The following is a 47,905-nucleotide window of genomic DNA, read 5'->3' on the forward strand; positions in this document are numbered from 1 at the left end:
ATCTGCCCGAACCAGGCAAGGTTGAACCAGATCTGAAGGTCAAAAAATTCCCTGTTGGAGAACCTTTTAGACACTTCCGCAATTTCTTCTATCGTCACGAACCTGCCCCTTTTAAGCAGCAGATCGGCATACCTGGGATAGGGCTTTACCATGGTGTCCCAGTTGGCCATGAAAAAATTCTTAAGGATAAAGACCTTCTCGTCCGGGTTAAGGTCCTGAGGCTGCCTGATAGACAGTTCAAGGTATTTGTCCCTGGCATTTCCTGCCGTATAGTCCTCTATCTGCGCCAGCAGCGAAGGGACGACATTGTAAGTGGACCTTATCTGCGGAAAGTCGTCAAGATAGGCGGCCATGTCAAAGTAGTCTTTTATCGCGTGGAGCCTTACCCACGGCAGCATGTACTCGCCCGTTACAAGGTCCTTATAGAACGGCTGGTGCATGTGCCAGACAAAGGCAACGGAAAGCTTGTTCCTCATAATTATAAAGGGATTATATCATTCCTTTACAATTTTCCAAAATCGTTCTCCACCATTTCAAGGGTCTTATACACTTCTTTTGCCCTAAAGATGACTTCGGAGGGAAGCCCTGCCAGTTTTGCCACCTGAATACCGTAGCTTTTGTCCGCCGGGCCGTCAACTATCCTGTGCAGAAAAATGATGCCGTCCCCGTCCTCTTTTACGGAGATGTTCATGTTCTTGATGCCCCTGTGTTTATCCGCAAGCGAAGTAAGTTCGTGGTAGTGGGTGGCAAAAAAGGTCTTTGCCCCTATTTTTTCGTGAATGTGCTCTGCCACGGCGCATGCTATCGACATCCCGTCGAATGTCGCTGTTCCTCTGCCTATTTCGTCCAGGATCACAAGACTGTCTTTTGTGGCGTTGTTTAAGATATTAGCGGTTTCCAGCATCTCCACCATGAAAGTGGATTGCCCCATGTAGAGATCGTCCAGGGCCCCTACTCTGGTAAAGATCCTGTCGGTCAAAGGGACAGAGGCGCTCTTTGCCGGGACAAAGCTTCCTATATGGGCAAGAAGCACGATCAGAGCCACCTGCCTCATGTAGGTCGATTTTCCCGCCATGTTGGGCCCTGTCAGCATTATGAAAGAGCCGTTCTCATCCATCACAGTGTCATTGGGAACAAAGAGATGATGGCCTATTGTGTTCTCCACCACGGGATGGCGGCCGGATATTATGTGTAGATGCGGCTCGCGAGCCGCATCTACGTGAATCGCCCCTACAATCACCGGACGTACGTAATTTTCGCCGGCCGCGGTTTCGGCCAGAGACAGCAGCGCGTCTGTCGTTGATATTGTGTCTGCGATGGCCTGAAGTTCCTTTATATGCCGGGCGGTCGCTTCTCTTATCCCGCAAAACAGTTCATATTCCATCTCAACAAGCCTTTCCTGGGCGTTGAGCACCAGGGCTTCTTTTTCTTTGAGTTCCGGTGTTATGAACCGTTCGCAATTAACCAGAGTCTGCTTTCTTATATAGTCCATCGGAACATATTTAAGGTTGGATGATGTGACTTCTATGTAATAGCCGAAGACCTTTGTGAACCCGACCTTTAGCGACTTTATCCCGGTCCTTTGTCTTTCTTTTTCTTCCAGGTCCGAGATCCATTTTTTGCCGCTGAAGCTTGCCTGCCTTATCTCGTCCAATTCAGCGCTAAAGCCGCTCTTGATCAGCCCCCCATCTTTTACCTGAAAAGGAGGATCGTCATTTATGGCGGACCCTATCAGCTCGGCAACTTCCTCAATAGCGTTAACTTCGGCGGTCTTTTTTAGGATGGGAGAAGTGCAGTTCTTCAGCAGTTCTTTAATGTCCGGCAGTTTGAGAAGAGATTCTTTAAGAGCTACGAGGTCCCTCGCATTCGCGCTCTTTCCGGCCGTCCTGCTGGAGAGCCTTTCTATGTCCCTGATGCCGCCCAGAGCCGCAAGCAGTCTTTGGCGCAGCACCGCTTCTTTTGACAACTCTTCCACGGCATCCAACCTTAGGTTTATCTCCTTTTCATCTTTCAGCGGATAAAGCAGCCAGAAGCGGAGCTTTCTTGCACCCATGGGGGTGGCGGTGCGGTCAAGTATGGAAAGCAGGCTGCCTTTGTATGATCTGTCCTTCATGGTCTCGACCAGTTCCAGGTTCTTTCTTGTTGGCGGATCTATGCTCATGAACCGGTCGGTGCTGTAGAGGGACAATCTGGTGATCTGGCCAAGCTCCGTCTTCTGTGTCTGTTCCAGATATTCGATTATCGAAGAAGAGGCGCAGAGCCCCTGTTCCTTTCCGGAAAAACCAAAACCCTCCAGAGAACTGACCCCGAAAAACCTTCGCAGTTTTTCTGACGCCAGCTGCGGGTCTGACAGGTCCTTTAGCGTGTATTTTGTGGCGATGATCTTCCTTGAGGAAAGAAGCGAGGCAAGTCCCGGATCATTTTCAAGGACTCCCGGTGCCAAAAGACACTCTGCAGGAGAGATCCTCTCGATCTCGTCAAAAAGCGTTTTTCTTGCGCTGTTTCCTTTTATGTCGAGGGACTTAAAGAGCCCGGTAGAGGCGTCCGCATAGGAAAGACCGATGCCGTCCTGCCCGAAAGAGACCGCCATTAGAAAATTATTGGTTTTTTCAAGGAGCATCGACTGGTCCGTGATCGTGCCGGGAGTAATGATCCTGGTTATCTGTCTATCTACGATCCCTTTTGCCTGCGACGGATCTTCCATCTGTTCACAGATAGCGACTTTGTATCCTTTTGAGACCAGTTTAGAGATATAGGGTTCAACGCTATGGTAAGGGACCCCGCACATCGGGAAGCGGTTCTCCCCTGTTCCCCTGCCTGTAAGTGTTATTTCCAGTTCGCGCGAAGCAAGTTCGGCGTCCTCTTCGAACATCTCGTAAAAGTCCCCCAGGCGGAACATCAGTATCGCGCCGTCTGTCTGAGATTTTATCTGACGGTACTGCTTCATCATCGGAGTGGGCTCTGGCATGGGGATGAATTACTTTCTTATCTGGACCTTTAATTTTGACTCAAGTGTTTCCATGACCTTGTTGTGCGCAAGGTTCACTTCTTCGTCGGTGAGGGTCCTTTCCTTTGAGCGGTAAAGGACAAAATAGGCAAGGCTCTTTTTGCCTTTGGACTCGAACCTGTCAAAGATCCCCGTAGTTTCCACGAGAGGCCCTCCGGACTGTTTTATTGTTTCGACTATGGTTTTGTGGGTAACGCCTGCGGGCACGAACATGGCCACATCCCGCCTTACCAGCGGATACTTTGGCGGTTGAACATAAACGGCCGTTTTTTTCTCTGTTTCGGGGAACTGCTCCAGGTCAAGTTCGAAAACATACACCGGCCTCGAAAGCCCGAAAGAGGCGCAGATCGCATCATTTACCTGCGACAGGAACCCGATCTTTTTTCCGCGCACAAAGATATCGGCGCTGGTACCGGGCTGGCTGTGAGGATCTGCCGACGGCTCAAATGACGCTCCTTCTATCTGCGCCGAGTCAAAGATGTTCTCTACAGCGCCCTTCAGAAATGAAAGGTCCTGCTCGAGCCTGTCCCCTCCATCAAGACCCTTCCAGACGCTGCCCGTAAGAAGTGCCGAAACCTTGTTGGCCTCTTGAGGGGCTCCCGAAGTCTTCTTAAAGACCCTCCCTATTTCAAATAAAGCAATATCCTGTTCCTGCCTGTTAAAATTAAATTCCGCCGCTTCCAGCAGCCCGGGCAGAAGAGAGGTCCTGAGATGTGTCATCTCTTCTACCAGAGGGTTGTCGATCTTTACCGCGTCCTCTATGGGCATCAGGGCCTTTTTGCAAAGTTTTTCTCCCACCATGCTGAAGGTCTTGGCCTCGTTAAAACCGCAGGAAAGGAGGGCCTGCCTCGCTCCGGACTCGCAGGCGTTCTTTCTGTCGTATAAAACCTCAAGTTCGTTCTTTTTTGAGGCCGCGACTGTCCTGACAGTTTCAGGGACCTTATCATATCCGTATATCCTTGCGGTCTCTTCTATGAGGTCTATCTCTCTTTCTATATCTCCTGCCCGGAATAAAGGCACCGTTACCTCAAGGCTATCGACCCTGTCGGCCACTCCAAAACCCAGCCTCTCAAGTATGAGCACGGCCTCAAGTTTGGGGATCTCTATGCCGAGCACTTTTTTTATCCTGTCCAGCCGCAGGGCAATCTTTTTGGGAGTTCTTGGGCAGGACATTATGTCGATGCTCCCTTTTGCGACCTGACCGCCGGACAGTTCCGCTATCAGGGCTGCCGCCCTGTCCAGATAGGAAGAGACGCCGTCCCAATCGACCCCTTTTTCAAACCTTGCGGAGGATTCGGTCCTCAGTTTGAGCCTTTTTGAAGTCTTATTGACCGCTGTCGGCTCAAAATAGGCGGATTCAAGAAGAATACTCTTTGTGACGGCCGAGACTTCGCTGCTCTTTCCTCCCATCACTCCCGCAACCGCCACGGGCTTTTCGCCGTCGCAGATAAGAAGGTCCTTGTCCGACAGTGTCCGCTGCGCAGCATCAAGCGTGGTAAGTTTTTCTCCGTTCTTTGCCCTGCGTACTATTATTTTTTTGTTGGCAAGGCGGTCAAGGTCAAAGGCATGCATCGGCTGGCCGGTCTCGAGCATTATGTAGTTGGTGGCGTCCACAATGTTGTTTATAGGCCTCATCCCGCTCTCAAGCAGCCTTTTTTGCAGCCAGTCCGGCGAAGGCTTGACATGCAGTCCTGTTATTACCCTTGCCATGTACCTGGGGCACAGGTCCGCGTCCTTTACTTCTACCGAGGCAAAGGAAGAAACTAAATGGGTGCTCTCGGCAAGGTCCGGCAGGTCCAGTTTAAGCGAAGTGTTAAAAACCGCGCACAATTCCCTGGCTATCCCGATGATACTGTGGCAATCCCCCCGGTTTGGAAGGATATCCGCTTCCAGCACCCCGCTGCTGTCCGCGCTGCACTCTATTCCGCAAAGCGAAAGTTTTGCCGCGGCTTCCTGCGCGGTCGCCTTCAGGTCCACAAGGTCTTTAAGCCAGCTATACGGAGCTTTCATTTTAGAACTGCCTCATTACACGCAGGTCGTTCTCAAAAAAGACCCGTATGTCATCTATCCCGTACTTTAGCATTGCGATCCTTTCTATTCCCACTCCAAAGGCAAAACCGCTTATCTGTTCGGGGTCGTATTTAACCGCCAAGAACACATTCGGGTCCACCATCCCGGATCCCAGTATCTCTATCCAGCCGGTATTTTTGCATATCCTGCACCCTGCACCCTCGCACACAAAGCATTCGACATCCACCTCGGCCGAAGGCTCCGTAAAAGGAAAATAGCTTGGGCGCAGCCTTACTTTTCTATTTTTTCCGAACAGCTCCCTGCAGAAAGCGGCAAGCGTCCCTTTAAGGTCAGCAAAAGTTATGTCCCTTCCGGCGGTAAGACCTTCTACCTGATGGAATACCGGAAGATGCGTAAGATCGGCGGCATCCCTTCTAAAAACCTTCCCGGGAAAGATCGCGGCAAAAGGCGGCTTGCTTTTTTCCATGTACCTGATCTGTACCGGAGAAGTGTGAGTTCTCAGCAGCAGGTTGTCCTTAATATAAAGCGTAGACCACATATCCCTTGACGGATGCCCGGCGGGTATATTAAGCGCTTCAAAATTGTAATGCTCGGTCTCTATTTCCGGGCCTTCGGCAACGCTGTAGCCCAGGCCCTTGAAAATAGCTATGACCTCTTCCATGGTCGTGGTCAAAATATTCTGTCTGCCTTTGGGGACCCTTTTGCCGGGAAGCGTATGGTCGAGGGCGGCTGCGGGAAGCAGGCCCCCTTTTGACAAAGATGTTTCTTTTTCTCCGACGGCTTCTTCAAGTTCCTGTTTAAGCTTGTTGAGCTCGGCGCCGGTCCCCTTTTTTTCTTCAGGCTTAAGGCCGGGGAGGTCCTTGAGGAGCGCGGCAAGTAAGCCTTTTCTGCCAAGATAAATGTTCTTTACTGCGGTTAATGCGGATAGATCAGCCGCGGAGCCTATCTGGTCCAGAGCCTCGGCCCTCAGTTTGCTTATTTTTTGATGCATCTTTGTCTTACCGCCTCATACAACAAGATCGAACAAGAAACTGCCGCGTTAAGCGATTCCGCTTTTCCTATGATAGGTATGGCCGCGGTCACATCGCAAAGGGCTTTTATTTCCTTTGAAATGCCGGAAGCCTCATTACCAATTATGATAGCAGATGGCAGGTTAAAATCAACTTTTGTGTAAAGCGTTTTGGCCTTTGCATCGGCCGCTATCAACCTTATGCTTTTTTGCTCTTTCAGCGTTCTCAGGAAAGGCGCAAGGCCGCAGCCGTTGACCACGGGGAGATGAAAAAGGGAGCCCCCGGTCGATCTTACGGTTTTAGGGTTGTAGATATCCGCGCTGCCTTCAGAAAATATGACGGCATCGGCTCCCGCGGCATCGGCAGACCTTATCATAGTTCCGGCATTTCCAGGGTCTCTTATATTGTCACCGATGATAATGAGAGGGACCTTTCCAAGAACAAGGTCTTCTGTTCTGATCTGTGGCTTTTCAACGACCGCCATTATACCTCCCGGGCTTCCCAGACCGGTTATTTTATTGAATATTCTTTCGTCAATATGGATTAGCTCAGCGCCGCTGTTGTGAAGTCCTTTAATGAGCGATTTATCGGTAAATAGAAGATATTTGATGGGCAGACCGCCCTTTACCGCCTCGTCAAGATTAAACCGACCTTCAACAAAGAACAATCCCTCTTTATCCCTGTTCTTCTTATCGTTCAGACCGGAGATCATCTTTATGACGGAGTTGTCCGTGCTCGTGACCGTCCTAGAGGTATAACTCATATATACGAATTATACCCCACAAACTGCCTGCCGGGATCGAACAAATCTTCAGAATTTGTCTTCAATGAACATTATTACGCTTTGCAGCATTTTGTACATTTCGTAACCGTCCCTATTGTTATATTCTTTAAGCATTTTTCTTAATGCCGGCAATGCGGATTTTGCTTCGGGTCCAAGTTCTCCAAGAACCATGGCGCAATACAGGCTTACGGGACCGTATCCGAAAGTATAATTGCCATATTGATGCCAACTGTTTGTCCGGTTATCGTTTGAGAGCTGAGAAACCATCAATGAGATCATAGTGCTGACATTGCCTTTCAACATCTCTTTGCTCTGATAATAAACATTTTTAAGCGCTGAAAGACTTCTGCATATCAGACCCGGGTTTACATCCTTGCTTTTGATACAATCTATCAAATAAGCGACATAGTTATCTGTCCTTGCCTGCTTCCCGACAGACTCTATCGCATCAATCACGGTTATTCTTAGATCGTTTGAGACATTCCGATCTCTAAGATCAAAGTTAATGAGAAAACTCAAATATTCAGATGACTGGCATTTCAAATATGTCAAAGCCTGAATAGAAAGCAATACAACTTCCGCATCATCACTTTTCAGCCTGGCTATCAGGTCGGGAACCGTATCCGCGACATTATTTATATTAAGGATTTTCAACGCTGCGCTAACCCCATCCTGGAGTGTCATTCCCCAGTCATGCTTCTGCGAGGTGTGTCCCGATGCCAGAACAAGGATAGGAAGGACCCTGGGATCGTTTTTTAGCTTGGCCAGTGCCTCTGCGGCATCTCCCGGCGCTTGCCAATATTCACCACCCATCATCCTGCGGAGAACATTCACAGAATATCTGTCTTTGAGATCTGCGATCATGTCCATTCCGCGTATAAGATTATATGTTTCCCCCTCGCTTGGTCCAGGAACTCTTCCTTTTGACAGATCTGATATCCCTTTTCTTGTCTTAAGGATCTGAGTAAATTCTTCCTGCCCCAGTGACACCAGGGCTTCAAGAACGGCGATCTCATAATCAAGACTGCTGTCCCTGTTCTGCCTGCTCCTTAAAGCGGCTATGATCTCTGGAGCTTTTTCCTTTGAGACTGAGCCGATATTTGCCAGAGCGGCTACGCACGCAGTTCTGCACAGGCAGTTCTCCTCAAATAATTGCCTGATGACCGAATAACACTCCTCTGAGTTCGGCGCTATTCTGCTCTGAGCTAAAACCGCGCTGCCGCGGATGCCATAATCATCCGTATCAGGGTCTTTGATGAGTTTGAGCAATATCGGGACTACAGGTAGAGAAGACTCTCCACCTATGAGCCCCAGAGCTTCAATCGGCCTCATGATCTCTTCCCCCTCAACGCGCTGAACTTTGCTTCTGGCGATCAGCTCCTCCAGCTTGAATATGATGCGCGGCGCGGCGCTTTGGGCTTGTGCGCCCATTTTGCCCAAAATAGATATGGCGGCACCTGACATATAGTTGCTTACGCTTCCGATTTTTTCAATAAGCGCGGGAATAGCTTCTGCAGGTGTGTTGCCGATGAAATTGATCAGGCGCATACATTCAGACCTGATGTTAATGTTCTCATGTTTTAGTCCTTTAACCAGGAAAGGAACAGCTGCTTGCCCCATTCTAATCAGCTCACTGTTGGCAGAGCGTATTACTTCCGGATCTTTGTCGGTAAGTTGTTCGATAAGTTTCATTATCATAGTTTCATCGATGGCTGGACTATCAGCAGTTCTCTGCGCTATAAGCAGAGGCCTGTCAGAATCAAATGCCTCCTTCGGCTTTCGGATGGGGGTTCCTGATACCGGCTCGAGCCTCGCGCTTCTTATAAGCACTCCGTTTGTTTCTATTACCATGTATATTCTCCTTTCGTGTTCTGTACCGTTTCTATCGACGGGATTTATGCTGAATTTCACTTTTTCCTGCCCGCGATTTCGTTGTATAATAAAAAAACAGAATAAACCGCAGAAGGAGAAAGAAGTTGGGAACAGGAAAAAAGCCGGGGTCTTTGATCGAAGCAGAGCTCAAGAACTTTAAAGTGCGCAGGCCGGATGTGCTTAGCAGCCTGCAGCAGGTGGAACTCTTAGAAGAAAAAACGGTCCTCAAACTGCATCCGAAGGCAAAAAGCGATCTTAAGGAGATAGCCGACAACGGACTTCTCTCCTATAAAAAGAACGGGGCTGCAAAAAAGTATCCTCCTTTCAAGGTCGGGATACTCTTTTCCGGAGGGCCCGCATCCGGAGGCCACAATATTATTGCCGGACTGTACGATGCTCTTAAGGAACTTAACGGCGAAAGCCAGGTCATCGGCATCATGAACGGGGCCGACGGGCTTATCAAGGCCGATGCAAAGGTCCTGACAGTGCAGGACATAGACAGCATCAGGAATCAGGGCGGCTTTTATCTTCTGGGAACCTCCAGGACCAAGGTTGAGAAAAAAGAAAGCTTTGATGCGTGCCTGTCCACGATAAAGAAGTTGGAGCTTGACGGCCTTTTGGTGGCCGGGGGTGACGATTCCAATACAAACGCCGCCCATCTGGCAGCCAGGGTCAAGAAAGAAGGGCTTAACTGCTCTGTGATAGGGATCCCAAAAACTATAGACGGGGACCTTGCCTACCCTCCGTATCTTGAGACCTCTTTCGGCTTTTATACGGCAGCCAGGACCTACAGCGAAATGGTGGGCAATATCTGCCGGGACCTTCCCTCCAGCAGAAAGATCTGGCATTTCGTAAAGTTGATGGGCAGATCGGCCAGCTGGATAACCCTTGAGACCGCCTTCCAGACCCAGCCTAACATCGCTCTGATAGGCGAAGAAATAAAAGAAAAGGGGCTTACTATCTCGGAGATCATTGACGAGATCTGTGAAGTGGTCTTAAAAAGACACAAAGCCGGGAAAAAATACGGGATAGTTCTGATACCCGAAGGGATCGTCGAATTCATACCGGAGATAAAGGGCCTTATCAAGAAAGTGAACGCGGCCATAGTAAAGATAGGCAACGACGAGTTCATGAAGATGTGCCTCCAGGCAAGGAGAGAAGTTATCCTGGTGGAACTGGACGAGTCCACACAGAGGCTTTTTGCCTCGCTCCCGCAGGAAGTGCAGAACGGCCTCTTGTGCGGGCTGGACCCTCACGGCAATGTGCAGGTGTCTCAGATCGCCTCGGAGGTGCTTATAATGGACCTGGTTTGCCAGAAGTTGGAAAAACAGGGCATAAAGCTTACCACTCAGACGCATTTTTACGGCTATGACGGCAGATGCGGCTATCCCACCGTGTTTGACGCCACCTACACCTATAACCTTGGCCGCGCGGCCTCTCTGCTGGTTGCATCCAAAAAGAGCGGCTATCTTGTCAGCCTAAATAACCTTTCGGCCGATGTCTCGGAATGGAAAGCTCTGGCACTTCCGCTTGCCGGCATGATGTCCGTAGAAGAAAGAAAGGGAAAGGAAAGCCTTGTCATTTCCAAGTACCTGGTTGACCTTAGATCGAAAGCCTTTTTGGAGTTCAGTTCTCTCAGGGAAAAGTGGGCTCTTGAGGACTCTTATCTGTGCCCCGGACCCATCCAGTACTGGGGGCCAAAAGAGCTGGTGGAGGCCAAGTCCGTCACCATGCAGCTTAACTGCTGACCAGCTGCTCGAACTCTGATCCCGTAAGGATATTCACGCCGAGCTTTACGGCCCTGTCGTATTTTGACCCGGGATCATCTCCGGCAACAACATAATCCGTCTTTTTGCTGACCGAAGATGAAGTTTTTCCTCCATGAAGCTTCACAAGCTCTTCGGCATTCTCCCTTGACATCTGCTGCAGCGCCCCCGTAAATACGAAAGTCTTTCCCGCCAACTTTCTGTCCTTTTTCTGCTTATGAGAAGACTTCGGGTCCAGCCCCGCCTTCTTCAGTTTCATGATCAGGTGATGATTATTCTTATCCTTGAAAAACATTACGATGGACCTTGCGATCTTAGGGCCTATGCCGCTTATCCCGGTAAAAGAATCATCACCCGCCTGCCGAAGCGAAGCAATGTCATCGAAATTTTCGGCAAGCAGTTCGGCGGCTTTGCGCCCGACATTTGGCAGCCCCAGACCGTAGATCAGTCTTGAAAGGTCTTTTGATCTGCTAGATTCTATGGCGGTAATGATGTTCTCCGCCGATTTATCCGCTTTTCTTTCGAGCCTCAGCAGATCACTCTTTTTGAGATAGTAAAGATCCGCGACATCACTGACAAGAGCTCTGTCAACAAGCTCACCCGCCAGAACATCGCCTATTCCCTCTATGTCCATCGCCTGCCTGGAGGCAAAGTGCTTGATAGATTCCTTAAGTTTGGCGGGGCAGCTGCTATTGATGCATTTTAGAGCGGCTTCGTCCTCGTTCCTGAAAACATCACCTCCGCAGACCGGGCATTTATCCGGCATATGGAAGATCTTTTCTTTTCCGTTGCGTTTATCCTTCAGAACCCTGACGACTTGAGGGATCACATCTCCCGCCCGCTGGATGATGACATGATCCTTAATCCTTATGTCTTTCCTCTTTATTTCGTCTTCATTGTGCAGGGTGGAATTGCTGACGGTAACCCCTCCGACTTTAACCGGACTAAGATGCGCCACCGGGGTCAGTGTCCCTGTCCTTCCGACCTGGACCTTTATGTCTTCTACAACAGTTTCTTTCTGCTGCGGCGGGAACTTATAAGCAATGGCCCATCTGGGGCTTTTCATCGTTGAGCCGAGCCTCTTCTGCCGGCTAAAATCGTTCACTTTGACAACGATCCCGTCTATCTCATAATTCAGGTTCTCTCTTTTCTTCTCAAACTCGGCGCAGAACTCAATTGTTTTATCTATACCCTTTACCGCTTTTGTGTATGGATTTATCTTTATCCCCGCCTTTTTCAAATATTCCAGTGCCTCCATTTGAGTCATTGGAAATTTGACATTGGAAATTGGAAATTCTGCTCCGTACGCAAAAAAGTCAAGCGGCCGCTTTGCGGTTTCCGATGCGTCAAGCTGCCTTAGAGAGCCTGCGGCGGCGTTCCTTGGATTTGCAAAAACTGCCAGTCCTGCTTTTTCCCTTTCCTCGTTCAGCGCATAAAAATCCTTCAAAGGCAGGAACACTTCGCCCCTGATCTCTATATCAATTGGAAGTTCCAGTGTGTGGGGAATGCTTTTTATCGTCTTGATGTTCTCGGTTATATTCTCTCCGGTCTTTCCGTCGCCTCTTGTGGATGCGATGGCCAGATCTCCTTTTTCATAGATAAGGCTTACGGCAAGACCGTCCATTTTTAGCTCAACATCATATTCAACTTCCGGGGCAGAACCCAGACCTTTTTTGACCCTTGCATCAAACTCCCGCAATTCGTCAAAATTAAGGGCGTTATCAAGGCTTAGGAGCGGCTTTTTGTGGGCGACCGTGCTGAACTTTTGAGAAGGAGAAGCGCCGACTTTTTGCGTGGGAGAATCTTCCGTCACTAGGTCAGGGTGCTGGCGTTCAAGCTCTATCAGTTCCCTGATCAAAAGATCATACTCTCTGTCGCTGATACGGGGGTTGTCCAGTTCGTAGTAGAGGCGGTTATGCTCTTCTATCTGCCTGCGCAGCTCTTTTATTCTTTTCTTTGCTTCAGGCTTTTGCATGTTTTAAGAAAGCCTCCGAAAGCCTTCCTTTTTCGGCAAGCAGGGTCAGTTCCTCTCTTGTAAGGCAGGACGAGATATCCACTCCTCCGACCTTTGTGCGCCTGAGCTCGGATTCGTGAGCAAAGCAGCCCAGTTTTTTGCCGATATCCTCGCACAGGGTCCTTATGTAAGTCCCCTTTGAGCAGGACACCCTGATCCTTGCCTGCGGAAACTCTCCGTCCTCAAAAGAAAGCAGTTCCAGGCTATGGACAACTATTTTTCTAGGCTCCCTTTCTACAGTTATCCCTCTGCGCGCAAGTTCATAAAGATGCTCTCCCTTGTGCCTAACTGCCGATACCATGGGAGGGACCTGTTGGAGAGACCCCACAAAGGAGGACAGCGCCTGCCTGAGTTCGCCCTCATTGATCTTTACGGGTTCTTTTCCCGTGATGTTGCCCATTGGATCGCCGGAGTCCGTAGAGATGCCAAAAGTGATCTGAGCCTCGTACTCCTTGTCGCAGGCCATCAGCCTGGAAACAAGCGAGCAGCTCTTTCCCACGCAGATGAGCAGCACCCCCGTTGCCCAGGGGTCCAGAGTTCCGGCATGCCCCACCCTCCTGACACCCGTAAGGCGCCTTATGAATTCAACCGCTTTAAACGAGGTGATGCCCTTTGGTTTATCTAGCGCAATGATGCCGTCCATATGGCTTCTGTTGTTCCTATCGCTTTTTTCTTTGCTTCATCAAGGGGCCCGTCCAGCACGGCTCCGGAGGCCCTTTTGTGGCCTCCGCCGCCAAGAGCTTTTGCTATCTGCTGTATATCAAAGGTCTTTGACCTGAAGTTGATCTTGACCCTGCCGTCCTGCGTCTGTCTCAAAAAGACGGCGATCTCCACATCCCTGATAGATCTCAAGTAATCCACTATGCCCTGCATCTCCTGCGAAACCACCCCGAAGGAGGCTATCTCCCTATCCGAAAGATAGGAGACCGCGATCTTTCCGCCGCAATAGCGCTCTATCCTGTTAAGAGATGCGGCAAGCGCTCTGAGTTCGCCTTCCGAGCGGCTGTCATACAGGCTGGTGGCTATTGCGCTGACATCTATGCCGCATTTTACAAGCTCCGCCGCTATGGCGAACACCCTCTCAGAAGTGTTGCTGAACCTGAAAGAGCCGGTGTCCGTGATCATTGCAACATAAACAGCCTGCGCTATCTGCTCATCAACTTCAACCCCCAGCTCCTTAATAAGGTCATAGACTATTTCGCCCGTTGAAGATATATTCCTGACCAGATTAAGGTCTCCAAAGAGAGTGTTGTCCTCATGATGGTCTATATTGATCAGCGTTCCTCCAAGGTCTTTTATCTTATGTCCGGCTTCTATCCTCTTAAGGTCCGCGCAGTCAAGGGCTATCACCGCGCCGAACCTTTTGCCGGTCTTTTCGGGGGATCTGAGCGTGTTTTGAGAGTTCTTTATAAAAGAATACATGGCTGGCACCGGGTCAGGTGAGTAAATGGTCGAAGTCTTTCCAAGCTTTTGCAGAGCGAGCGAAAGCGCGCAGGCAGAGCCTATGGTGTCCCCGTCCGGGTCCACATGCATGCAGATCAAAAAGTCGTCAAGCCCTTTTATTGCCTGGACAAGTTCTTTCATTTTGCGCTGTTCATCAGCGACCAAAGGCGGTTGGCCTTTTCGAGCACCGTGTCAAATTCAAAATACACTTCGGGCATCAGCCTTAACTTGAGCCTTGAGCAGAGCTTGATCTTGATAAAATTGCGCGCGCTCATGACCCCCTCTATGGCGCCCTTCTTTTCTTCTTCGCTGCCGAGCACGCTAAAATATACCCTTGCCGTCTTTAAGTCATTCGACACCTTGACCGAAGTGATCGTGATAAAACCTATCCTTGGGTCGTCCACTTCCCTGCGCAGGATGTCGCTGACCTCTATCTTTATCCTTTCCGCCACCCTATCCGATCTTGACATTTTTCTGTTTCCTTCTCATCTCGTACTGTTCTATTATGTCCCCCGGCACGACTTTTTCAAAGCCGTCGATCACGATACCGCACTCGCTGCCGGAGGCAACTTCTTTTACATCGTCCTTAAATCGCTTAAGGGAAGACAGCTTGCCTTCAAAAAGCATTTCCCCTACCCTTATCAGCCTTGCGGGGTTGTTCCTGTTCATGGCGCCGTCGCTGACAAAGCAGCCCGCGATAGTGCCGACCTTGGAGTACTTGAACAGCTGCCTTACCTCGGCATGTCCTGTAATTACCTCTTCGTATTCCGGCTCCAGCATGCCTACCATAGCCAGTTTAACATCGTCTATAACATTGTAGATTATGCTGTAAAGCCTGGCGTCCACGCCTTCCGATTCTGCCAGCTGCTTGGAATCCGCTTCAAAGTCAACATTAAAGCCGATTATGATGGCCTCCGAGGCTTTGGCCAGCATGATGTCGCTTTTTGAGATATTTCCGTTGCTGGAGAGCACTATGTGAGTCTTTATATTCTCTCCGGCCAGGTTTTCGAGTGACTTTACGATCGCTTCCACCGAGCCTTGAACATCCGCCTTGATTATCAGGTTCAGGGTCTTTAACTCGCCTGATTTGATCTTCTGCGAAAAATCCTCGAGTGAGAAAACCCTTGACTGGTGCTTGATTGCTGATTCATTTTCTCTGGCTTTTTCTGCAGCAAGTCTGGCTTCTTTATCGGACTTTGCCGCGTGGAAGGTGTCTCCCGATACAGGTACATCGGAGATGCCGAATATCTTTACCGGCATGGACGGCGGCGCTTTTGAGATCCTTTTCCCCCTGTCGTTTATCAGCGCCCTTACCTTTCCGTAGACCGAGCCGGAATAGAAGGCCTCTCCGACTTTTAGTGTGCCTCTCTGGACCAGAATGGTCGCAACGGGCCCCATGGATTTGTCCAGTGTGGCCTCGATCACCACTCCTCCGGCAAGACAGGACGGATTTGCCTTAAGCTCCAGCATTTCCGCCACCAAAAGTATCATCTCCAGCAGATGGTCTATTCCCGTTCCCTGCTTTGCGGATACCGGAACGGTGACCGTCTGGCCGCCCCAGTCCTCCGGAGCAAGGCCTACCTCGCTTAGCTGCTGTTTAACTCTGTCGATATTGGCGTCCGGTTTGTCTATCTTGTTGATCGCGACGATTATGGAAGAAGATGAGGCTTTGGCATGGTCAATAGCTTCTCTTGTCTGAGGCATGATGCCGTCGTCGGCAGCCACCACTATTATGACTATGTCCGTTATTTCGGCTCCCCTTGCTCTTAGGGCCGTAAAAGCCTCGTGCCCGGGAGTGTCAAGAAAAGTGATGGGCTTTCCTTTTATGTCCACCTGGTAGGCTCCAATGTGCTGGGTTATCCCGCCCGCCTCGGTGTCTATGACGTTAGATTTCCTGATAGCATCAAGCAGCTTAGTCTTGCCGTGGTCAACATGCCCCATGATGGTAACAACCGGGGGCCTTGATTTAAGTTTTGAAGGGTCCTCCTTTGTATCGAGAGGCCCTTTACTCTTCTGTTTTTCTTCTGCTTCCTTAAGTTCATAGCCGAGTTTTCCGGCAATTTCTGCGGCCATGGCAAAGTCTATCTGCTGGTTTATCGTGACCATAGCGCCCTTTAGCATCAGCTGCCTTATGAGTTCCGATACTTTTACCTTGAGCCTTTCTGCCAGGTCCTTTACCGTGATCTGGCCGGACGGGATAACGAGAATGTTCTTATCCTGCGCCTGCGGGGCGGCTTGAGGGGAGGATTCTTCGGTCTTAATCTCTTCTTTTTCCTCAACCTTGACCTGTAAGGGCTCCGTCGCCTTAGACGAAGATCCCGGTTGTTTTTCCTCGGCCTTAAAAAGGTCCCTGATTATCTTTGCAGATTCCTCATCAATAGAGGAAGCCTTGGTCTTGGCGGATATGCCCAGGTCCTTTAAGTTTGATAGCAGTTGTTTTGCGTCAACGCCCAGCTCCCGGGCCAGCGCGTCAACCTTTATCTTAGTCGGCTTCTTTGCCGCTGTTTCCTTCTTCTGAGGTTTTGTCATTGCTGCCTTTCTTGGGAGCCTTGGCAGGAGCCTTCTTCTTTGCCGCCTTCTTTTCCCCCTCTTGAGCCTTGGTCTCTGGCGATGTCTGCGGAGCTTCTTTTGCCCCGTAAGAAGAAAGTTTTTCCCCGGTCTCGCTCTGTATGTCAAGCTTCCATCCGGTCAATTTTGAGGCGAGCCTGACATTCTGCCCCTCTTTGCCTATGGCAAGAGAGAGCTGGCTTTCCGGCACCACCACCACGGCCGACAGCTCCTCCTTGTTCAACTCTATCTTGGAGGGCTTGGCGGGGCTCAGCGCCGCAGTGATATAGGCCTTTGGATCATCTTTCCATTCTATGATATCTATCCTCTCGTTGCCCAGTTCTCTTACAATGTTCTGTATCCTGGCGCCCATATGGCCCACGCAGGTGCCCACAACGCTGACATTGGGGTCGTTGGATTTGATCGCTATCTTGGTCCTTCGGCCTGCCTCGCGAACAACATTCTTTATCTCAAGGGTGGAATCCCCTATTTCCGGGACTTCCAGTTCAAAGAGTTTTTTAACAAGTCCGGGATTTGACCTTGACACCGTTATAACAGGCCCTTTGAGAGTTCTGCCCACCTCAACTATGAAAAGTTTTATCCTGTCCTTGGGCCTGTAATTTTCTGCCTGGGGAACTTCCGAAAAAGGCAGGACCGTTTCTATCCTTCCCAGATTGACAAGGTAACCGTTATATTCCCTCTGCTGGACAACGGCTGTTACGATATCTCCCTGCCGTTTACTATATTCCTCAAAAGAAACATCCTTTTCGGCTTCCCTTATCCTCTGGATGATCACCTGCTTGGCGGTTTGCGCCGCAACCCTGCCAAAATCGTCGGGGGTCACTTCCTGCAGGACTTCGTCGCCTTCTTTGGCAGCCTTGTCTATCTTTTTGGCGTCCTTAAGGGATATCTGCTGTTCCGGATCGGCAACCTCTTCCATCACGGTCTTTTTTGCAAAAACATGGACGGTCCCGTCATCTTCTATGGACACGGACAGGTTGTCGTGAAAGGTGAACTTTTTTTTGCATGCTGAAAGCAGAGCCGCTTCTATGGCCTTTACTATCGCTTCCTTGGGCAGAGATCTTTCGCGCTGGATAACATCCAGCATATTGGCAAAACCTTCTATCTTTCTCATTTTTGCGTTTACCTCTTAAAAAAACAAAAAGTGGGCATTTCCCACTATTTTCGGTCCGGTTTATCTATCTAAATGCTATCACATCACATCATAAATGGCAACACCCAAACAAAAGGGGCCCTTTCGGGCCCCCTGTTGCTTTAACCGTGTCCTTGACCCTTACATCATATCCCCGTAGCCGCCGCCCGGCATTCCTGCAGGCATTGCGGGAGCCTTTTCCTTTTCGGGGATCTCGGCTACCAGCGCCTCGGTCGTCAGCAGCATGGCCGCAATGCTTGCGGCGTTCTGCAGTGCCGACCTGGTCACCTTTAGCGGGTCCACTATCCCGGCCTTGAACATGTCGGTGAACTCATAGGTTTGGGCGTTAAAGCCGATGTTCTCGTTCTTTTCCGCCTTTATCTTTTCAACGATCACGGAGCCTTCCTGTCCGGCATTGTTGACAATCTGTCTTAGAGGCTCTTCAAGAGCCTTCTTTACTATCGAGACGCCGATCTTCTCGTCGCCGGAAGATTTCTTTTCCAGCTCGGAAACGCTTGAGATGGCATGGACCAGGGAACAGCCGCCTCCTGCGATTATGCCTTCTTCGACCGCAGCCCTTGTGGCCGAAAGCGCGTCCTCTATCCTGTGCTTCTTCTCTTTAAGTTCGGTTTCTGTAGGAGCGCCTGCCTTTACTACGGCAACGCCTCCTGAGAGTTTGGCCAGCCTTTCCTGCAGCTTTTCCTTGTCATAGGAGGAATCGCTCATCTCGATCTCTTTCTTGATCTGGCCGATCCTTTCCTTGACAGCGGTTTTTCTGCCCCCGTCCTCGGTGATTATCGTTGTCTTTTCCTTTTCAACGATGACCTTTTTGGCCTTGCCGAACATGGACTCATTTACATTCTCGAGAGTTGCGCCCTTGTCTTCCGAAAGGACCTCTCCTCCTGTAAGTATGGCTATGTCCTCGAGCATGGCTTTTCTTCTGTCTCCAAAGCCGGGAGCCTTTACCGCCACGCAGTTAAGAGTGCCCCTCAGTTTGTTGACGACTATTGTCGCCAGCGCTTCTCCCTCGATCTCATCTGCGAGGATAAGAAGAGGCTTGCTTGCCTGCACCACTTTTTCAAGGGTGGGCAGCAGGTCTTTGATGGCGCTGATCTTTTTGTCCGTAATAAGGATGTAGGCGTCCTCTATCACGCTCTCCATGCGGTCGCGGTCGGTAACCATGTAGGGAGAAGCATATCCTTTGTCAAACTGCATGCCTTCGACCACTTCAAGCGTGGTCTCGATACCTTTGCTCTCCTCAACCGTGATAACACCGTCCTTGCCAACTTTTTCCATGGCATCGGCAATAAGGTTCCCTATTTCGGAATCGTTATTTGCCGAGATCGCGGCGACCTGGGCTATTGCCTCTTTGGTCTCCACCGGCCTGCTGAGCTTTTTCAACTGGCCTACCGCTGTTTCCACCGCTTTCTGAATGCCTCTCTTTATGGCCATGGCGTTGGCGCCCGACACAACATTCTTTAGCCCTGCCAAAAAGATCGCCTGTCCCAGTACTGTTGCAGTTGTTGTTCCGTCGCCTGCTATGTCATTGGTTTTGCTGGCGACTTCCTTTAGGAGCTGCGCCCCCATGTTCTCGAAGGGGTCCTCAAGGTCAATCTCCTTTGCGATGGTCACCCCGTCATTTGTTATGGTCGGGGATCCCCACTTTTTCTCAAGCACCACATTCTTGCCCCTTGGCCCCAGCGTGGCCTTTACCGCATTGGCGACCTTGCTGACGCCCTTTTCCAACGCTCTCCAGGCGTCGTCATTAAAAACTATTTGTTTTGCAGCCATCTTTTTCGCCTCCTTTTCTTAGTTCTTTACAGCCAGGATATCGCGCTCCTGGAGTATGATGAACTCTTCGCCGTCTAATTTGATCTCTGTCCCGCCGTACTTAGCATAGATGACCTTGTCGCCTATCTTAAGCTCCAGCGGCACCTTCTGGCCGTTGTCGAGCACTCTGCCGGAACCCACCGCGATAACCGTGCCTATCTGCGGTTTTTCCTTGGCAGTGTCGGGAAGCACTATCCCGCTCTGGGTTCTTTCTTCCCCCGGCTCCTGCTTTACCACGACCCTGTCCCCCAGCGGCTTTATGTTCTTTGCCATACAAGCCCTCCTTTCATTTTGTATTTCAAGACAAATTATAACAGTGCGTTAGCACTCTGTCAAGTGGAGTGCTAACGTGTTACTGATCGTTCCATCCTACCCGAACCTAAAGGTTCGGCTCCGGTACATAAGACCCGAACATGAATGTTCGGCTTCGGTTTTGCTTTTCCATGGAGCCGACCTGCCCGCCATCCCGCCGAGCCGGGAAGGCTTGGCAGGCGGGCGCTTTAGCGTCGGGTCGCCTGCATCTACCCGAACCTAAAGGTTCGGCTCCGGTTTTGCTTTCCCATGGAGCCGACCTTTTAAGGTCGGGTATCTGCTCATCACCCCTCGCAATGTCTTTCCGGGAATTTCTATGTATTTCTATTGTATTTCCTTTATATGTTATACTTCTAATAATGAAAAAGTATGTTATTGGGGTCGATCTCGGCGGCACAAAGATATCGACAGCGGTTGCTCTCCCTGGCGGGAAAATGCTTTATGAAAAGACGATCCCGACCATGGCCGGCCAGGGACCGAAAAAGGTTATAGCAAGGATAAAAGCCTCGATAATAGAAGCGGCCCAAAAAGCCTCTATAAAGATGAAAGATGTGTCCGCTATAGGGATAGGTGTGCCGGGACCTATAATCCCCAACAAGGGCATTGTAAAGAACCCTCCCAATCTTAAAGGCTGGAAAAGGGTCCCTTTGAGGCACATCCTCTCCGGGGCTTTTTCAAAAAAAGTGTTCCTCGAAAATGACGCCAACTGCGCTGCTCTGGCCGAATTAAAGTTCGGCGCCGGAAAAAAATTCAGGAACTTTGTTTATGTCACCGTCAGCACAGGCATAGGCGGAGGGATAATATTAGACAAAAAATTGTTCTCAGGCTCTACCGGCACCGCGGGAGAAGTGGGGCATATGACGCTGGAACTTGACGGACCGCGCTGCCCGTGCGGAAAAAGGGGCCATTTCGAAGGCCTTGCCTGCGGACCCTCCTTTGAAAAGAGAACAGGCCGCAACCCAAAGCTTACCGGAAAGCTTGCAGGAAAAGGCAACAGGCAGGCTATAAGGGACATAGAAGAACTCGGAAAACTTATAGGCATAGGTTTTTCGAACATTGTTAACATCCTTAACCCGGAAGCCATCATCGTGGGCGGAGGCCTGTCAAATCTGGGGGCTCCTTTTTTTGGCTCGATAAGAAAGACGGTGGCCTCCCAGGCGCTTGCACCCGTCAAAATACTGCCCGCAAAGTTAAAGAAGAACACCGGGGTTCTCGGAGCAATAGCGCTGTGCCTATAGCCGTCATAGATTACGGGTCTGGCAACTTAAGGAGTGTTCAGAAAGCTCTCGAAAGCCTCGGCTTTGAAGCGGTCATCACAGGCGACAGGGCAAAGATAGCCTCTTCCAGCGGTATCATCCTTCCCGGGGTCGGCGCCTTTGACAGCGCGGTCCTTGAGTTAAGGCAGAAAAAACTCGATTCTGTTATTATCGAACAAATAGGCTGTGATAAACCTTTCCTTGGGCTTTGCCTTGGCATGCAGCTCCTGCTGGAGAGCAGCGAAGAAGGAACGCAGAAGGGATTAGGGATCATCAAAGGGACGGTCAAAAAATTCTCTTTTGCAGGCTTGACCCTTGACCCTATGACCCCTATTAAGGTCCCCCAAATGGGATGGAATAACATTAAATTTGCAAAACACTCCTCCCCCATCATGAAAGGCGTTGCGGACGGCGCCATGATGTATTTTGTCCACTCCTATTACTGCGAGCCTGTGGAAAAAGCTGCGGTGCTTGCCACCACCGACTACGGCATTACTTTTGCATCTGCTATTGAAAAAGAGAACCTTTACGCCTTTCAGTTCCATCCGGAAAAAAGTTCTAAAGACGGACTAAAACTGCTTAAGAACTTTGGAGAATTATGCAAAAAGACTTCACGATAATCCCGGCTGTCGACATCCTTGACGGAAAATGCGTCCGGCTCGAAAAGGGGGACTTTTCCAAAGTAACCGTCTATTCTGACGAGCCTGTCAAGATGGCTCAAAAATGGCAGGACAAAGGATACAAATGGCTTCATGTTGTAGACCTTGACGGCGCAAAGACAGGGACACAGAAGAACCTTTTGATAGTAAAGGAGATCGCAAAAAAGATCTCTATCCCCATCGAGGTGAGCGGAGGATTGCGCAGCCTTGACAGGATAAAAGAACTATTTGACTGCGGAGTATCGCGGGTCATACTGGGCACCGTGGCATTTGAGAACCTCAGCCTGATAAAGACCATCTGCGACGCCTACGGCGACAAAGTGGCCATAGGAATAGATGCCAGAAAGGACATAGTCCTCAAAAAAGGCTGGCTTGAAAAGACCTCCCTCAAAGCTATTGACATAGCTAGACGGTTGGTGGATATAGGGGTAAAAAGGTTTGTTTATACGGACATCTCAAGGGACGGGATGATGAGCGGGCCGAATTATTCGGCCATAAAAAAGTTCGCGTCCTCGGTAACGGTGCCGGTGACCGCCTCCGGCGGTGTTACCACGGACCAGGACATAGAAAAACTTGCCAAGATAAAGAATGTGGATTCCTGCATTGTCGGAAGAGCCGTCTACGAAGGGAGGGTAACCCTTGTTTGAGATCTACAAAAGGCCGCAGTATCCGGAACTCATCAAACACATAATGATGAACTGGGCGGCACTGGGCCTTCCCGAAACGGACCTGACCAAGCTCACCTGCAAAATAGCCGCGGCCAGAAAATCGGGTTTTAACTCTCTTATGACCTTTATCATGAGCGCCGGAGGAAAGCCTCTTGTTGTTATCAAATGTCCCAGGTACGGCGAAAGCAAACCAGCCGCGGATTCGCTGAAGACCGAAGCAAAAGTCCTCAAAGCTCTATCAGCTACCTCCTTAAAAGATTCCGCCCCTCCCCTTTACTTGTTTGAGAGCATCAACGGACTTGCTGTCCTTGTCACCGGAGGAGTTGCCGGAGGGCCTTTTAACGAACTGCTTGACAGGGAAAATGACTCCGAAAAGCTGGACAGTCTTCTTTCACTTGGAATAAGACCGGCTTTTGAGCTTGCAGGTATAAAGGACGGCCGGTCTGTTGAGGTTGATGATACTTTTATTGAGGAACACATCAGAAAGCCGCTTGCTGCCGTTTGCGAATACTTTCCACAGCATATTGAGATGATAGAGGGCACCTGCAGTAAAGTTCTTGCTTTGTGCCCCAAAAGCGCTCTGCACCTCAAAGAATGCTTTGTGCACAACGATTTCAACCCGTGGAACCTGCTGGGCTCAGATAAAGACAGCGTCTGCGTCATAGACTGGGAGGATGCTGTTTATGACGGACTGCCGCTGATGGACTTTTTCAACTACTATATCGTGGCCCACAGGATACTGTTCATGGGGGAGACGCCCTATTCAAGGTCAAGGACAGCGGAACAAAAGACGAAAAGGGCGCAGGTCCTTCTTGAGAACTACAAAAAGAACCTGGGACTATACTGCAAGGCCTCAAACATACCTCCGGAACTGGAGGACCTCCTGTTCCTTGTGTTTGCGGCAGAGATCTCAGCGTTCTTTGTTAATGAAAAAAGAAAGTCCATCTCCTACGCGGAATCCTGGGTGAGCATCCTGCTGAACCTAAAGGCCTCGAATTGTTTTGAGAGCTATATCAGGAAAATGTCAGGGCTCTAAAGAGAACACATATACCCCTTGAGGAAAAGACCTCAGAAACCCTTCCGTTTTGAGACCTTCTATCTTTGAAGAAACAAAAAGATACACTTTTTTCATGTTGAGCTGACAAAACGCGTGATCTGCCGCCAGTTTGACGAACTCCGGAGACCTTTCGGATGCAAGCAGCACAAGATGCTTGTTCTTGTAATCTATTGAAGAGAAAGAGAACGCTCCTTTGTTTTTCCCGGAGTGCTCATCATAGACCACATAGAAGAGCGGCCTTTCAAAAAGCGGTTTTGGCCTTGCAAGGGATCCAAATAGGTCCTTTTCATTGCATCCAAGCGCCTTGGAGCAGAAGGCTATGTCCTGCGTTTTAATGTGCCTTATCTTCATTGCACCCCCAGCCCTGCCAGTTTCTTTAGAAGCTGCGCTTTTTGCAGATAATCCTTTCTGAGAATGGAAAAAACATGGGAATCATGATAGGCTCCGGCCCTGAACACATGCTGCCGCAAGGTCCCTTCCTGCTCTATTCCGAAGGGAGCGCACTTTTTATAAAGCCCTAAAGAAGCTTTGTTAAAATCATGGACATTGCCGCAAAGCTTGTTCATGTTAAGTTCTTTGAACACTAGGTCAAGCGTCAGACAAATGACCTCTATGGAAGCCCCCTTTGCCCTGTACCCTTCTTCCGCAATGGCCATATCGTTCATGAGGCTGCCGTTCTTCCAGTCTATAGAATGCAGATTAAGAAAGCCTATCGGGACCCCCGAGCGGGTCTCTATCATATACAGGAGCGCTGTCGGAAAGGAGTTTGCCTGTTGTTTTATGATTGAGCGCAGATAGACGGTCTGCTCGTTCTTTGAGTTGAGGACCGAGCCGTAAAGAAGCCGGCACAGCTCAGGGTCAAGGGTCCAGGGTATCAGGATCTCGATGTCCGCTTCGCAGGCGGGGCGCAGCCCCGCAAGACGGCCTTTTATCATTTTTTATATTCGTCCTTGAGCAGGCCAAGGACCGCTACATCGCAGTAAGAGCCGTTAACATAAAGATGTTGTCTCAGCACTGCTTCCTGGACAAATCCGAGCTTCTCGAAGATATTCAAGGATGCTTTATCAGAGTCTATTATATGCGTATATACCCTGTGCATGTTCTTTTCGTCAAAGAGCTGCTGCAGCATCAACTGCAGGGCCTCAATGATCGGATCATCCAAGGAGCCTTCCTTTTTGTCAAGATACAGCGCGATATTGCGGTCCTGGTCTTTTTCGTTATCGGTCACCATCAGGGCGATCAGAGCTGAACTCTTGTCCCTTACAAGATAACTTTTTGAGGTTGTGCGTTTAAAAAGGTCCTCGGCGGTAAGCGCGGGGTGGGTCAGCGCCAGGCCCAGATAAGGGCTTTGATACGCCCTGTCTTTTCTCCAGTCCTCGATCTCGGGCGCGTCTTTGGACTCAACCGGCACTACAGAACAGAGCTTTCCCTTTAACATTTGGAATAATTATATCACGGAAGGGGCCGGGTGGCCTTAAACTATGAGCTTATTATAGGTGTCGGTATCAGGAGCCTGACTTGCCTTTTGTACCGAAGCCGTGTTCTGAAGGTTTATTCCTGCTTTTCCTAAAACACTTTCCATTGCCGCAGCCACTCCGTTGAGGTCGGCATCCTTGGGAAGGGACCCAAGAGCTTCGACAAGCCGGTTCCTTATGCCTGGATCTGCGGCAGAGGCCTTAAGAGCGGTCTGGAGCCTCGCCATGGTTTCAATAGATGTTTTGCTGGGAGTAAGGTCCATAGAAGGCGTCTCTATCGTCAGAAGCCCATGGTCAAGCATCTTGCCAACAATATTGTTGATCTCTTTAAGCGCTCCTTCGACATCCTTATCCCCCAGGAAGTTGATCAGTTCTTTTGCCCTGCCCCTAATTGCCTCCGCTGCCGCCTCAGGGGTCCCTAAGTCGTCCTTTTTGTTGCCGCTTATCCCGTATATTGTCATATCCTTCTCCTTTAGGCCTGTCTTTGCGCCATCCTGTTCATTGCGTCAACTAATTGTATATCTTTTTTGGCAAAAGAGTCAATCTCCAAGGCAAGCGCCAGCATTGCGGATGAGATGGTATTCTCCTCTTTTTTGATGTCTAAAATTCCGGATTCAACTTTTGCATAGTATTGTTCAAGGGCATTCTTTATCTGCTCAAGTTTTAAATAATACTTTTCGAGCTCTGCTTTTTTCCTTTCCTCAAGTTCCTGTGACTGCTTTTCCAGTTCTTCAACAAGTATCGTATAAGCGTTACGCAGCTTCCCCATTGCGATAAGCAACAGCACAGACGAAGCCAGGCTGTTATCAGCTTTTTCATAAGAGGTTAAGCCAAGGGTGATCCTGCCGGCCTCTAGCTTAGCCAGGTTTTGTTTGGGTGCCTGGTCACAATAGGATAGGAGTTCAGAAAGAAGCTCAGGCTTTATCCCTATTCCTAATTTGATAATTTCTTTTGCAAAGCTCTTTGCGGCTAGCTGCACTTTATTGGACATCTCATTAAAGAGTATTCTATTCTTATCCCTGACATGTGCGCGTGAAGAGCTTTCAAGCCTTGAGTAGCTTAAAAAGAGACTTGCCTGCGCTTCGGCCGTTTCTTCGGCCTTCTGTTTCGGCATATGGCGCAGTGCGCGTTCCGTCAAAGGAGAATAGACCAGGACAGCTTTTCCAAAACCGATATATAGTTCCGCTATGAACTCGTCTGCCGAATGCCCGTTCATGCCGACAAGTTCAATGGTTCGGTTAATGCGGCCTTCAATATTTGACAGAAAACCGCCTATTCTGGTCTCGTCAAGCTGAGGCCAGATGGAATACAGCTCTTCTCCAAAAGTGCTGAACAGATCTTTTATCCATTCTCCATGCTCATGGAGCCTGCCGGTGGCAAATAGGAGCCTATCGATGTGTTCGCGAGTTTCTCTGCCCTCCTGTTTTGCCTTAACCAACTCCTCATAAGCGCTGTCCCATCTTATAAGCATGTGCTTAGTCTTTAAAGAGTGGAGTTTTGCTAACTCGGAAAGGAACTCTGCCGTAAATTGCGTGTCATTAAGCCGTGTCTGCCAGTTTGGATAAAGCTCCATTTTGGCGAGATATAGATCTATTGTTAATTTCGACAGCGCGCGGAATTCCTGGCGGGAGTCAGATCCGCGTTCAAGGCTGAGACGAAGCCTTTCGAAAGACTCGTTCCACGATGTTTTTATTGATTCATAAGAGGAGTTTGAAGCCTGTTTTTTCTGAAGCTCCAGCATTGCTTGAGTGATCAAACTATTAACCGACAATGTTATGCCGATCGTAAACATCCTATGCCCTCTACATATATATCTTTAACTGATAGACCGGATTTCACCAAAAAGAAGGTTTTGTCAAATCCTTATGGAGGTGCCTTTTCTGGCAATATCTAGGGCAATTTCGGAAGGATCGGCCTTTTGCGAGGCTTTTACGGCCTTGTCGCTGTTAAGAATGGCGTTCTCCACCATAGACATGTCTATCTGTGCCATGGCGGTGTTAATGCCGCTTACAGCCTCTCTAACGAGCGAGGCTCCAGCGCTGTCGCCGCCGGCTATCATCGAAACCCCCTGCCCCATTTGACGGAGGTCGTTCAAAATAGCCTGCATGTTCATCCTGGTTGAGGTTGAATTTTCGTGAGGCATAAGACTGGTTATGTGAAGCATATTGTTAAGACAGGTGTTTATCTGCTCAACGGCTTCAAGGACAGGCGCTGCTTTAGAAGCAGGAAGGTTTTGGGCCATTTCCATAATGCTCTGGGCCATCGCAGCCATAGGATTGATGTCGTCCCTGCCTTTTGAAAAGCTGCCCACGGCTTCGATCGCACTCATGCTAGGTCTCCTTTTGAATTGACGCTATAGCCAGTCTTGATCTTGCCAGCGGGTCCTCTTCCAGCTGAACAAGATATCTTGTAGTGTTTTTTCTGGAACGCTCGTTGTTCCTGTTGATATCCTCCACGAGCCTGAGCCATTTTTCCGTTTCATGGGCTTGCAGTTCTTTGTCAAGCCAGTATCCGTAAGGGCTCTGATAGTTGCTAAACAGGCCGGAGTAATCAAAAGTTCGGTATTCTTCCTCATCTTCAGTAAAAGGCCATAGCAATGGGCTAGAGACGGAAGCCCTTGCCCTTGACGCAATAACGGGACCCGCTGCCTCTTTTAGCATAGCAGCGACCCTGGGGTCTTCTTTTGCCAGAGCATTTAAATGCGCTGCTTCTTTTTGCAGATGTCCGTCCAGGCGTTTGATCAAGCCTTCTACCTGGACCACCCTTGGGTCTGAATCCGGAACTCCTTTTTTCTTAAGGGCCAGGAGCCCTGCCTGAAGGTCGGCTCTTAAATGAACCGTCTCTTCGAGCCTTTTCAGCGAAGAGCCGGCTCTTTCAACGGTACTGCCCGATACACCCTTATCCCTTTCAAGTTCTGACGAGAGCCGCTCTATATTTTCCGGAGCGGTTTTAAGAAGGACATCGAACGGCACCGTAGCGGCAGCGGACGAAGATTTATACGCCGCAACAGCCTCGCCGGCCCTGTCAAGAGCGGCCTTGGGACTGTAGAGCGGCTGCCGGTCCTCTACCTTAGTCAACCCGTACATATCAAGGAAGTTTATTGTCATTTTATATCCTCGAATCTATCAGTTTGAGTTTTTTGCCGATCCTTCTGTTCAACACACTGGCCATAAAGCTTCCCTTGTTGGCTTCGTAGTCTTTTATCCTTTTTTCTCTGGACTTGATACCCTCCAATTTCTTGACCAGCTTAACAAGATATACCAGTTCTTTTTCCTCGCCGTCAGAGAGCTTTTCCACCCCTTCTTTCTTTTCTCTAAGGTTCATCAGTTTAAAGACAGAGGATTCATAGACCGTGCTTTCTATCTCTGCTTTTATCTTTTTTATGTCGTCCTGACCCAGGGTTATACCCAACTCTCTCAGTTTGCCCTCAAGGCTGTTGAGCCTTTTGGATACCATCCTTATCCTTGCTTTGCTTTCGTCAACAAGGAGTACTCTTTCCATGTAAGCTTCTTTTATCAGGGCTATCAGTTTGACCCTGGCCAGGCCCAGGGCCTGGTCCTTTATTTCTTTGATCTCTCTGTCGTTAAGCCCCAGTTTTTTCAGTTTTGAGGTCACATTCCTCAGTTTGAAAGATGTCCTGAAAAATGTTGCCCAGGTAAAGTTGAGATACCTTTCGGTAAAGACCGCCCTTGCCTGGTCTATCAGAGAGCTCTTTTCCAGCTCTATGCGCGCGGTTTCGTCCTCTTCTTCCTGCTGCTTTCTTCTTCCGTCGCTTCCCATCTCGTGCTTTGCGTCGTTCTCCTTGCCTATCATGTTGATGACATTTTCAGGAAGTTCCTGCAGGCCCAGGTCCCATTTTTTGTCCTCCCAGGCCCTGGTCCACTTGGGCAAATCCACCCCCACCCTGTTGGCCAGTTCGATGAATTTCCCTATCTCTTCTTTGCCGAGCGCCGACTTGGAATTAAGCGCGTCCCTTGCAACATCCTTTTCGAACTCGTTAAGGACGACCGATCTTAAGATGTCCTCTGCCTCCGCCTTGGCCTTGTCGGTGGTCTTTTGAAGGTCGTAGCCTCCAAAAGAGTGCCCGCCGAGGGATTCGTTTAGGAACGCAAAATCCAGTATGCTGTTTATGCCTTTTTCGTTGATGGCCCACTCTATGGACTTCTGCGGAGTGGTGAGCCTTTTTAGAAAAGCGTCCTTGATAAGGAGCGCGAGCTCTTTTCTGGCCTGGCCCCTTACCAGGGTCTGGATATCATGGAACTCCTCGCCGGTCATGCCTTCTTTTTCCAGTTTTGCTCTTACTTCGTCTATCCTGCGCTTGATGGCGGCCCTGGCATCCGGATTGCCGTCGGCCATTATCAGTTTGGAGGACAGGCTGGCAAATTCGCTGATGCTCTGCTCCATCCCCTGCCCCGACTTGCCTTTTGCCCACTGCATTATCTTCTGCCTGGAAGAAACGCGCTTCATCCCGTTGATCTCTTCTTTGATGCCTTTGTTGTCGGAAGAAAGGAGTTCTTTGCTGTCATCGGAGCTGTCGTCCGAAGACCTCAGTTTTTCCTTGAGGCCTTTTATGTTGGTCTCTCCGCTCTTTAACTGGCTTACCACCCCCATGGTGCTAAGCGCGTTCAGGGACCTTGTCATGATGTTCTTTTCAAGATTGTCAACATCGGACATAAGGTCAAGCGACCTCTTTATCTCCTGCGTCTTTTCGGTCTGCGTGCCTTTGTTGAGGACATTCTGCAGATTTTGCGTGGCCCAGGTATTCCCTATCTGAGCCATCTCCTGCGAGCCGGCCTTGTCAACTATGCTCTGCATTGCTCAACCTCTTTCTTTAACAGTCCAAGCAACTGTGAAGCGCTTTCATTCTCGGGCTGAAAACTCTTTACGGTCTCAAGATGAGGGATAGCTTCGCTGTAGCGTTTTTCGGACACCAGGCAGTTGGCATAGAACAAATGTCTCATCACATTCCAGCACAGGTCGTTGCTGGGCAGCACGGGATGCTGTTTTTTGGGAAGAGAGACCGCCTTCTCCAGCAGGGCAAAGGCTTCCTGCAGCCTGCCCATAGAAAGGAGGGAGCCTGCTGCTATGCAGTAGCCTTCGGCGTTATCAGCGTTGCACTCTATCGCCAGCATAGCCTCGTGTGCGGCCTTTTTGTGGTCCTGAAAGCGGAATGCCGTCCAGGCCTTGCCCAGATGTGCTCCTTCCCGGATGTATTTTGAAAGACCATCGTTCGTATTACAGACGGCGATCACTTTGTTAAATGTCTCTTCCGCCTCAACAAACCTCTCAAGATCCAGGTATCTCATGCCCAGAAGGAGCAGGTATACGGGATCAGAAGGATTATTCTGCGACACTTTTTCAAAAAGGCGGGCCCTTTCCGAGTTCTTATGCTTCATCTTTTCTTCGGGCAGGTTCCTGCCCCAGTGGTAAAGCGAGATGCCGTCATATTTTTCCGCTTCCGGCATAGAGCCCGAAGGAGCGGTCACCTGTTCGTTAATAGGCCTGGTAAAGTGAAAGCCCTTGTTGTTCCTGAAGACCTTGTCCCTGTAATAGGAATTGTAAGCCTCTTTGGTGCCGTAGGGGCATTCTTTAACAACAACATGGACCGTATCGGCTGCCGTCCTGTCCAGACGGTAGCGGAGCTTTTCCAGGTCCTGCTCTTCGATAAGTTCGTCGGCATCGAACCAGGCTATCCAGTCCGAATCCGCACGGGCTATGGAATTGTTCCTGGCGGCAGAAAAATCGTTATTCCACTCATAGTCGAACACTTCCGCGCCCAGGGCTTTTGCCGTTTCTTTTGTGTCATCGGTAGAACCGGTATCAACAACAATGACCCTGTTGCAGCCTGCCACAAGCGACGGCAGTGTTTGCCTCAAGTTGTCCGCTTCGTTCTTAACTATCATGCAGACATTCAGGCTTGTCTTGAACATGTTACGCCTTTCATTTTGTTCAAAAACGCTTTGTCCAAAGCCTCTTTACTTCTCTTTGCGGCGGCTTCGAGCGAGGCCACCCTGGTCTCCAGCCTGGTTATAAGCAGCCCGGTTTTGTAGATCTTCGACTTTAGTTGTTCTGCTTCTTTTTTCATATGGAATAGGCCTCCGCGGCGCCTTCTGCCATCATGAGTTTTGTCTCGAGTTCGAGGCGGTTCTCTTTAAGCTTTTCTATCCTGGCAAGGCAGGCATCGATGGTCAGTTCCCTTATTTCGTTCTCGCTCATCTCTATCCCGAGTTCTTTGAGCTTAACTATGATCTGCTTGATGCCCCACTGCATAAAGGCCCTGGTGGCCTTTGAGGCCTTTACCATCTGCTGGTCGCCAAGGAACTCGCCGAGTTCCATCAAAAGGTAGCAGACAGCGTCCTTTTTGGCCTCGGTAAGGGCGCTCTTTAACTCGGCTACGGAGGCTCCCGCCTGCTCCAGCTGCATCTTTTTGATCGCTGCCTGAGACGCTTTTATCTCAACAATGAACTTGTTGCTGTTCTTAAAGCGTCCCGAAAGGATGTTTATATATTCGCCAAGCAGTGTGTCTTTGTCAGCCATCTTATGCCTCTTTCCCTGTCAGCGCCGCGCCGAGGTCTGCCAGCATTCCCTTAAGCCCCGCGGCCATTTTTAAAAGATCGTAGGCCTCTTTGTTGTCCCTGTGCTTTTCTTCGTCGCTTACCGCCTTTACGGTCTGCCCCTTGGCGGCTGCCGTTCTTCTGGTCCTGTTCTCGCTGCGCTCGGCATAGGAGGCGGTGCCGTCCGTTCTGACCGCCTTTGAGGACGATGCCGCCGGGGCTACCGAGGTGGAAAGGGTGACCTGGTCATAGCCATAGTGGCTGGAATTCTGTGCGTTCTGCGGCCTTACTGTATTTTGCTGCGCAGAAGCGGAGGACTGGACCCCCTGGTGGTGAGAAACTCCGTATATATTAGCCGCCATTAAATGACCCCCAATACGGTATTTGAATGGGATTTTGCTCTCTATGTATATATCGTCGGAGGGGTGCTTAAACTTGCATCAAATTTCAGGCTTCAGGCTGATGGCTAAAGGCAGGGAGGCTGAGGGTTATTTCTTTCTGCTCTTTGCCGCCATATTCTTGAGCTCCGCCTGGCGTGATCTCTGTCTTGCCTCGGCGGCCTGGTTAGCTGCCTGCATCTCGCCTCGCCTCTTTTCGGCATAAGCCTTGTCCCTCTGCTCCTCGGCCTCTTCCATGGCTTCTGTCTGCTTTTTGGCGGCTTTGTACTCAGCCTTGGCATTAGCATAGTTTCTCTGACTCTTCCACATCTGTATCATAGTCCACACATCCGTGGAGTTTTTGCTGTCCATATACTCGTACGAAGCAGCGTACCATTGATTCCATGTGCAAGAAGGCATTGATCTGTAGAAAGGGTTATTTTGTTCTTTGCCATTATAAAACACATAAGGTGATTCTATTTGATCTTTTCCTATCCCTTCTTTCACCATATTTACCTTATCCCCATTACCATAATAAGTGCCATAGGACGCATACAATTTACAAAAAAGACCATCTGCGCCGAGAGTGGGATTTGATGTCAGGGTTAATGTCTGGTGCAAGGCTTCAAGCTTGCTGGATATATGCATCCTGTTGGGGTCCAGTGCCGATGGGTCTTCAGTTTCAGGATCGTTATCGGCATCGGCACAGAGAACCTTTTTCAGGTCAGCATAAGCCGAGACAAACAACTCCAGAAAACTATATCTTTCCCCCTGGCTGTTTATATATACATAGCCACTGTGTGCAGCATCAGAGGAATTACCCCTATATATCATCTGTCTCATGGCATAGGTAACGGGATGAATATAACTGGTTAGTTGGCTTAGAATACCCATGTGAAAATCACTGATCCCCTTTTCCTTATTGTCCTTACTCCAGGAATTGCTGATGTCTACATACTGGCTATAATCTTCAAGCCCAAGGCCTCTGTAGTCCCATCCTCCGACCAGGTCAAAAATACCCGAAGAGATCATCAGGATGGAATAGACCATTTTTTGTGCAAAATTCACTGTTTTCAGCGATGATTTTGCCTTGTCAAGCATTCCGTCCGTTAAGTTATCTGTATCACCGATATAATCCGAATATTTGTATGAGGAGTTCCCAACCAAATAAGAGTATGGATTTGCATTTAATTCTTCCGATATCCAGGCTATTGAACCGTTCTCGCCTGCTTTTATGCTTGCCATGAACTCATCCAGTCCCGTCTCATAACGCACGGTATCATCCAGCAGAGAGGACGAAAGCCCAGTGTCGAAATCCTTCACAAACCTCCCGTTCGCGTCGTAAATCCCGTATTTTATTGTGCTGCCTGTTGTGTCAAATTGGCTGGCAAAATCGTGGTCAATGCCGGCCTCAGATCTTGACGGTATCTTAAAATATTCTGAAAAAGTCGGCATTGTCAGATACCTTCTTCCCCAATCATCGTCTTTCCACAACCCCATCATGAATTCTTCCGCAAAGTTTATATCGGTGGGATGAACGAGGGGAATCATTTCTGAAGGGTCCTCAAACTGGGTTATCAACGGCGTCATCGCATAATTTCCGGCGCTTTCAAAAGACGAGACATGGAGGCCTTGAACTTGCTCCGTGCTTTTTTTGTCGCTCAAAAGACTATCGCTTCTTATAAATGGTATGCCTGTTTGATTTCCGCCAAGGCTTATCAACCTCTGATAATGAGCGTGATCAGTAACGACGGGTTTTCTTAACACGGTATGGTCGTTTTCATCGTCAACCTGCACGGTAGAATTTCTTACAAGGTCCATAAAACCGAACGGGTCGGTGGGGTCCATATCGGGATTTCCACCGCTGCTGTAGCCGCTCAAACAGGTCCGGACATCTGCCCCGCTCATATTCTTATATTTAAACCCGTTGGCTACCTTGCTTTTCTCTTTTGCTTCGTCCAGGAGGTCTTTTCCTCTATAATCCCTCACACTTATATCTTTTCCGTCTTCTATCTCCATAGTCTGTTCTATTCCGTCCTCATCGGTGTAACTAACGGAATGGTTGCTGCTTTTTCCCATGTACTCGTACATCCATTTGAACATTTCGAAGAACTTAAGGCTGGTTTTTTCCCACTTATCGTACCCGGCTTCTCCATCCCTTGCTTCGAAGACATATTTTTTCCCGTCCCCCGCCCAAGCTTCCGGAATGTATTGTTTAACCGGAGGTGCTACAGATGTTCCCATAAGAGGGGCTTCGTAGGTGGGATATCTCTTTGCAAGAAAGAACATTCTCTAAATATACCTTTCTTCAGCCTATCATTCTGCCGGCTTCTTTATAAAGGTCCGTGATATAGGTGACATCGACCTTGAGGATGAACTGGATCGCCTGCGAATATGCCTGCACGTTAAAGTCGGCCCTGGCAATTGTACCGGCCAGATCAACGGAATTTGTAAAATCATAGGACTCTCCTCCCACCTGGACCTCTTCCCCATTGCCGGCTCCCGCGTTGGCGGCTGCCACGGCAAGGGAAAACATGGCATCATAAAAGCTTTTTAATCCCTCTTTAATAGGCGCTTTTACCTGAGGCGTTCCCGTTGTAGTTGAGGCGATAGACAGGTTGTTTATGTTGTTCGTTGCCACTTTTTACCTCCGGTGCCTTATTGGGGTCCCACAGATATTAATCGGGGTGTAGTGGACAAAACTTGCATTGGATAGAAGGCAAGAGCTGAAGTGCTCATTACTCAAGACTCAAACTCACACTACATACTTATCCTGATTCGAGTATTGTCCGCGCTATACTGGTCTTGAGCAATAGTGTGAGTCTTCTGTCTTGAGCGCTCACTACTCAAGACCTGCCTACAGCACCCAAAAAGAGAAACCCCCCTGTTTTACCAGGGGGGTCGGTTGCATTGTTTTCTTGGTTACAATGCGTCGCCTTACGCCCTTGCGGCGCCTTCCCTTGTCTGCGACACCTTACCAGTGTTCTTGATGCCTTCCTGAACCGCAGCCATCATCTGGTCTATCTTGAACTGCAGCTCAACAAGTCCGCCGGCCTGGATATCCTGTCCTATCCTGACCGCAACACCCGCTATCATAGTGACTTCCTCGTTCTCACCAGGGTTGCTAACAGCTTTGTTCAAAGCTGCCAGATCATTGCCTTCAGCCGCGTTGCCATTAACTCCAGTCCATTGCGATCCGTTCCATGTGTAGATATTTGTCCCTATCGCGCAATCGTTGACAGTAATATCTTTTCCGGCGGCAGCGGTTGCCAGATCTATCATGTTTTGCAATGCGCTTGCGTTTGCCGCATTAATGCTGTTCCCGAGGTCCGTTACTAATCCCATTCTACTCACCCCCTCTCTGTTCTGTTTTTGGATAAAGTCTCTGTTATTTTGTTTATGCTGTTATCGCTGACCTTTGACTGTGAACTCCCGAGATCGACATTGGAAACAGAGGACGGCTGCGTCAGTTCCCCTTTGATGGAGTTTATTATATCACTTACCTGTCTGGCCGCCGTGTTTATGTCCGCAACTTTTGTCATCTTTACCCCTCTATTTACCCTATCGCAGTACCGGGAGGAAAACTTGCGTTATTTTTAGAAGTACTTGGCCACCGCAAGCAGGGCCTCGGCTATCTTTTCGGCTGTTTCGGCCGTCATCGCTGCTATGTTGGTCAATGTATTGGTCATGTCCTGCAGTCCGGTCATGGCCTTGTTGTATTCGTCCCTGCTTATATGCCCGTCGCCGTCGGTGTCGTACTTGTTAAGATAGGCTATTATTTCCGGGTCTGTCGAGATCCCGGAAATAGGTATCTCCACATCGGTGTCTTCATAATCCGTGTTGCTGAAGGCATCGGTAAGGTCGGCCGCCGTCTGCTGATAATCGTCCATCACATCCATCGCGTCATTAACCGCCGACCCTGCCTGGTATATGCTTGACATGGCTTTTCCTCCTTATTTCTTCCCGGACTGGGCCTTGGCGGCCTCCAGGTTGGCTTCCGCCAGTTCTTTTTGAGCTTCCATTTCCCACTGCTTGTACAGGTTTTCGGAGGCACTTTCTATCTGTCCGCTCTGGAGCTCGCCCCTTTTTTGTATGAAATTCGTCGCAATCCCGCTCATTTGTTTTCTCCTATATGAACGCCGCTATCTGGATCCCTGCCTTAATAACGCCGAAGATACCGTTCCATTTGTTGGCTTCTCTATACACTTCGGCAGTTTTGAGCACTGCGTTTATCTCTCCCTTTTTTGCTTCGAGACCTTTGTCCTTGCACCTGGAAATGGTTCCGGCAAGTGCTTGAGTGCCGGATTCGTGATACCTGGAAGCGCTTTCAGCATCGCCGCTCTCAACAGCCGATGCCGAACTCCTGAACGAGTCCGCGGCGCTTCGGCATAACGCAGCCCCTTCCGGTGTTGAAGCCGAAGAGGCAAACTCATCGCATTTGTCGGCCAGGCTTCTTTGCTTATCGGCGGCCGCCCTTCTTGCGGCAAGGCTTGCAGAATTGCTCTCCGTAAGAGCGGCTTCTCCCGGCTGCCCAGGCCCACCTTTAACCACTGTTTTGCCCGGACCTCCCGGACGCAGACCAGTACCGCTTTTTGCAGGTCCTTGCGCCTGTCCTGCTGTTTTGCCTGCCTCAACCGCTCCAAGCCCCATTTTCTTCTCCTATCAGTCTATCGGCTCCATCCCAACAAAACTTGCGTGCTCAAAAGATAGAAAAGATCGCCTTGCCGATCGAGCCAAGCGCGCCAAAAAACGCATCCGATCGCGCATCATCCGCTATCTTTTCGGCCTTTTTGTGCATTGCCAAAAGAGTTTCGTTCTTTACATCATACATCTCGGCCATGGTGTCTCTGGTCTCGTCCTGAACAGCGTCATTTGTGTTTGCCAGCCTAACAGTTCCTTCTATTGACATATCAATTTCTCCTTATAAGGGCTATCAGAATGCTTTGATCCCGAATAGTTTAACAACTGATTGCAGGCCTTCCAATATCGCCTGATAAAGCTGCAGTTTCCACTGTTTTCTTTGCATATCTTTCTGTTCCTTTGTCCAGTGGATGCTTTCTTTTTCATTTCCGGACCGTGTTTTTTTAGTTATCACTCCGTTTGCATCTTTAATTTCAACAGAGTATTGGTCTTCTTTTCCTTCAGTAAGAGCTGTAAATTTACCGGCAACTTCTTCAAGGGTTTTGCCTGTGATCGGGGGACCCACAAGTTTTCTTTCGATCATTCCTTCGCTATACCTTTGGGCAGTATATGTATCTGTATTGCTGTCATATGTCACTTCCCATGTCTCTTTTGAATCCGGAGCATTTGCCTCATCCTCCCAATGGTAAAGAGTAATTGAGCCAAAATAAGTTGCCCGCTGTGCAGTCCCTACTATTGGAGATGCCTCCAAGACATATTTCCCGTCACTTGTATTCGCGTCAGCCTTATCAAGGTTGCTTCCCTTTTCCACAGTTAAAGTGATAGGAGCTGTTCTGTGTTGCGCGCTTAAAAATGCGATAAAGTCCTCGTGTTTATCGTTATCTTGATTTTTATTGTTTACCTTAAGATATTCATTATAAGAATTTATAACAGCCTGTGCATTGTTCCAAGCAGAATTAGCTGCTAAAAATGGATTTGTTGTGGCAGTTATATTTGCAGTAATTATGGCACCTGCATCAAAAGTCATTGTTTTCTCCTATACCTCCACACATACGATCCCGCCGGTTCTTGAACCCGCCGCCAGATGAAGCTCCTGAGGGTCCTGGACCTGAGATACTTGCTCGGCAGCCGCAGGTTTTACTCCCCCGGCTGCGGCCGGAAGTCCGCCGGAGGCCTCTTCGAACTTGCCAAAAACCTTTTCCGCCGCCAGGGCCAGTTTTGACATTTCCATTGCTGCTGCCATTTATTCTTCTTTCTTTTTGCTCACTCAGTGAGTGCTGGCAAATCTTGAGATCTCACCTTTGGTCAGGGCCCCGTCGCCATTTTTGTCAGCCTTAAGCAATTCGTCCTTAGTCAACTTACCATCCCCGTTATCTAGCTTGCGAAGCTTATCTGCCGCAATGCCATATTGCTTGCTCATATCATCGATGCTCATTCCTTCAGCAGGAAGGCCGTCTATTCCGACTTTTCCTATTACAGTTAGTGCTTCGGCAGATGCTTTGGCATCCGATTTCTTTGCTATCAGCTGTAATATTGTCGGAAGAAGGCCGCCAAGAATTCCCAGTGGATTCATTTGATTCTCCTTTACAGTTTAATATTGTGAGCCTTGCTGGAAGCCGCCTGCTTTATTGCAGGGGCCGTGGATGCCGCTTTTGGCGCCGCCTGTGCTGCTCCTACTTTTGCCGCTGCCATGAGAATCCCTCCTTTTTTTGTCCTCAATAGTTTATCGCGCCAAAGCCCTAAGAACTTGCATGGAATTTATGAATAAAGAATTTTTAGAATTCTTGGGCATGTTTATCCCGACGCTAAAGCGTCGGTTCCTTTGTGAAGCAGCCCCTGGAGCCGAACCTTCAGGTTCGGATAATTGTGAGTGCCCTCTTAGAGAATTTCCATGTATTTCAACGGTATTTCTATCATATTTCTCATGTTTGCTTTTCCGACATCTCTGCGTCATTTTCCAGCTCCTCTATGGCTTTAAGTATCTCGTTAATTACATCGTCGTCGCACCAGTCGGGGAAGTCTTTCTTGTCCATGCTATTTTCGCATCCTCTTTTTTATGACGCCAAGCCTGTGCAACAGGGCCATTATGTCCGAAAGAAAGTCAAAGTCGTGCTTTTTCTTTTTTTCGTCCTGAGGGTCCTTTTCCTCATCGCTTTTGACACCCCCAAGGTCGCCGGAGGTCTTTTCCTTAATGGAGTAAAGGGTGTCCTTTTTCTTGGCCTCGATAAAGAGGTCTTCGTTCATCCCGCCGTACACGGCCTCGCCTTTGGCCTGGGTTTTTACCTCGCTGGTCTTTTGCTGTGCGGAGGCCGCGGCCGAAGTGGTGGTCTGGACCTCTTTTTTGGCAGGAGCCGCTTCGCTCTCAAACCTTTCGGCCCTGGCAAAGAACTTTGAGTATTCCTGATGTTTTGACTGCTCGGCTTCAAACCTGGAAAAGGGATTCTCCCTGGTAGAAATGTTGTCCAGGTGGTCGTTAAGACCCCCTGAGGCCTGTTCCGCGGACAGGTTTACGGATGGAGAAAAGGTCATAATTTGATTCCCGTTTTGTTCTGTATGAATCCTTTGATGAAGTTTGGAAGCATGGACTTTGAGCTCATCTGGGACTTTCCGCCGCTCTGGGCCGCGCTTTTGATAGAGTTAAGATAAGCATTGGCTACCGCATTCTTTGACGCTGCCATATTTCACCTCCTGATAATGGTTCTATATAGTTATCGGGGCAAGGGGAAAGGAACTTGCATACCCCCTCTGTCTTCAGTTTATAGGTCTTGAGCAATAGTTCGAGTGTTTAGTCTTGAACGCTCAATACTAAAGACTCACACTATGTCCACTTTTCTTTGGTCGCAAAGAAAAGTGGACAGAAAAGAAACTCGTTAAGGGCTCTGCCCTTAACAATCCCGCGATTGCCGAAAGCTCCTCCCTGCATCTATCAAGCCCTCATACGGGCTTGCTGGGTTATTCATTCATTAGTGTTTTCCCTGATATTCACCTTTGGTCGTCGCCCGGAACGGCAAACGTCCTTATCTATTAATTATGCAAGGAATGCAGGGTATGGGGGCGGTCCCTTTGGGATGAGCGAACCGGAGCCGAACCTTTAGGTTCGGGTAATTGATGGAAACCCGACGCTAAAGCGCCCGCCTGCCGGACGGGCAGGTCGGCTCCATCCGCCTATATCGTCTTATCCGGGGGTATCAGGGAACCCGGTTTGAGGCGGGAGGCGGGCCGGGTCTTGCAGCGGTTGGCGATTATAGAGCCGGGGCCGACAACGGTATTTTCGCTGAGATAACACCAGCTCCCGATGATGCTGCCGTCAACACTGCACCCCTGGCCTATCACGGTGTCAGGCCAAATGATGCAATCGTTAAGCCGGCAGTTGTCTCTGATGGTGCAGTTGTCCCCTATTATTATGGTGCCGGAAAGAAGAGTACTTTCTGAGATGCGGGAATTCCTGCCAAGGACGATCTTCCTTGAATGCGTCATCCCTCTTGCCTTTACCTTGCCGCCGGCAAGATCAAAGTTGGCTTTTATATAATTTGGTATGGTGCCGATGTCCAGCCAATAAGAACTGCTGTCAAAACCATAAAAGGGCTTGTTTTCTTTCACAAGGGCGGGAAAGAGCTGTCTTCCAAAGTCGTAGAACGAGCCTTCGGGTATCAGGTCAAGGACCTCTTTTTCGAACACATAGACCCCGGTGTTGGCAAGCAGAGAGAGAGCTTCTTCTTTTTTGGGCTTTTCCTGAAAGGCCTTTATCCTGCTATCCTTTTCCAGTATAACCACCCCGAACTCGGAAGGATCTTCCACTTTCACAAGAGCGATCGTTGCAAGGGCTTTCTTTTTTTTGTGAAAGTCGATGAGCTTTTTAAGGTCTATGTCCATCAGGACATCGCTGCTAAGCACCACAAAGGTCGAGAAGGGCTTTTTTGTGGAGCGGGCCATCTTGTGGACTCCTCCAGCGGTCCCCAGCAGCTCTTCCTCGTAGGAATAGGACAACTCAACTCCGAATTCCTTTCCGTTCTTGAAGTAGCCTTGTATCTGCTCGGGAAAATAGTGGAGATTGGCGGTTATGTCCTTTATGCCGTGCTTTTTGAGGAGTTCTATGTTGTAGAGCATTGCAGGCAGGTTGCACAGAGGGACCATGGGTTTTGGCAGAGCCAGGGTAAGCGGCTCAAGCCTTGTTCCGACCCCGGCGGCCATGATAAAGGCCTTCATCCGATCTTTTTTACGCGCCTTAGATGGCGCCCCCCCTCGAACCCTGTTTTAAGCCATTCTTTGAGTATCCGGAGAGCTTTTTTGCTGTCAAGCACTCTTGAGCCCAGGCACAGGATGTTGGAGTCGTTATGCGCCCTGCTCATCCTGGCGCAAAAGAGGCTTTCGCATACCGCGGCGCGTACTCCTTTAAACTTGTTGGCGGCCATTGCCATGCCCTGTCCCGTACCGCACACAAGCACGGCGCGGGAGTATTTTTTTTGTGAAACCGCTCTTGCGGCGGCTTTTGCAAAGTCTGGATAATCGCAGGACTCTGCGGAAAAGGTCCCAAAGTCCACTGCCAAATGCCCGGCTTTGGCAAGCGCCTTCTTAAGCTTTTCCTTAAGCTCAAATCCGGCGTGGTCGGATGCAATAGCTAATTTCATTAAAACCCTTACAGCCCGACACTAAAGTGTCGGCTCCATGGAGAAGAAGACAGGAGCCGAACCTTCAGGTTCGGGTCAGTTATATGATTTCCAGATACCTGTCCAGTTCCCACTGCGTCACCTTGGTGCGGTAATCATCCCACTCTGCCGTTTTTGCGTCGATAAAGCGGCCGTAGGTGTGTTTGCCAAGAGCGTCCTTTATAAGAGGATCATTTTCGGCCTCGTCAAGCGCCTCGCGCAGGGAGCCCGGCAGGGTCGCTATGTTCTTTTCTTTTAGCGTGGCGCTGTCAAATTCGTACACATCGCCTTCTGTGGCCGCAGGGGGCACCAGTTTTTTCTTGATGCCGTCAAGTCCCACCCTTAGCATCACCGCAAAGGCAAGGTAGGGGTTGCAGCTCGGGTCAGGGCAGCGCAGCTCCGCCCTGGTGGCAAGCTCCCTTCCGGGAGAGAACCTCGGGATCCTGATGAGAGCGGACCTGTTCTTGTGCGCCCAGCAGATATAGACCGGGGCCTCATATCCGGGGACAAGGCGCTTGTAGGAATTGACGGTCGGGGCAAGGACCGCGCTCATGGCCCTGGCATGCTGCAGCTGTGAGGCAATATAGCTCAAAGCGAGCTTTGACAGTTTGTATTTGTTCTTGGCATCATAAAAAAGGTTTTGCCCTTTGGCATTGAACAGGCTCTGGTGCACATGCATGCCCGAGCCGTTGACGCCGTAAAGCGGTTTTGGCATGCAGGTGGCATGCAGCCCGTATCTCTGGGCTATTGCCTTAATTACATATTTTAGAGTGACCGTGTTGTCTGCCGAAGAAAGCGCGTCGCTGTAGCGAACATCTATCTCGTGCTGGCCGGGGCCCACCTCATGGTGGCTCATTTCTACCGTCATTCCCATATCTTCGAGAGCAAGTATTATGTCCCTTCTTACATCAGAGGCCATGTCAAGGGGAGAATAATCAAAATAACCTCCGACATCATGGGGCTCGGCGGTTATATTGCCGTTGTCCTTTTTCAGCAAAAAGAACTCTACTTCGGGTCCGGTGTTGAAGATATACCCTGCTTTTTTGGCTTCAGCGAGGTTCCTTTTCAGGATGCCTCTCGGGTCACCCTCAAAAGGCTCGCCGTCGGGAGTATAGATGTCGCAGATAAAGCGGGCAACTCTTTTTTCGTGCGCTTTCCAGGGAATGACCCTGTAAGTGGAGATGTCCGGCTGAAGGAACATGTCGCTTTCGGAAATGCGCGCAAAACCTTCTATGGAAGAGCCGTCAAACCAGGTCCCCTTGTCAAGACAGTCCTCAAGCCTTTCCACCGGGATAGAAACGCTCTTTATGGTGCCCAGGATATCCGTGAACTGCAATTGAACGAATTTTACTCCGTCGCTCTTGGCCTTGGACAGAATATCCTTTTTTGCCGAACTTAAAGACATTAGCTTCTCCTTTTCCTTATTTAATTAGATAATTCTAACAAATGGCGGTGGCTTTTACAATGGAATAAACCCATCACTGAGTTAGACCCGACACTAAAGTGTCGGCTCCATTGGGAAGCAAAACCGGAGCCGAACCTTTAGGTTCGGGTAATATGGTGTTTTAGCAAGGATACTTCAAATTAAGACAGCCCTGGCAGAGGGGGTTCTTGGGTATGGCGACCGCTTTCAGGAGGCCTTCGAGGCTCAGGTAGCCCAGAGAATCCGCGCCCAGGTATTTTCTGATCTCTTCGACCGAGTAGTTGGCCGCTATCAGCTGGTCCCTGCTCGCAGTATCTACCCCAAAGTTGCAGGTCCCGATTATGGGAGGGCTTGCCACCCTCATATGGACCTTTTTGGCCCCCGCTTTTTTAAGGAGCTTGACTATCTGCCTGCTGGTGGTCCCCCTCACTATGGAATCGTCCACCAGGATTATGTCTTTTCCTTTGATAACGGCCTTTATAGGATTGAGCTTTAACTTGACGCCGAGCTCCCTTATGTCCTGTGTCGGCTGTATAAAGGTCCTTCCAACATACCTGTTCTTGACCAGCACATCGCTGAAGGGGATCTTGGACTTTGAAGCATATCCTATCGCGGCCGGCGTTCCTGAATCCGGGACCGACACCACATAGTCGGCCTTTACGGGATGCTCCTTTGCCAGGATGCGGCCCATGTCTATCCTTGCGTGATAAAGGTTGCGCTTGTCCATGACGCTGTCGGGCCTGGCTATGTAGATGAATTCAAAGATGCACAGCGCCGGCCTTGCCTTTGAATACATGAAAGAGCGGATGCCTTTTTTGTCTATGACCGCGATCTCCCCCGGTTTTACCTGCCTGATGGACCTTGCGCCCAGGATGTCAAGTCCGCAGGTCTCGGATGATATTACATAACTGTTGTCAAAATGCCCTATAGAAAGGGGCCTGATGCCGTTGGGGTCGCGCACCGCATAGAGCCGGTCCTTGGTCATGATGCCGAGAGAGAACGCTCCTTCGAGCTTGCACAGCACGGAGCTTAGCGCAGAGGTCAGGTCCTTTTCTTTTTCAAATACCAGCAGGGCCCCTATTATCTCCGAATCGTTGTTGCCCTTGAAAGCATACCCTTTTGAGCGGATCTCTCTTCGCAGTTCTTCGGTATTGGTCAGGTTGCCGTTGTGAGCTATAGCCACTGTACCGTAAGGAGTGTTAATTATTATCGGCTGGGCATTGGTTATGTCGCTTGTACCGCTAGTGGAATACCTGACATGGCCGAGCCCGATGTGGCCCTTTAGGCCTTCAAAAGCCTTTTCCTTGGCAAAAACAACGTTCACTAGCCCCATGTCGATATAGCTTCTAAAGTTATCGCCGTTTGAGGTTACTATCCCAGCGCTTTCCTGTCCGCGGTGCTGGAGAGCATAAAGGCCAAAATAGATATGTTTTGCAACATCCCTTTTGTCAAGGCAGAAGATGCCGAAAATGCCGCACTTATCGTTCAATTTTTTGCGCGGGAAATTGAAGTTCACGGTTAAATTTTACCCTTTTCTAAGGTAATCGTCAATCGCGCGGGCTGCTTTTTTCCCCGCTCCCATGGCAGAGATGACGGTGGCGGCCCCGGTAACAATGTCGCCTCCCGCAAATACACCCTTCATTGAGGTCTGTCCCGTGGACGGGTCTGCTATTACGCCTCCCCATTTTTCTGTTTTTAAGTCCGGGGTCGCTTTTGACAGAAGAGGGTTAGGGCTCTGCCCGATGGCAATTATCACGGTATCGGCATCGATAAGGAATTCGGAGCCTTTAACGGGGACAGGCCTTCTTCTGCCCGAGGCATCCGGCTCCCCCAGTTCCATAGCAAGACACTCCAGCTGTTTTACCCAGGAGGAAGGATCCCCAATGATCCGAACAGGAGCGGTCAGAAGTTTGAACTCTATCCCTTCTTCTTCCGCTCTTATGATCTCCTCCGCCCTTGCCGGCATCTCCGTTCTTGACCTTCTGTACACTATAGAGACCTTTTCGGCCCCGAGCCTGAGGCTTACTCTGGCCGCGTCCATTGCCACATTTCCGGCTCCCACCACAGCGACCTTTTTGCCTATCCTGACCGGCGTCATGTGTTCGGGGAATTGATAGGCCTTCATCAGGTTGACCCGAACAAGGAATTCGTTGGCGCTGTATACTCCCATCAGGTTCTCCCCCGGGATGTTGAGGAACTGCGGAAGCCCCGCTCCGCTGCCGATGAATACCGCTTTGTATCCCCTTTTAAACAGATCTTCTATCCCCAGGATCCCGCCGATCAGCATGCTGGTCTTGAGCTCTACCCCCAGGGACCTGATATACTCTATTTCTTCCCTGACAATGGCCTTTGGCAGCCTGAACTCGGGGATGCCGTAAGAAAGGACTCCTCCCGCTTCGTGAAGTGATTCAAACAATGTGACCTGATAACCCAGTTTAGCCAGGTCAGCCGCGCAGGTAAGCCCCGCCGGCCCCGACCCCACAACCGCCACTTGTTGACCGTTGACCGTAGACCGCCGACCGGTCCCCGGTATACTGTCTACGGCCCTCTTTTTTCCATAGTCAGCGGCATACCTCTCAAGATACCCGATGCCGATCGCATTTTCTTTGTCTTTCTTTCCCAATATGCACATCTTTTCGCACTGGTCCTCCTGCGGACAGACCCTGCCGCAGACCGCTGGAAGATTGTTCTTTTCTTTTATCTTTGCGAGCGCTTCTGCCGGCTTGTCCTCAACTATCAATTTAATGAAGGCAGGGATATCGATCTCTACGGGGCAGCCCGTTACGCACAAAGGCTTTTTGCATTGAATACAGCGCGAGGCTTCTTTTATTGCCTGCTCTTTGCTGTACCCCAGGGCGACCTCCGTAAAATTCCGGGTCCTGTCCTGAGGCTTTTGTTCAGGCAGCGGCTCTCTCATTTTTTCTCCGCACGGGACTCAAGGCTCTGGTCGAGCCTGCATTTGTGCAGCGCCCTTTTTTCTTCGTCCAGATAGATCCTCTGTCTCATCATAAGTTCGTCAAAATCCACCAGATGTGCGTCAAACTCGGGCCCGTCCACGCAGGCAAATTTGATCTTACCCCCAACAGTGACCCTGCACACACCGCACATGCCTGTTGCATCAAGCATTATCGGGTTAAGACTAGCCATGGTCCTGATCCCGTGCGGTCTTGTAACTTCGGCAACTACTTTCATCATTATGGTGGGGCCCACCACTGAAACAAGGTCGATCTTTCTGCTTGTTATCAGTTCTTTCAGGAGGTCAGAAACAAATCCTTTCTTGCCGTAGGAGCCGTCATCTGTTGCGATAAGCGTCTCATCGCTAAAGCTGCGTATCTTATCCTCAAGAAGGATCAGTTCTTTTGTCCTTGCCCCAAGAATCGAGATAACACGATTGCCGGCTTCCTTGAATGCTTTTGCAACAGGGAGTATCTCGGGAATCCCAACCCCTCCGCCGATCGTTGCGACGGTGCCCAGTTTTGCGATATGGGCCGGAGTACCCAGCGGACAGAGAAAATCCGATATGGTATCGCCTTTCTTTAACTGCCCCAACAGGGTTGTCGTGGCGCCCGCCTCCTGAAAGATGATGGTGATAAGTCCCGTTCCCTTGTCGGCCTCGGCTATGGTAAGAGGTATCCTCTCTCCTTTTTCGTCTATCTTGATAACGCAGAACTGCCCCGGCTTGGCAGCCACGGCAGCGTCAAGGTCTTTGACCTTTATAAGTTTGATGGCGGGGGCAAGGGTCCTTGCTTCTTCTATTGTATGCATGGGTCAGACCTGCATCGCTTTCTTCATTCTTTTTACTGCCGAGTAAAGACCGCAGAACAGAGCATCCGCGATAATACTGTAGCCTATGTTAAGTTCTTCGACTCCCGGGATCCTTGCGATGCTTCCCGCATTTTCTAAAGTAAGCCCGTGGCCCGCATTGACCCGCAGCCCCAGCTCCCTAGCATAGCTGACCGCTCTTTGTACTTTTTTGAATTTTGAGTTTTGTTTTTGTTTAGGATTTAGTGTTTTGGATTTGGAGTTTGCATATTCCCCCGTATGTATCTCCACAAAACACGCTCCCGTCCTTGCCGCCGCCGCTATCTGAAGCGGGTCCGGGTCAACGAACAGGCTTACCATTATCCCTTTTGACTGGAGTTTTTCGCAGTATTCAAGAAGCCGTTTGATCTGTTTTGAGACCTCGAGGCCTCCCTCGGTGGTCACTTCGCGCCTTTTTTCGGGGACCAGGGTAACGATGTCGGGTTTGACCTTTAAAGCTATCCTGAGCATCTCTCTGGTAGGCGCCATCTCCATATCAAAGCGCCTGACGGCTTTTCTGATGAGGAAGATGTCCTTGTCCTGAATGTGGCGCCGGTCTTCTCTAAGATGGGCTACAATACCGTCTGCCCCGGCTCTGATACAGGTCTTTGCGGCTTCTACCGGAGAAGGGAAATTTTCCAGCCTGGCCTGGCGCAGAGTTGCTATGTGATCGATGTTGACCCCGAGTTTAGGCATAAAACCAGTATAACATAAACCGATTTTTTCCGGAAAAAGCGCACGCAACAATGATCTTTAATAATTTGAAACAGCAAATATCAATCTTCGGGGTAGCTTAAAGTGTATTCACAGTCTACCTCGGCTTCGTAGCCGCTTATCCCCAGCTCGTGTAAAAAGGATTCTGCTGTTATCCTTGCTCCCAGAAAGGCCTTGAACTTGCCGGCGTCCCTTAAATATTCTGCCGATATTCCTCTGTCTCTTTCTGCCTTGTCTATAGTTTTAAAAATGGAAACTATGCCGCTTTTGGCAGCCTGTGGAGCGCGTTTATAAAGATCATAAAGGACGTGCTCTGCCAAAACAACCTTTTGCTGTGTAAAATACCAGTGCTTATAATCTCTAAAACCCTGCGAAATATCGAGTTTGATAAGATACCATACCAGAGCGTCGGCAACTGCTTTGGGGTCCTGTTTGGCCAGAGCCAGCAGATCTTTTTTTACTTTGTCCAGTTCTCTTTCGATATCTCCGCATTTTTTTAAAGAACTGATATTTGTGAGCCTGTCCACCAGCCTTCCCGCTTTGACCTCATTAGAGCCTGCCTGTCTTAACACTGTCCTTGTGATCTGCTCCGATATCATCAATACGCTCATATGTGTTCCTCCTTTTTACGGGGAAAACCCCGCTACCCAAATATCGTAGATTTGATAGAGCGATTTCACTGATTGTTAATGAGGTTGCAAGAATGATCGGGCTTGCTGACCGATTTAATTCTCGGCGATCAATTCGAGGTATGCCATTAGTTGATTTATTGTTCCCTCCCCGATCTTGTTCCCGTCTTGCCCGCCTATAATACCGTTAGCGCTCTGAAAGTTGCCGACAGCAGCGCTAAAATCCCTTCTTGTGT

Annotated in this window: 52 protein-coding genes; 5 read left to right on the forward strand and 47 right to left on the reverse strand. The window is 49.6% G+C overall.

The features are described 5' to 3' along the window. The 6 genes from WC490_04715 to WC490_04740 all read right to left on the reverse strand — a co-directional run. Positions 1-476, reverse strand: a 476-nt coding sequence (locus tag WC490_04715; GenBank protein ID MFA5097911.1) for a glycoside hydrolase, incomplete at its 3' end; no start/stop codon positions are given. A 26-nt stretch (positions 477-502) separates the two neighbouring features. Then, positions 503-2,968 carry a DNA mismatch repair protein MutS gene (gene mutS, locus WC490_04720; protein ID MFA5097912.1) on the reverse strand — a complete coding sequence of 822 codons (2,466 nt, stop codon included), beginning with the start codon at positions 2,966-2,968 and terminating at the stop codon, positions 503-505. A 9-nt stretch (positions 2,969-2,977) separates the two neighbouring features. Beyond that, complete coding sequence (gene pheT, locus WC490_04725) at positions 2,978-5,017, reverse strand: phenylalanine--tRNA ligase subunit beta (GenBank protein MFA5097913.1); 2,040 nt, start codon at positions 5,015-5,017, stop codon at positions 2,978-2,980. Position 5,018: 1 nt separating this feature from the next. Continuing rightward, positions 5,019-6,029 carry a phenylalanine--tRNA ligase subunit alpha gene (gene pheS, locus WC490_04730; GenBank protein ID MFA5097914.1) on the reverse strand — a complete coding sequence of 337 codons (1,011 nt, stop codon included), beginning with the start codon at positions 6,027-6,029 and terminating at the stop codon, positions 5,019-5,021. Continuing rightward, positions 6,014-6,811, reverse strand: coding sequence for an RNA methyltransferase (locus WC490_04735; GenBank protein MFA5097915.1), 798 nt, complete (start codon positions 6,809-6,811; stop codon positions 6,014-6,016). Before WC490_04735 ends, pheS begins: the two co-directional genes overlap by 16 nt. Positions 6,812-6,859: 48 nt before the next feature. Further along, positions 6,860-8,683: a HEAT repeat domain-containing protein gene (locus tag WC490_04740; protein MFA5097916.1), complete on the reverse strand. Its 1,824-nt coding sequence runs from the start codon at positions 8,681-8,683 to the stop codon at positions 6,860-6,862. A gap of 125 nt (positions 8,684-8,808) precedes the next feature. On the opposite strand from WC490_04740, the gene WC490_04745 reads away from it, so the two are divergent. After that, positions 8,809-10,452 carry a diphosphate--fructose-6-phosphate 1-phosphotransferase gene (locus WC490_04745; GenBank protein ID MFA5097917.1) on the forward strand — a complete coding sequence of 548 codons (1,644 nt, stop codon included), beginning with the start codon at positions 8,809-8,811 and terminating at the stop codon, positions 10,450-10,452. Here WC490_04745 and ligA read toward each other — a convergent pair. The 8 genes from ligA to groES form a co-directional block, all read right to left on the reverse strand. Next, on the reverse strand, positions 10,442-12,445 hold the full coding sequence (ligA, locus tag WC490_04750) for an NAD-dependent DNA ligase LigA (protein ID MFA5097918.1): 2,004 nt from the start codon (positions 12,443-12,445) through the stop codon (positions 10,442-10,444). The genes WC490_04745 and ligA overlap by 11 nt on opposite strands. Then, positions 12,432-13,127 carry a tRNA pseudouridine(55) synthase TruB gene (gene truB / locus WC490_04755; GenBank protein ID MFA5097919.1) on the reverse strand — a complete coding sequence of 232 codons (696 nt, stop codon included), beginning with the start codon at positions 13,125-13,127 and terminating at the stop codon, positions 12,432-12,434. The genes ligA and truB overlap by 14 nt, the downstream gene beginning before the upstream one ends. Beyond that, positions 13,106-14,068 (reverse strand): bifunctional oligoribonuclease/PAP phosphatase NrnA, encoded by a 963-nt coding sequence (locus WC490_04760; protein MFA5097920.1) that lies wholly within the window; start codon positions 14,066-14,068, stop codon positions 13,106-13,108. The genes truB and WC490_04760 overlap by 22 nt, the downstream gene beginning before the upstream one ends. Next, a complete protein-coding gene (rbfA, locus tag WC490_04765; protein ID MFA5097921.1) occupies positions 14,065-14,397 on the reverse strand; it encodes a 30S ribosome-binding factor RbfA in 333 nt (110 codons plus the stop codon). Before rbfA ends, WC490_04760 begins: the two co-directional genes overlap by 4 nt. Next, the gene (infB, locus tag WC490_04770) at positions 14,381-16,456 is read right to left on the reverse strand and encodes a translation initiation factor IF-2 (GenBank protein ID MFA5097922.1); all 2,076 of its coding nucleotides are present in this window, start codon (positions 16,454-16,456) and stop codon (positions 14,381-14,383) included. Before infB ends, rbfA begins: the two co-directional genes overlap by 17 nt. Further along, positions 16,410-17,609 (reverse strand): transcription termination factor NusA, encoded by a 1,200-nt coding sequence (gene nusA / locus WC490_04775; protein MFA5097923.1) that lies wholly within the window; start codon positions 17,607-17,609, stop codon positions 16,410-16,412. Before nusA ends, infB begins: the two co-directional genes overlap by 47 nt. Positions 17,610-17,768: 159 nt before the next feature. Beyond that, a complete protein-coding gene (groL, locus tag WC490_04780) occupies positions 17,769-19,418 on the reverse strand; it encodes a chaperonin GroEL (GenBank protein MFA5097924.1) in 1,650 nt (549 codons plus the stop codon). Between the two features lie 18 nt (positions 19,419-19,436). Then, the gene (gene groES, locus WC490_04785; protein ID MFA5097925.1) at positions 19,437-19,730 is read right to left on the reverse strand and encodes a co-chaperone GroES; all 294 of its coding nucleotides are present in this window, start codon (positions 19,728-19,730) and stop codon (positions 19,437-19,439) included. A gap of 398 nt (positions 19,731-20,128) precedes the next feature. Between groES and WC490_04790 the strand changes: the two genes are divergently transcribed. Genes WC490_04790 through WC490_04805 form a run of 4 tightly spaced genes read left to right on the forward strand, consistent with a single transcriptional unit; the run spans position 20,129 to position 23,388 of the window. Further along, entirely contained in the window at positions 20,129-21,007 is an 879-nt protein-coding gene (locus WC490_04790; protein ID MFA5097926.1) for an ROK family protein, read from the forward strand. Then, positions 20,998-21,645, forward strand: a complete 648-nt coding sequence (hisH, locus tag WC490_04795; GenBank protein MFA5097927.1) for an imidazole glycerol phosphate synthase subunit HisH — start codon at positions 20,998-21,000, stop codon at positions 21,643-21,645. Before WC490_04790 ends, hisH begins: the two co-directional genes overlap by 10 nt. Then, positions 21,624-22,331, forward strand: coding sequence for a 1-(5-phosphoribosyl)-5-[(5-phosphoribosylamino)methylideneamino]imidazole-4-carboxamide isomerase (hisA, locus tag WC490_04800; GenBank protein ID MFA5097928.1), 708 nt, complete (start codon positions 21,624-21,626; stop codon positions 22,329-22,331). Before hisH ends, hisA begins: the two co-directional genes overlap by 22 nt. Beyond that, entirely contained in the window at positions 22,324-23,388 is a 1,065-nt protein-coding gene (locus tag WC490_04805) for an aminoglycoside phosphotransferase family protein (GenBank protein ID MFA5097929.1), read from the forward strand. The genes hisA and WC490_04805 overlap by 8 nt, the downstream gene beginning before the upstream one ends. Here WC490_04805 and WC490_04810 read toward each other — a convergent pair. The 33 genes from WC490_04810 to WC490_04970 form a co-directional block, all read right to left on the reverse strand. Further along, a complete protein-coding gene (locus tag WC490_04810; protein ID MFA5097930.1) occupies positions 23,377-23,760 on the reverse strand; it encodes a hypothetical protein in 384 nt (127 codons plus the stop codon). The genes WC490_04805 and WC490_04810 overlap by 12 nt on opposite strands. Next, positions 23,757-24,344, reverse strand: coding sequence for a GNAT family protein (locus tag WC490_04815; protein ID MFA5097931.1), 588 nt, complete (start codon positions 24,342-24,344; stop codon positions 23,757-23,759). The genes WC490_04810 and WC490_04815 overlap by 4 nt, the downstream gene beginning before the upstream one ends. Next, complete coding sequence (locus WC490_04820) at positions 24,341-24,847, reverse strand: GNAT family protein (GenBank protein ID MFA5097932.1); 507 nt, start codon at positions 24,845-24,847, stop codon at positions 24,341-24,343. Before WC490_04820 ends, WC490_04815 begins: the two co-directional genes overlap by 4 nt. A gap of 36 nt (positions 24,848-24,883) precedes the next feature. Further along, positions 24,884-25,345, reverse strand: coding sequence for a hypothetical protein (locus WC490_04825; protein ID MFA5097933.1), 462 nt, complete (start codon positions 25,343-25,345; stop codon positions 24,884-24,886). A gap of 11 nt (positions 25,346-25,356) precedes the next feature. Then, on the reverse strand, positions 25,357-26,625 hold the full coding sequence (locus tag WC490_04830; GenBank protein MFA5097934.1) for a hypothetical protein: 1,269 nt from the start codon (positions 26,623-26,625) through the stop codon (positions 25,357-25,359). A gap of 114 nt (positions 26,626-26,739) precedes the next feature. Beyond that, the gene (locus tag WC490_04835; protein ID MFA5097935.1) at positions 26,740-27,213 is read right to left on the reverse strand and encodes a hypothetical protein; all 474 of its coding nucleotides are present in this window, start codon (positions 27,211-27,213) and stop codon (positions 26,740-26,742) included. Between the two features lies 1 nt (position 27,214). Next, positions 27,215-27,991, reverse strand: a complete 777-nt coding sequence (locus tag WC490_04840) for a hypothetical protein (protein MFA5097936.1) — start codon at positions 27,989-27,991, stop codon at positions 27,215-27,217. A gap of 1 nt (position 27,992) precedes the next feature. Further along, entirely contained in the window at positions 27,993-29,699 is a 1,707-nt protein-coding gene (locus WC490_04845; GenBank protein ID MFA5097937.1) for a hypothetical protein, read from the reverse strand. Further along, on the reverse strand, positions 29,687-30,814 hold the full coding sequence (locus tag WC490_04850; GenBank protein MFA5097938.1) for a glycosyltransferase: 1,128 nt from the start codon (positions 30,812-30,814) through the stop codon (positions 29,687-29,689). Before WC490_04850 ends, WC490_04845 begins: the two co-directional genes overlap by 13 nt. Beyond that, positions 30,796-30,969 (reverse strand): hypothetical protein, encoded by a 174-nt coding sequence (locus tag WC490_04855; GenBank protein MFA5097939.1) that lies wholly within the window; start codon positions 30,967-30,969, stop codon positions 30,796-30,798. The genes WC490_04850 and WC490_04855 overlap by 19 nt, the downstream gene beginning before the upstream one ends. Beyond that, positions 30,966-31,421, reverse strand: a complete 456-nt coding sequence (locus WC490_04860) for a hypothetical protein (protein ID MFA5097940.1) — start codon at positions 31,419-31,421, stop codon at positions 30,966-30,968. The genes WC490_04855 and WC490_04860 overlap by 4 nt, the downstream gene beginning before the upstream one ends. Before the next feature lies 1 nt (position 31,422). Further along, positions 31,423-31,800 carry a hypothetical protein gene (locus tag WC490_04865; protein MFA5097941.1) on the reverse strand — a complete coding sequence of 126 codons (378 nt, stop codon included), beginning with the start codon at positions 31,798-31,800 and terminating at the stop codon, positions 31,423-31,425. 126 nt (positions 31,801-31,926) lie between these two features. After that, entirely contained in the window at positions 31,927-34,104 is a 2,178-nt protein-coding gene (locus tag WC490_04870) for a hypothetical protein (protein ID MFA5097942.1), read from the reverse strand. Between the two features lie 19 nt (positions 34,105-34,123). After that, positions 34,124-34,456 (reverse strand): hypothetical protein, encoded by a 333-nt coding sequence (locus WC490_04875; GenBank protein MFA5097943.1) that lies wholly within the window; start codon positions 34,454-34,456, stop codon positions 34,124-34,126. A 296-nt stretch (positions 34,457-34,752) separates the two neighbouring features. Next, positions 34,753-35,160 carry a hypothetical protein gene (locus tag WC490_04880; GenBank protein ID MFA5097944.1) on the reverse strand — a complete coding sequence of 136 codons (408 nt, stop codon included), beginning with the start codon at positions 35,158-35,160 and terminating at the stop codon, positions 34,753-34,755. Positions 35,161-35,165: 5 nt separating this feature from the next. Then, a complete protein-coding gene (locus tag WC490_04885) occupies positions 35,166-35,357 on the reverse strand; it encodes a hypothetical protein (GenBank protein MFA5097945.1) in 192 nt (63 codons plus the stop codon). A 54-nt stretch (positions 35,358-35,411) separates the two neighbouring features. After that, a complete protein-coding gene (locus WC490_04890; protein MFA5097946.1) occupies positions 35,412-35,756 on the reverse strand; it encodes an EF-hand domain-containing protein in 345 nt (114 codons plus the stop codon). A 12-nt stretch (positions 35,757-35,768) separates the two neighbouring features. After that, complete coding sequence (locus WC490_04895) at positions 35,769-35,933, reverse strand: hypothetical protein (protein MFA5097947.1); 165 nt, start codon at positions 35,931-35,933, stop codon at positions 35,769-35,771. Positions 35,934-35,943: 10 nt separating this feature from the next. Continuing rightward, positions 35,944-36,465: a hypothetical protein gene (locus tag WC490_04900; protein ID MFA5097948.1), complete on the reverse strand. Its 522-nt coding sequence runs from the start codon at positions 36,463-36,465 to the stop codon at positions 35,944-35,946. A gap of 49 nt (positions 36,466-36,514) precedes the next feature. Beyond that, positions 36,515-36,724, reverse strand: a complete 210-nt coding sequence (locus WC490_04905; GenBank protein ID MFA5097949.1) for a hypothetical protein — start codon at positions 36,722-36,724, stop codon at positions 36,515-36,517. Positions 36,725-36,748: 24 nt separating this feature from the next. Next, complete coding sequence (locus tag WC490_04910; protein ID MFA5097950.1) at positions 36,749-37,483, reverse strand: hypothetical protein; 735 nt, start codon at positions 37,481-37,483, stop codon at positions 36,749-36,751. Between the two features lie 9 nt (positions 37,484-37,492). Further along, positions 37,493-37,699 (reverse strand): hypothetical protein, encoded by a 207-nt coding sequence (locus WC490_04915; GenBank protein MFA5097951.1) that lies wholly within the window; start codon positions 37,697-37,699, stop codon positions 37,493-37,495. Between the two features lie 24 nt (positions 37,700-37,723). Further along, positions 37,724-38,029, reverse strand: a complete 306-nt coding sequence (locus WC490_04920; protein ID MFA5097952.1) for a hypothetical protein — start codon at positions 38,027-38,029, stop codon at positions 37,724-37,726. 461 nt (positions 38,030-38,490) lie between these two features. Continuing rightward, complete coding sequence (locus tag WC490_04925) at positions 38,491-38,985, reverse strand: hypothetical protein (protein ID MFA5097953.1); 495 nt, start codon at positions 38,983-38,985, stop codon at positions 38,491-38,493. Continuing rightward, positions 38,982-39,134 (reverse strand): hypothetical protein, encoded by a 153-nt coding sequence (locus WC490_04930; protein MFA5097954.1) that lies wholly within the window; start codon positions 39,132-39,134, stop codon positions 38,982-38,984. Before WC490_04930 ends, WC490_04925 begins: the two co-directional genes overlap by 4 nt. Positions 39,135-39,621: 487 nt before the next feature. Next, on the reverse strand, positions 39,622-40,662 hold the full coding sequence (locus WC490_04935) for an NDP-sugar synthase (GenBank protein MFA5097955.1): 1,041 nt from the start codon (positions 40,660-40,662) through the stop codon (positions 39,622-39,624). Next, a complete protein-coding gene (rpiB, locus tag WC490_04940) occupies positions 40,659-41,084 on the reverse strand; it encodes a ribose 5-phosphate isomerase B (protein MFA5097956.1) in 426 nt (141 codons plus the stop codon). Before rpiB ends, WC490_04935 begins: the two co-directional genes overlap by 4 nt. A gap of 79 nt (positions 41,085-41,163) precedes the next feature. Further along, entirely contained in the window at positions 41,164-42,507 is a 1,344-nt protein-coding gene (glnA, locus tag WC490_04945; GenBank protein ID MFA5097957.1) for a type I glutamate--ammonia ligase, read from the reverse strand. A 160-nt stretch (positions 42,508-42,667) separates the two neighbouring features. Then, a complete protein-coding gene (purF, locus tag WC490_04950; protein MFA5097958.1) occupies positions 42,668-44,041 on the reverse strand; it encodes an amidophosphoribosyltransferase in 1,374 nt (457 codons plus the stop codon). Positions 44,042-44,050: 9 nt separating this feature from the next. Continuing rightward, positions 44,051-45,442: an NADPH-dependent glutamate synthase gene (gene gltA / locus WC490_04955; protein MFA5097959.1), complete on the reverse strand. Its 1,392-nt coding sequence runs from the start codon at positions 45,440-45,442 to the stop codon at positions 44,051-44,053. Continuing rightward, positions 45,439-46,290: a sulfide/dihydroorotate dehydrogenase-like FAD/NAD-binding protein gene (locus WC490_04960; GenBank protein ID MFA5097960.1), complete on the reverse strand. Its 852-nt coding sequence runs from the start codon at positions 46,288-46,290 to the stop codon at positions 45,439-45,441. The genes gltA and WC490_04960 overlap by 4 nt, the downstream gene beginning before the upstream one ends. A 3-nt stretch (positions 46,291-46,293) precedes the next feature. Continuing rightward, entirely contained in the window at positions 46,294-47,022 is a 729-nt protein-coding gene (locus WC490_04965; protein MFA5097961.1) for a pyridoxine 5'-phosphate synthase, read from the reverse strand. A gap of 80 nt (positions 47,023-47,102) precedes the next feature. Then, a complete protein-coding gene (locus tag WC490_04970; protein ID MFA5097962.1) occupies positions 47,103-47,651 on the reverse strand; it encodes a hypothetical protein in 549 nt (182 codons plus the stop codon). Positions 47,652-47,905: the final 254 nt, after the last annotated feature.

It is taken from the genome of Candidatus Margulisiibacteriota bacterium (genome assembly GCA_041650635.1).
GTDB lineage: Bacteria > Margulisbacteria > WOR-1 > JAKLHX01 > JBAZKV01 > JBAZKV01.

Excerpts from the sequence above, each read along its gene's own strand:
- mutS (MFA5097912.1), bottom strand. The coding sequence starts at position 2,968 with ATGCCAGAGCCCACTCCGATGATGAAGCAGTACCGTCAGATAAAATCT.
- pheT (MFA5097913.1), bottom strand. The coding sequence starts at position 5,017 with ATGAAAGCTCCGTATAGCTGGCTTAAAGACCTTGTGGACCTGAAGGCG.
- pheS (MFA5097914.1), bottom strand. The coding sequence starts at position 6,029 with ATGCATCAAAAAATAAGCAAACTGAGGGCCGAGGCTCTGGACCAGATA.
- WC490_04735 (MFA5097915.1), bottom strand. The coding sequence starts at position 6,811 with ATGAGTTATACCTCTAGGACGGTCACGAGCACGGACAACTCCGTCATA.
- WC490_04740 (MFA5097916.1), bottom strand. The coding sequence starts at position 8,683 with ATGGTAATAGAAACAAACGGAGTGCTTATAAGAAGCGCGAGGCTCGAG.
- ligA (MFA5097918.1), bottom strand. The coding sequence starts at position 12,445 with ATGCAAAAGCCTGAAGCAAAGAAAAGAATAAAAGAGCTGCGCAGGCAG.
- truB (MFA5097919.1), bottom strand. The coding sequence starts at position 13,127 with ATGGACGGCATCATTGCGCTAGATAAACCAAAGGGCATCACCTCGTTT.
- WC490_04760 (MFA5097920.1), bottom strand. The coding sequence starts at position 14,068 with ATGAAAGAACTTGTCCAGGCAATAAAAGGGCTTGACGACTTTTTGATC.
- rbfA (MFA5097921.1), bottom strand. The coding sequence starts at position 14,397 with ATGTCAAGATCGGATAGGGTGGCGGAAAGGATAAAGATAGAGGTCAGC.
- infB (MFA5097922.1), bottom strand. The coding sequence starts at position 16,456 with ATGACAAAACCTCAGAAGAAGGAAACAGCGGCAAAGAAGCCGACTAAG.
- nusA (MFA5097923.1), bottom strand. The coding sequence starts at position 17,609 with ATGAGAAAGATAGAAGGTTTTGCCAATATGCTGGATGTTATCCAGCGC.
- groL (MFA5097924.1), bottom strand. The coding sequence starts at position 19,418 with ATGGCTGCAAAACAAATAGTTTTTAATGACGACGCCTGGAGAGCGTTG.
- groES (MFA5097925.1), bottom strand. The coding sequence starts at position 19,730 with ATGGCAAAGAACATAAAGCCGCTGGGGGACAGGGTCGTGGTAAAGCAG.
- WC490_04790 (MFA5097926.1), top strand. The coding sequence starts at position 20,129 with ATGAAAAAGTATGTTATTGGGGTCGATCTCGGCGGCACAAAGATATCG.
- hisA (MFA5097928.1), top strand. The coding sequence starts at position 21,624 with ATGCAAAAAGACTTCACGATAATCCCGGCTGTCGACATCCTTGACGGA.
- WC490_04810 (MFA5097930.1), bottom strand. The coding sequence starts at position 23,760 with ATGAAGATAAGGCACATTAAAACGCAGGACATAGCCTTCTGCTCCAAG.
- WC490_04815 (MFA5097931.1), bottom strand. The coding sequence starts at position 24,344 with ATGATAAAAGGCCGTCTTGCGGGGCTGCGCCCCGCCTGCGAAGCGGAC.
- WC490_04820 (MFA5097932.1), bottom strand. The coding sequence starts at position 24,847 with ATGTTAAAGGGAAAGCTCTGTTCTGTAGTGCCGGTTGAGTCCAAAGAC.
- WC490_04825 (MFA5097933.1), bottom strand. The coding sequence starts at position 25,345 with ATGACAATATACGGGATAAGCGGCAACAAAAAGGACGACTTAGGGACC.
- WC490_04830 (MFA5097934.1), bottom strand. The coding sequence starts at position 26,625 with ATGCTGGAGCTTCAGAAAAAACAGGCTTCAAACTCCTCTTATGAATCA.
- WC490_04835 (MFA5097935.1), bottom strand. The coding sequence starts at position 27,213 with ATGAGTGCGATCGAAGCCGTGGGCAGCTTTTCAAAAGGCAGGGACGAC.
- WC490_04840 (MFA5097936.1), bottom strand. The coding sequence starts at position 27,991 with ATGACAATAAACTTCCTTGATATGTACGGGTTGACTAAGGTAGAGGAC.
- WC490_04845 (MFA5097937.1), bottom strand. The coding sequence starts at position 29,699 with ATGCAGAGCATAGTTGACAAGGCCGGCTCGCAGGAGATGGCTCAGATA.
- WC490_04850 (MFA5097938.1), bottom strand. The coding sequence starts at position 30,814 with ATGTTCAAGACAAGCCTGAATGTCTGCATGATAGTTAAGAACGAAGCG.
- WC490_04855 (MFA5097939.1), bottom strand. The coding sequence starts at position 30,969 with ATGAAAAAAGAAGCAGAACAACTAAAGTCGAAGATCTACAAAACCGGG.
- WC490_04860 (MFA5097940.1), bottom strand. The coding sequence starts at position 31,421 with ATGGCTGACAAAGACACACTGCTTGGCGAATATATAAACATCCTTTCG.
- WC490_04865 (MFA5097941.1), bottom strand. The coding sequence starts at position 31,800 with ATGGCGGCTAATATATACGGAGTTTCTCACCACCAGGGGGTCCAGTCC.
- WC490_04870 (MFA5097942.1), bottom strand. The coding sequence starts at position 34,104 with ATGTTCTTTCTTGCAAAGAGATATCCCACCTACGAAGCCCCTCTTATG.
- WC490_04880 (MFA5097944.1), bottom strand. The coding sequence starts at position 35,160 with ATGGGATTAGTAACGGACCTCGGGAACAGCATTAATGCGGCAAACGCA.
- WC490_04885 (MFA5097945.1), bottom strand. The coding sequence starts at position 35,357 with ATGACAAAAGTTGCGGACATAAACACGGCGGCCAGACAGGTAAGTGAT.
- WC490_04890 (MFA5097946.1), bottom strand. The coding sequence starts at position 35,756 with ATGTCAAGCATATACCAGGCAGGGTCGGCGGTTAATGACGCGATGGAT.
- WC490_04895 (MFA5097947.1), bottom strand. The coding sequence starts at position 35,933 with ATGAGCGGGATTGCGACGAATTTCATACAAAAAAGGGGCGAGCTCCAG.
- WC490_04900 (MFA5097948.1), bottom strand. The coding sequence starts at position 36,465 with ATGGGGCTTGGAGCGGTTGAGGCAGGCAAAACAGCAGGACAGGCGCAA.
- WC490_04905 (MFA5097949.1), bottom strand. The coding sequence starts at position 36,724 with ATGTCAATAGAAGGAACTGTTAGGCTGGCAAACACAAATGACGCTGTT.
- WC490_04910 (MFA5097950.1), bottom strand. The coding sequence starts at position 37,483 with ATGACTTTTGATGCAGGTGCCATAATTACTGCAAATATAACTGCCACA.
- WC490_04915 (MFA5097951.1), bottom strand. The coding sequence starts at position 37,699 with ATGGCAGCAGCAATGGAAATGTCAAAACTGGCCCTGGCGGCGGAAAAG.
- WC490_04920 (MFA5097952.1), bottom strand. The coding sequence starts at position 38,029 with ATGAATCCACTGGGAATTCTTGGCGGCCTTCTTCCGACAATATTACAG.
- WC490_04925 (MFA5097953.1), bottom strand. The coding sequence starts at position 38,985 with ATGACCTTTTCTCCATCCGTAAACCTGTCCGCGGAACAGGCCTCAGGG.
- WC490_04930 (MFA5097954.1), bottom strand. The coding sequence starts at position 39,134 with ATGGCAGCGTCAAAGAATGCGGTAGCCAATGCTTATCTTAACTCTATC.
- WC490_04935 (MFA5097955.1), bottom strand. The coding sequence starts at position 40,662 with ATGAAGGCCTTTATCATGGCCGCCGGGGTCGGAACAAGGCTTGAGCCG.
- rpiB (MFA5097956.1), bottom strand. The coding sequence starts at position 41,084 with ATGAAATTAGCTATTGCATCCGACCACGCCGGATTTGAGCTTAAGGAA.
- glnA (MFA5097957.1), bottom strand. The coding sequence starts at position 42,507 with ATGTCTTTAAGTTCGGCAAAAAAGGATATTCTGTCCAAGGCCAAGAGC.
- gltA (MFA5097959.1), bottom strand. The coding sequence starts at position 45,442 with ATGAGAGAGCCGCTGCCTGAACAAAAGCCTCAGGACAGGACCCGGAAT.
- WC490_04960 (MFA5097960.1), bottom strand. The coding sequence starts at position 46,290 with ATGCATACAATAGAAGAAGCAAGGACCCTTGCCCCCGCCATCAAACTT.
- WC490_04965 (MFA5097961.1), bottom strand. The coding sequence starts at position 47,022 with ATGCCTAAACTCGGGGTCAACATCGATCACATAGCAACTCTGCGCCAG.
- WC490_04970 (MFA5097962.1), bottom strand. The coding sequence starts at position 47,651 with ATGAGCGTATTGATGATATCGGAGCAGATCACAAGGACAGTGTTAAGA.